Origin of the sequence: Actinoplanes sp. M2I2 (genome assembly GCF_023544445.1) — a bacterium.
GTDB lineage: Bacteria > Actinomycetota > Actinomycetes > Mycobacteriales > Micromonosporaceae > Actinoplanes.
In genome coordinates this window covers 1-55,119 of record NZ_JALPVJ010000005.1, presented here as the reverse complement: position 1 = coordinate 55,119, position 55,119 = coordinate 1, and the positions used below count along the sequence as shown (strand labels likewise).

The following is a 55,119-nucleotide window of genomic DNA, read 5'->3' as shown; positions in this document are numbered from 1 at the left end:
CCGAGCACCACCACGACCGGCACGTCCAGCCCGCCGAACTCCTTGGCGAAGCACTGCGCCTCGTCGACGGTGCCGTGCCGGGTGAGGTCGCCGGCGATCAGGAGCGCGTCGGCCCGGTCCGGCAGCTCCTCGAGGGCGGGCCGGTAGCGGCCCACCACGTCCTTGTCCACGTGGACGTCGCCCACGGCGGCGATCCGGATCATGAAATCTCCTCCACCTCGCTGGGCGCCTGCGCCCGGGTGATCCCGATGTCACACGTGATCTCCAGGTCCGGGAAGTGCGCGGTGATCTGCCGGCAGATCTCGTCGCGGCGCTGCGTGCTCTCGACCTCACCGCCCAGCACCACCAGATGGTCGCGGCGCTGCACGGTGATGCCCTGCTCGGATATCCGGTCGTGCTCGGTCAGCAGACGCTGGATCTCGGCCTCGAGATCGGTTTCGCTGGTCATCCCGGCCCCCTCAGTGATTGGTCAGCGCTTCCCCGTCCGGCTGCGTCTCCGGCAACGGGACGACGTCCAGCCGGTCGAGCAGGATGAGGAACGCCTCGGCGTACGGTGACTTCCGGGTCTCCCGGCGCACCCGGGGCCAGTCGATCTGCTCGCGCAGCGAGCGGGCCACCGGCAGGCCGGTCGCGAAATCGCAGTAGTGCTGGCTGTAGCTGAGCAGCTTGTGGATCATCAGCTGGGTCGCCGACAGCACCGGCATGAAGATCGCCTCGACGGAGATCTGCTCGGTGTCGGCCAGCGTCTCCAGCGTCACCGGTGTCTCCACCGGCCGATAGATGAGGTCGACCATCCGGTCCTCGTCGTAGACCTTGACCAGCCAGTCCTCGGGCGGCTGCTCGGTGCGGAACCCGACCTTGCCCAGCTCGGCCAGAGCCTGATCCCGGTCCTCCTCGCGCAGCAGGAAGTCCACGTCGTGGTCGCTCGAGTGGCCGCCGTGCGCATAGACCGCGAAACTCCCGCCTAGCGCGAACGGTATGCCGGCGGACTTGAGAGTCGAGGCGACCTTTTTGAGCGTGGTTGCCAGGCCCTCGTCCACGCGGTGCGGCATGACGATCCCCCTGTCGACGTTTGCGGTTCGGTGTGTCGGATACGACTACCCTGGCCGCCTGTCCTTGAATCGCCGCTCACCCGAGTCTCCGGGCAAAACCCCCGGCAAACCCCATTTTGGTACGTCGTGACGACCGTCGCCGGGGAAACGCGGTGTCCCCTGCCGCCGGCCGTGAACCGGTCGTGCGCCTTGCCGTTACCGTTGGTTGGCATGACCCTTCGCACGATCGCGCTCGTGGGTATGGATGGCTCCGGCAAGACGACTCAGGCCCACCGGCTGGCCGACGAGCTGAGCGCCTCGGGTCTGCGCGTCGCCTATCGCCGCAACGCCGGTGGCCGTCACTGGTTCGGGCGGCTCGCCGTCCGGCTGGGCAAGCGTGACGCGGACGAGCTGCTGGGCCGCCGCGGCATGCTGCTCGTCGAGTCGGTGCTGCGCTGGCTGGCCATCCTGCGCACCCTGCTGCGCCGGCGCTTCACCGGCGGCACGGTGGTGATGGACCGCTACGCCGTCTGCCAGTACGCCAGCCTGCGGGCCCGCGACGCCGCCCCGGCCGCCGAGCGCCGCGCCCGGCTGGCCTACCACTTCTTTCCGAAGCCCGATCTCACGTTCCTGCTCGACGTCGATCCCCGGGTCGCGTACGAGCGGATCGAGGCGCGTGGCTACGACAGCGAGTCGATGGAGTATCTGGAATCGGCCCGCGCGGCCTACCTCTCCCTGCCGGAATTCCGCGACTTCGTCGTGATCGACGCGAACGGCACCCCCGACCAGGTGTCGGCCGCGCTGCACGCCGAGCTCCGCCGCCGGGCCGACCTGCCCGAGCCGGCTCGCAGCCCGCTGGCCCGCAGCCTGATCCTGGCCGGCGCCCCACTCCTGGCCGCGCTGGCCACGGCCGGCTACCAACTGGTCGAGGCTCTCTAGGAGACGTCTGGTGGGTCACGGGCGGCGCCTCGCTCCCACGTGATCCACCAGACGTGCCCTGGCGTCAGGCCTGCCCGTAGACCGGAATCTGCGCCCCGCTGGTCGAGACCGACGCGTCCGAGGCCAGGAACAGGATCGTGCGGGCGATCTGCTCGGGCCGCACCCAGCGGGCGGGGTCGGCGTCCGGCATCGCCGCCCGGTTGGCGTCCGTGTCGATCACGCTGGGCACGACCGTGTTGCAGCGCACGTTCCGCTTGCGGTACTCCACGGCCACCGCGTTGGCGAAGGCGATCACGGCCGCCTTGGAGGTGGCATAGCCGGCTGCCCCGGGAAAGGGCGCCAGGGCCGTCCGCGACGAGACGCACACGATGCTGCCGCCGCCCGCTTCCACCAGGGCCGGCAGGGCCGCCGCAGTGACGAGGTAGGTCGGCCGCAGATTGAGCCGCAGCTGGGCTTCGAAATCGCTCCACGGCGTCTCGGCCACCAACGGCCCGCTCGCGAAGCCGCCGATCAGGTTGACGACGGCGCGCAGCGACGCCTCCGGATCGGCCGTGGCCGCGGCGACGGCGGCGGTGACATCCGTCTCAACCGTCATGTCGCCGTCCACGGCGACAGCGCCCTTCGGGAGGCGCTCGGCCGACCCCGGCCGCACCGGCGTGACGACACGCCATCCCTCAGCGACGAAGGCGGCCACCGTGGCGGCGCCCAGGCCACCGGTCCCGCCCGTGATCAGTGCCGTACGCCCGTCAGTCATGCCGTTCATGGTGCACCGCGGGAGGTGGCGTCCTCTGTGGGATTAGTCACCTCACCAAGCGGATGGCCCACCGGCTCCGAACCGTTGTCGAAGAGGACGTCATCGTGGGTATGTCACCCGGACGGGCTAGTGAACTGCGCCGCCGTGTGCCGCATTGTGGCAGGTGGTCCCGTTCGGCGAAGCGACGGGATCTTTTTGGTGATGCTTTTGTTTCAGTCCCGTCCCGGAGCTGTCGATCCAGCACGGTGAACCTGGCGCGCCCGAGCAACGTACTGGGTGGTGACGGACGTCCCAAGGTTTTTGGTGATGGAGGTCGCTGTGAGGGACGAGGGGCCGATGGTGTCATGAAGCAAGCGACGGGTATGTCTCTGTCTGCGCGACCGAGCAGCAGGCGTGGGAGCCGAATGCCGGCGCGCAGGAGCCCTGTTCAGCAACTACGCACTCGGCTCTCAGCCAGCACCCAGGCATTCGTGACACTTTCGACCCACCAGCCGGAATCAGTGCAGCCAGCCATTTGTTGTGTAGATGCCAGTAACCGCAATGTGCGAACTGCGGACGTTACGGGGAGGAACTGATGGATACAGGGATCACCCGTAACGGGGTTAGTAGTGATGGCAATGAGGGGACCGTGGGCAACGTGGAGAAGAACACCGTGATGCGGACCGATCAGGTCGCCGAGGAGCGTGACCTTGTCGGCGTCTACTTGCACGAGATCTCCCGGACGCCGCTGTTGGACGCCGCCAAGGAGGTCGAGCTCTCCAAGTCGATCGAGGCCGGCCTCTACGCCGAGTTCCTGATCGACGAGGGCAAGGATCGCCGCGGCGTGAGCCGGGAAGAGCTGGAGCGCCTCGTCACCGAGGGGCGGCGGGCGAAGGACCTGTTCATCCGGGCCAACCTGCGGCTGGTCGTGTCGATCGCCCGGCGCTACGTGCGCTCGGGCATGCCGATGCTCGACCTGATCCAGGAGGGCAACACCGGCCTGGTTCGCGCGGTCGAGAAGTTCGACTACGAGCGTGGCTACAAGTTCTCGACCTACGCCACCTGGTGGGTGCGTCAGGCGATCAGCCGGGCCATCGCCCAGCAGGAGCGCACGGTGCGTCTGCCCGTGCACCTGGTCGAGGATGTCAACCGGATGCGGAACGTGACCCGTCAGCTCGTCCGCGAGCTGGGTAGCGACCCCGAGCCCGAGCAGATCGCGACCGCCCTCGGCGTGACCGTCGAGCGCGTCAACGAGCTCACCCGCTGGGCCCAGGACACGGTTTCGCTGGACACCCCGGTCGGCGACGACGGCGACACCAACCTCGGCGACCTGGTCGCCGACAGCGACGCCCCCTCGCCGGAAGAGATCGTGCTGACCGCCCTGGAGCGTCAGCGCATCGAGGGCCTGCTCAACCACCTCGACGACCGGTCGGCGGGCATCATGCGGGCCCGTTACGGCCTCGAGGACGGCCGCGAGCACTCGCTCACCGAGGTGGCCTCGCGCTTCTCGCTGAGCCGTGAGCGGATCCGTCAGCTCGAGATCCAGGCGCTCGGCCGGCTGCGCGAGCTGGCTCGGGCCGAGGGCCTCCAGGCCGCCTGACCCACTCCCTGCCTCACCCCCCCGTTACTCATAGACGCGAAAGGCCGGTACCCCGAGGGGTACCGGCCTTATCCGGTTTCGGCGTCACCGCCGGGCGTCGCGTCAGACGCGGCCGTAGCCGTACGGGGTCATGATGTTCATCCCGCGCTTCTTCACCACGGTGCCCGAGTGCGGCGCGTCGATGATCTGGCCACCGCCCACATAGAGCGCGACGTGCCCGAGACTTCGGTAGAACACGAGGTCGCCCGGCTGCAGTTCGTCCTTGCTGATGTGGGTCACTTCGTTCCATTGCGCCTTGGTCTGGTGCGACAGCGACTTGCCGGCCGACGCCCACGCCGCCGAGGTGAGACCGGAGCAGTCGAAGCTGCCCGGCCCGTCCGCGCCGAACAGGTACGGCTTGCCGAGCTGGTTGTACGCGAACGTCACGGCCGCACCGGCCTTGCCGGAGACCTTCGGGATCGTGCCGGTGTACTTGCCGCCGGTCTCCTGCGCCTGGCCGAAGGCCGTCTCACGCATCTTGTAGAGCCGTTTGAGGTCCTTCTGGATCGCCGTCCGCTGCTTGACCAGCGCCTGCACCTGAGCGGTCTGCTTGGTGCGGGTCGCCTTGAGGGCGGCCTCGCGCGTCGCGAAACCCTCGGTGGCCTCGGTGAAGGTGTCGATGTCGCGCTGGTTGGAGCGGGTGATCATGTCCAGGTACGCGATCCGGTCGACCACGCCGTCCTGGCCACCGCTGAGCAGCGCGGTCATCGGGCCGACACGGCCCTGCTTGTAGGAGGTGGCGGCCAGCGTGCCGACCTTGCCGCTCGCGGCCTTCAGCGCGGCCTGGGCGGGCTTGAGCGACGCCTGGAGCGTCTTCTCGTCAGCCTGGGTCTTCTTCAGGTTGAGGTTCATCTGGTTGTACGACTCGGTGACGTCCTCGAGCTTGTTGGACGCCGTCTCGATCTGCTTCTTCAGCTCGCTGGTGGACGGCGCCGCGTGCGCGGCGGTCCCCAGCGAACCGGTGATCGCGACGGCGAGCGCCGCGACGACGAGGAACCGAAGCCTCGTACGGGGGTGGGGCACCGGTCAGTGGCCTTTCTTCCGCTCGGCCGCCTACCGGGTTAGCTGACGGGCTCGGGCGGGAAGAACGCCCTGCCGCTTGCGCGGATTCGCCCCAAGTAACGCGGGTCCCCGGTTCTGTCACGGCGCCCTTTGGCGTCGTGCAGATTCGGCGGCGTTGGCCGGCGCCACGGGAGGGGGAGTGGCTGCGGACCGAACCAACCGCATTAACTTATCGATGGGATCATCAAAAGCAAGGCCCAGCCGAGTGATTTATGACAATGGCCCGTTAAGCGTCGATGATCCAGATAACGGCATGTAATTCGGCGACCGCAATGCGTCTAACCGGACCGTCAAACGGGACTTTTCGCCAACTCGCCGGTCGGCACCCACTCGCGGGTCACCTTGCGCTCGGCCCAGAACGACAGGAACGGGATCGTGCCGCTGAGCATCACCAGGATCATGCGGCCGAACGGCCAGCGGGCGCGGCGGGACAGATCGAACGTGGCGATCAGATAGACCATGAAGAGGAAACCGTGCGCGGGTCCGACGGCGGCGACCACCGTCGGGTTGTCGGCCAGGTACTTCAGCGGCATGCCGACCACCACGAGCGCGAGCAGGCACACGCCGACGATCCACGCGATGATCCGATATCGGGTCAGGGCACCCTGCACGTTGCTTCGGTCCTATCCGGGATAGTCGCCCGGACGCGCACCCGGATGGGCGGCGAGCCAGGCGAGATAGTCGTTGTAGGCCACCAGTTCGGGATCGTCGGCGTCCGCGGTGGGACGCACGGCCACGCGGACCGGCCGGCCGACGGTAACAGGCGTACCTGGCAGCTTTTCCTCTTGTCGTTCCTGCTGGTCCGGCTCGGGCTGCTCGGGAGGCGCAGCCTTCTTGCGGACGAGCTGGACCTCGCGGAACCACAGGAACACGACGAACGCCGCGAACACCGGCCACTCGAACATGTAGCCCCAGCTGATCGCGTTGCCCTCCTGGGCGCGGCTGAACTGCCACCAGCCCAGCCCCAGGCAGCCCGCGGTCAGCACGATTGCCAGGAGATGCCGGGCGATCCACGCCGGCGTCCACAGGCCCTTCATGCACAGAAGCGTACCGGCGGGCGTTTGGCGGCGGCCCGCATGGGCAACCGTCCAGCATCGAGCCACCCCTCGGTGGCCGCTTCCTGGCCCGACACGACCGGAGGTGCACGATGACAGACACCCGCGGCGACTCGCCGCTCATGGAGAACGGGATCGATCCCGCCTCGCTCAGCGACGAAGACCTGTTCCGCGAGCTCGGCAGCCTGTACCGCACCCGCCTGGAGACGCTCCGGCACGGGCCCGATGCTGCGCTGTCCAACCACTTCAAGCGCACCGCCGAGCTCGAGACGGAGTACATGACCCGCCACCCGGGCCGGGAGGTCGATCCCGACCGGCTCACCCAGGACTTCTAGGGGATTTCCTTGATCCAGTCAGTGCGCGCGCGTCTGACGCGTGTCGAGCGGTCCTACGCCCCTCACGAGCATCGGCCGCTCGGCGGCTATCTGGCGGCCATGGGGGGCTTCACCGCCCTGGCCGGCGCCCTGGCCGGGGCGGCCAAGGTGACCGGCAAACCGGCCCCCGAACGCCCGGCGACCGCCGACGTGGTGCTGCTGTCCCTGGCCACCCACAAGCTGAGCCGGCTGATCGCCAAGGATGCGGTGACCAGCCCGTTGCGGGCTCCGTTCACGCGCTACACCGAGCCGACCGGAGCCTCCGAGCTCAACGAGGACGTGCTCCACCCGGACGGCACGCTCAAGCACAGCATCGGCGAGCTCGTCAGCTGCCCGTTCTGCCTGGCGGTGTGGGTGGCGACGGGGCTGACCGGCGGTCTCGTGCTGGCGCCCCGGCTGACCCGTCTGGTCGCGGTGGCGCTGACGGCGACGGCCGTGTCGGACTTCCTCCAGTTCGGCTATGACGCGGCCAAGAAGTCCACCGAAGGCCAGTAGGCCGGTCCCCGGTACATGCGAAGGCCCGCCCGGCGTTCACGCCCGGACGGGCCTTCGTGCTGTCGCCGTCACGTCAGGGCGGGCCGTCCTTGTCCAGACCGGACCAGCCGTCCGGGCTCTCAGGTTCGGCGTCGTCACGGTCGGCCGTGACGTCGTCGTCCACCGTCGTGCCGTCGTGCTCGCCGGCGAAGTCTTCCTGCTCGTCCGGGTCACCGATCGGTTCCATCGGGCCACTCCCTCCGTCAGACCTCGAGAGCTCGCATTGCTTCGGCCGCCTCGTCCTGGGCGTACTCGCCCTCGGGCAACGCGTCGATCCGGGTGAGCGCCAGGGCGCTCAGGTCGGCGGCGATCGCTCGCCGCTGCAGGTCGGCGCTGGTCAACCGCTCCTGGCCGTCGAAGGCGTCGTCGAGAAAGGCGTCCACCTCACGAATGTCATCCGTCACGGCATCGGGCTACCCGGGGCCGGTCGGCCCAAACGTTGTGATCGGCGTCACATGTGCTGCCGGAATCCCGCCCAGGGTCCGACAGTTGTGAACAGGTGTCGGTGTGCCCAGTGTCCCCGGGCCTCACCCATTGCCTTCACGGATTACCGTTCGGCTGGAGCCGTGTTGAGCCACTCGCCGCGAGGCGACCTGCACACCGACACCCGCGCCGCCCCCGGCCCAGCCGAGGGCGGCGCACCCTTTTTCGGTGCTTGTCCGGCTCGGCCGCCGCGTTTCTCGATCGATGTCGCGGGTAGCTGATCACCCATGAGTGACGACCGGATCGGGCATCGGGCCGCGGACCTGCTCCCCGAGGAGCGGGTGACCGGCAGCGCGGACCCGCAGGCGCAGGCCGAGGCGATTCTCGAAGAGTCCGACGAGCGCGAGCGCGACCTCGAGGCAGCGCCGAGCTCTTTCTTGGAGCACCGGCGCTCGGACCAGACGGCCGACCCCGATGAAACCACCCGGTAGAGGCACAAGACTTACGCGGTCGTCGATGGTCATGGAAGGATGCCCGGCGTGTCTGCCCCTTATCGCCGGGTTTCACCCCCGGACCGCGGTCCCGCTCGCGTGGTGACCCGTCCCCGGCGCGCCCGTCCTCCGGCCCGTCCGGCCGAGCCCGCCGGTCCGCACCCCGTCGAGCTGGCCGGCCTCCTGCACGAGCTCACCGCCCGCCTGCTCTCGGCCGACACGCTCACCCAGGCGCTGGAACGACTGGCCGCCTTCGGCGCCCGTGCGCTGCCCGGCGTCGTCCGCTGCTCGGTCGTCCTGATCGGCGAGGGCGTTCCTCTGACCCACGCCGGCCACGGCGGCCCCGGCACCGCGGTCGACCGCATCCAGTACGCCGCCGGCACCATCGGCCCCGGTCTGGAGTCCGCCCGCACCCGGGCCCTGGTCACCGTGCCGGACCTGGCCCTGGACGCCCGCTGGCCGGAACTGGCCGAGGCCGCGCGGGCCGAGGGCGTGCATGCCATGGCCGCTATCCCGCTCGACCTGCCCCGGGCCGAGGTGGGCGCGCTCAGCCTGTACTTCGACACCGTCGACGCCTCCGGCGCCGACCGTCTGCTCACCGCGATGGCCCTGGCCAACCAGGCCGAGGTCCTGTTCGACGGGCTTCGCCGCCGCGAGGCCCAGAGCTCCGGTGCCACCGTCGACCGGGCCATCGGCGTGATCATCGCTCAGCGCGGCTGCGGGGTGCAGGAGGCCTACGACGTCCTGCGCGACACCGCCCAGCGCCTCGGACTCGACCGCCACGCCGTGGCCGACCGCCTCATCGCCGCGGTCGCCCGCAACGCCTGAGACCGCCGCGGCTCCCCGCAACGCCTGAAACGGCCCCGGTCGCGAGTGCCGGGGCGGCCCGCGTACCGATCGATCGGTACGCGGGCCGCCCCGGCGTCAGCGGGACTTCGTCGGGCTGTTCGGCGTGTGGATCTCCTCGTCGGTGAGGGGACCCGCGCCCACCTCGCCGGGAACGCCCATGCTGTTCTCCGCGGCCAGCAGGTCGTCGGCCCGCTGCTGCTGGGCCGAGCGGTTGCTGAGCGGGATCTCGGGCAGGAAGAAGACCACGATCAGGCCGATCACCATCACGGCCAGGGCCAGCAGGAACACGACCTGGATGCCGTCGGAGAAGCCCACCTTGAACGGGTGCGCCACCACGTCCGACAGGCGGCTCAGGAACGACGTGTCGCTCAGCGCGTCGCCGCCGGTGGCCTGCTGCAAGGTCTGGGCCTGGGCCGGGTCGGCCGCCAGGGCCCGCTGGAACTCGGGGGTGGCCTCCGCGGTCTGGAAGGCGCCGCTGATCTTGCCGGGCAGCACGTTGAAGAGGACCGAGAGGAAGACCGCGGTGCCGAGCGTGCCGCCCATCGAGCGGAAGAACGTCACCGAGCTGGTCGCCACGCCGATCTCGCGCGGGGACACCGCGTTCTGCACGGCGGTGATCATCGGCTGCATGTTGCCGCCCAGGCCGAGGCCCATCACGACCATGATCAGCATGACCCGCCACAGCGGGGTGTCGGCGCCGATGGTCGCGAACAGGGCCAGCGAGATCACCATGAGGGTGCTGCCGATGATCGGGAAGATCCGGTAGCGGCCGGTGCGGGCGATCAGCTGACCCGAGATGATCGAGCCGGACATGATGCCGAAGACGAACGGGATCATCTGCAGGCCGGCTGCGGTCGCGGTCGAGCCCTTCACGATCTGCAGGTACAGCGGGACGGTCATCAGGCCACCGAACATGGCCATGCCCAGGATCGTGCTCGAGGTGGCGCCGACGGCGACCGTCCGGTTGCGGAACAACCGGATCGGCAGCAGGGCCTCATCCCCGTACGCCCGCTCGGCCAGCACGAAGGCGACCAGGCCGATCGCGCCGATGATGTAGCAGAGGAACGCCCGGCCGGAGTCCCAGCCCCAGGTGCGGCCCTGCTCGGCGATGGTCAGCAGCGGCACCAGGCCGACGATCAGCGCGAGCGCGCCGGGCCAGTCGATGCGGTGGTCGACGCGCTGGTGCGGCAGGTGCAGCACGCGGGCGACCACGATCATGGCGGCGATGCCGATCGGGACGTTGAGGTAGAACACCCAGCGCCAGCCGTCGACCCAGAGGATGCTGTCGGCGCCGGCGAAGAAGCCGCCCAGGATCGGGCCGAGCACGCTCGCCGTACCGAAGACCGCGAGGAAGTAGCCCTGGTACTTGGCACGTTCGCGAGGCGGCACGATGTCGCCGATGATGGCGAGCGCCAGCGACATCAGGCCGCCGGCGCCGATGCCCTGGATGGCCCGGAACGCGGCCAGCTCGTACATGTTCTGGGAGAGACCGCAGAGGAACGAGCCGACGACGAAGATGGCGATCGCGAACAGGAAGAACGGCCGCCGGCCGTAGAGGTCGGAGAGCTTGCCGTAGAGCGGCGTCGAGATCGTCGAGGTGATCAGGAAGGCCGTGGTGGCCCAGGCCTGGATGTCGAAGCCGTGCAGGTCGTCCGCGATGGTGCGGGTGGCCGTGGCCATGATCGTCTGGTCCAGGGCGGCCAGGAACATGCCCATCATGAGGCCGCCGAGGATCGTCAGGACCTGACGGTGGGTGAATTCCCCGGACGCCGGCGCGGGCGCCGCGGCGGTGGAATCGGAGTTGCTCACGCGTTCTCCCGAGGTGTGGCGAGGTGGGCCTCGACCGAGCTGTTGAATTCTGCGAAGAGGCCGGCGAAGGTGGCGGCCCGGCCCGCGGGCCAGTCGCTCAGCACCTCACGCAGCCAGGCTTGACGTGCCTCCTCGAGCCGTACGACGGCCACCAGGCCCGCGTCGGTGATCGCGAGCCGTGAGGCGCGGCCGTCCTCGGGGTCGGCCTCGCGGCGGGCGAGACCGGCCTTGACCAGTTGGGCGACCTGACGACTGATCGTCGAGGGGTCGGCCTGCTTGATCTCGGCGAGATCGGTGGCCCGCATCGGGCCCCGGTCACGCAGCGGGAAGAGCAGCATCAGCGCGGAGAACTCCGCCCCCAGGTCTCCGACATTGAGCATGCCTCTGGCGCGGGCCACGAGTCGGTGGAACCGCACAAGTTCGTCGGCGATCTGCGGGATGCCATCACTGGCGTCTGATTCGTCCACGGTCCAGCCTCGAGAAGGTGGAAGGAGGTTGCGTGCAGACTACAACTGGTTGGTCGATGAAACTAAGTCACCTCATCCGCCAGACGGCTGTGACAAGCGTCTCGGTCTCCTCGAGAACGGCCGGAACCGGCACGACGTACTCGGCCACGCGCTCGAAGAGCCGTTCCGGGAAGTACCCCCGCCCGGGGTCACCGACCAGCACCTGCGCCGACTCCCGCCGGGCCGCCCGGAGGCGTCGTGTCATCTCGGCTGCGACGGTGGGGCTGTAGAAGACGTCCCCGGCCAGCAGGACGTCGGGCCGCGCGGAAGGCCGCGCCCGCAGCGTGAGCTGGTTGGCGGCGGCGTTGCGCCCGGCCGCCGCCTCCGCCGCGGGGTCGAGGTCGGTCGCGGCCACCTCGGCGGCGCCGGCCCGGGCGGCGGCGATCGCGGCGATGCCGCTGCCGGTGGCCAGATCGTGGACGACGCGACCGGCGACCGTCTCCGGATGATCGAGCAGATAGCGGGCCAGAGCCTGACCGCCGGCCCAGGCGAAAGCCCAGAACGGGGGCGGTTCGTCGCTGTGGAACTCGCCGTCCGTGGCGTCGAACAGCCCGGCCGACGAGTCCGCCAGATAGAGCGAGATCTCGGGTACGAAGGGCAGTGGCCGCAGGGCGGTCAGCGGTGGGGGCACGCGGCGATTGTGCGGGCCCCGGCGGCCCGCCGCTCGCTAATTGACCCGTGTCACGTCGTCGAGTCGCGCGGTCGTGAACTTCGCCCGGTATTCGGCCCGGGCCGCGGCGGCCCACGGCTCGTCCTCGTCCTCGAGCAGCGGCCGGCTGGCGAGGTAGGCGGCCGCGGTCAGCGGCTTGACGGCACGATCGGCGGGACGGGCGGCGGCCGCCGCGACCAGCTCGTCGAAGCGGGCGGCGTCGACCCGGACCTGCTCCGGGTCGAGCGACCAGCGGCCGGCCCGGCGGCGGACGACGGAGTCGCCGGGTGTCGCGCCGGGCTCCAGCCTGTCCCGGAGGAGTGACATGTCGCTTTCGACGGTCTTCTTCTTTTCACCCAGCAGGCCGGCCAGCTCCGAGGTGGACATTGCGCCGCGCAGCGCGAGAAGAGCCAGGATGCGCCGCGGATGGTCGCCGCCGAAGTCGGTGCCGGTCAGGACGACGCCCCTGGTCCGGACCTCGAGACGACCGAAAAGCTGGATGTCGAACATGTTTCGGAACTCTGCTGTCGAGGGAGTCATGGCAACAAGCCCCAATGCGAGGGGTGGCCTCACCCGAAAGACTGGTTATCGCGTCCGCTCGGACTCAACCGCCCGTCGGGTGTACCGGCGGGGCCGAACCGGGCCGGTGCACCACCAGCCTGTTGGTACGGCAAAGATGAGAGCTGATACTCCTTACACTTCCACGGTCGGGTTTCGGTGAAAGGTGGCGCATGACTAACGGCGATGCGATCAGCGTGCTCGTCGTCGACGGCCATCAGACGTTCGCTGAGCTGCTCGGGCACGCTCTGGCCGGCCAGCCCGACCTGAAGTACGTCGGGCACGCGCTCACCGGGGCCGAGGCTCTCCGTCTCGCCGCCGAGCTCCGCCCCAACGTCATCCTTCTCGATCCGGATTTGTCCGATGCGGACGGAATTGCGATCGCTGAACTGCTGCGGGTGCGCCAGCCGGACACCCGTGTGGTGATCCTCACCGCGAGCGATGAATCGGCGCTCGTCGGCCGGGCGACCGCGGCCGGAGCGGCCGGCTTCCTGTCCAAGAACGGCGCGCTCGGTGATGTGCTCAACGCGTTGCGCACCGCGCACGGCGGCGGCATGACGGTGTCGACCGACATCCTCGCCCGGTTGCTCCGGAGCACCAGCCCGGTGGTGGGCCCGCGAGGTGGCGGCCTCACCGCCCGTGAGGACGAGGTGCTCCAGCTGATGGCGGCCGGTCTGGACGCCCGCGCCATCGCCCGGCGTCTCGGCATCAGCCTGCACACCTGTCGCGGGTACGTGAAGGCCGTATTGGCCAAACTGGGCGCGCACAGCCAGCTCGAGGCGGTCGCGATCGCCACCCGCCGTGGCCTGGTACGACCCGGGCGGCAGTAACCCTAAGTAGTTCTGCTCGGTACTCATCCGGGAAGACGCGAAATCCGTACCTGTTTCCGGGGAATGGCGCGACACCGCGCCGACAGGGGAAGGGCTTCGCGTGGACCGAGCAGCAGCTGACCGAGCAGCGGCTGGTGGGACACCGTCCGATGTGGCGGTGGCCGAGCCGTCGATACCGGGATCGCCTGGGGGCGGCTCCCGCGACACCATGTACCGCCGACCACCGGCCCGCCCGGCGACCGACCCACCCCGGTGGTTCGGAGCCGGCGGAGCGGGCCCGGCCGGGGAGACCGCGACCGGGGAGACTCCGGTCGTGAACGCTGAGGATTTCGGGCCGGGCGCGCCGGGGGCGACCTCCAGCCGGATCTCCTTCGGCTTCTCGTCGGAGCCGATCTCTCCCGTACGTCACCCGGCGTCACCCACGTCGCCGGCCGCGCCCGCGGCCCCGCCGATGGCGCCGCCCGCGGCAGCGACGCCCATAGCAGCGACGCCTGCGGCAGCGACGCCGCCGACGCCGCCGGCTCCGCCGCCGACGCCGCCGGCTCCGCCGCCGACCGGGAGCCGGCCGGCCGAGCGCGCATGGCCGGCCGCTTCGGGGGAGCCCGCGCGGTTCTCTCCGTCGGCTGAGCCCGCGTGGCCGGCTGCTTCGGGGGAGTCGGCGCGGTTCTCCCCGTCGGCTGAGCCGACGTTGCCTGCTGCTTCGGCCGAGCCGGCGTGGCCGGCTGCTTCGGCCGAGTCCGCGTGGCCCGCCGCTTCGGCCGAGTCCGGATGGTCGTCCTCGTCGGCTGATTCCGGGTGGTCTTCCTCGTCGGGTCAGGCCGTCTGGCCGGCGCCGACGGGTGCGGATCCGTCCGAGCTTCCGGTCCGGCGTGCCGGTGGCACCGGGGAGCAGCGCCGCGTCGCCGACACCGGCGAGTTCCGCCGTTTCCTCGACGCCGATGAGCAGCGTGCGCTCTCCGAGACGGCCGAGCGCCGCCCGGTGGCGCCGCCGGTCCGCGCCGGCGAGGTGGCCGCGCCGCCCCGTCAGTCACGTGCGGTCACCGTCGGCATCGTCCTGCTCAGCCTGATCGTGCTGATCGCCGGCGGCATCGTCGGGGTCGTCTACTTCACCGGCAACGACGACGAGCTCGACTCGGTCCTCCAGCTCGGCGCGGGCGAGTCCGGCAAGCGCACCGTGACCGCCCCGCTCGACAACCGCAGCCAGGCCACCTTCGAGATGCTGGCCGCGGCCAACCGGGTCAACCTCTCGATCGGCGAGCTCGGCGACGACCTGTTCCGCATCTCCACCCCCGAGGACGCCGGCTTCCGGCCCAGCCCGGCGCTCCGCAACGACGACGTGAAACTGCAGGTCACCAGCGACGGCGACGGCACCGGCGGCGTGATCGACGTCGTGCTGGCGGCCAAGGTGCGCTGGTCGGTGCGCCTGGCCGGCTATGCCGAGGAGCAGGTCCTCGACCTCAGCGGCGGGCAGGTCAGCGGGGTCGAGATGGTCGGCGGCACGCGCTCGGCGCAGCTGACCCTCGCGCGTCCCGACGGCACCGTGCCGATCAAGGTGAACGGCGCGGTGGAGAAGCTGGTCGTGCGGTCGCCGGCCGGCAGCCCGGTGCGGGTGAAGGTGGGCGGCGGCGCCAAGACCGTGGTCGCCGGCACCCGTACGCTCCGGGATGTGGTGCCCGGCTCGACGCTCACGCCGAAGAACTGGGCGGTGCAGAACCGCTACGACGTCGGCGCGGGCGCGCCGATCACCGCGCTCACGGTCGAGAACGGCTGAGAGGGGCGCCGGTTCGGCGCCCCTCTCAGTTACGACCGGCAGATCAGTGCCGACGGGTCAGGACAGCACGCGCAGGCGGACGGTCTGCTCCATCGCGCGCAGCCGCTCCAGCACCTCGTCGCTGAAGCCACCGCTGATGTCGGTGATCAGATAGCCGTACTCGCCGCGGGTGCTCAGCAGTTGACCCTCCACGTTGACCTTGTGCTCGGCGAGGATGCTGTTGACCTGGGCCAGCACGCCCGGGGTGTTGACGTGCACATGGCCGATGCGGCTCTGACCGGCCTGCTCGGGCAGCGCGACGCCGGGCAGGTTGACGCTCAGGGTGGTGTTGCCGTCCTCGACGAACGAGGCCAGCTTGTTGGCCACGAACCCGCCGATGTCGGACTGCGCCTCCTCGGTCGAGCCGCCGATGTGCGGGGTGAGGATCACGTTGGGCAGCCCGCGCAGCTCGGAGACGAACTCGTCGCCACGGCCCTTGGGCTCGGACGGGAAGACGTCGACCGCGGCGCCGGCGAGATGGCCGCTCTCGAGGGCCTCGCGCAGCGCGACGTGGTCGACCACGATGCCGCGCGAGAGGTTGAGGAAGAGGGCGCCCTCGCGCATCCGCTTGAACTGCTCGGCGCCGAAGAAGCCGGCGTTACCGGGGCGACCGTCGACGTGCAGGGTCACGACGTCGCTGGTCTCGAGCAGCTCCTCGATGCTCGCGCAGCGGTGGGCGTTGCTCAGAGCGAGCTTGTCGGCGGTGTCGTAGAAGGACACGTACATGCCGAGGTTTTCCGCGAGCACCGACAGCTGGGTGCCGATGTTGCCGTACCCGATGATGCCGAGCCGGCGGCCGCGGATCTCGTGAGCGCCCTCGGCCGACTTGTCCCAGACGCCGGTGTGCATCAGCGCGTTCTTCTCGGTCAGCCGCCGGGTCATCGAGATGATCTCGGCGATCGCCAGCTCGACGACCGAGCGGGTGTTGGAGAACGGCGCGTTGAACACGGCGATGCCATTCGCCGAGGCGGCGGTCAGGTCGATCTGGTCGGTGCCGATGCAGAACGCGCCGATCGCGACGAGGCTGTCGGCCGCGTCGAGGACCTTGGCCGTGACCTGGGTCTTGGAGCGGATGCCGAGCAAGTGGACGCCGCGGATGCGGGCGATCAGCTCGGACTCGTCGAGGGCGTTGCGGACGGACTCGACCTCGTATCCGCCCGCCTCGAGCCGGGACACCGCGTCGGGATGGATGCTCTCCAACAGGAGGACTCGCACCTTGGCCTGGTCGGTCATCATGTTCCGTTCCGTGTGTGATGGTGGCCGGTCCGGGCCGCCACGCCGAAGCCCGACTACCCAGACTAGTGCCCTGGACCGCCCGCCCCCGGCCGGTGTGCCGGACCTCCCACCTGATGCGATGCCGGTGCCGGCGGGCGGGGATACGCGTGGGGCGTCGCTGCGGATCAGATCGATGGCCCGGACGTCACGACGTGCGCAGTTCCGTGCCGAGCCAGGGCAGCAGCGCGTCGGCCTGCCATCGCTGGAACGCCCGGACGGAGGGCAGGGACGGCGGCGGCGCGAGGCGCGAGACGTCGCGGAAGAACCCGGCGAATCCCGCGAAGACGTCGGTGACGATCCGCCGGTCGAGGCCCGCGATCACCCGTTCGGGATCGCCGCCGTGCACGGTGACGTTGAGCGCCAGAAGCACCCGGTCGAACCAGATCGGCGCGATGGCGCCCCACGGCCAGTCGACGATCACGAGCCGCCCGTCGGGACGGACGAGCATGTTGTCGGCCCGGATGTCACAGTGCGCCAGCGTGTCCCCGGTGCTGATGGCGGCCAGTCCACGCTCGGCCGCGGCGATCAGCTCGGGCAGGTGTGCGGCGGCCCACGGGTCGAGGTCGGCCGGTGGGTCGGCGGCGATCCGTCGCCAGCCGGCGAAGCCCTCGGTGAGGATCGAGGTCACGGCCGGGACGGTCAACGGCGCCGGCGTGAGCGATTCGGCGAGCTGGGCGAGGGCGGTCACGGCCGCGTCGATCTCACCCTCCACCCAGGGCGTACGGGGGTGAGAGCCCTCGATGTCCTCGAGGACCAGCACGACCCAGTCGCCGTCGTCGATCCAGCCCAGCACCCGCGGCGCGGGGACGTGGTCGGGCAGGGCCGAGGTGATGCGCGTCTCCTGCCGGGCCAGCTCGGCCGAGTGCTCGTTGAGGGCCGGGGTGACCGCCTTGACGAAAGCACGACGGCCGGCCTCGGTGACCACCCGGTCGGCTGTGCCCGGGGAGAAACCGCCGGTCTGCGACACGGCCTCGACGACCCGCCCACCGATGATCCCCTCGACCTGTTCGCGTACGTCGGCGGGCAGATCAGCCCACCCGATCCTCGTTCCGGCTGCCGGCACCATCCCGTGATCGTGACAGCCGGACCCGTCCTGAGCGAGGGAGATTTTCTGTCACACCCCCACGGAACAATCTCCCCATGTCACCAAGAAGGATCTGGGATCCTCAGCCGCGCACCGAGCCGCAGACCTGGCCGGAGCGCGTTCACGCCGCCGCCGAGGAGTCCGAACGCCGTCGTGTGGCCCGCCGGGCCGAGCGGGAGCACCACGCCCGCCGCCGGGCCCACGGCTTGATCGACCGCCACGCGGCCCGGCTGGCCGAGGCCCGCCGCCACGCACGGGTGACATGCGACACGGGCTGAGCTGCAGCGCGGGTCTGGCAGACTCGTCCGAGGGGGTGCACATGGGATCGCTGGGGTGGGCGGTCGCGTTCTCGGTGCTTTCCGCAGCCAGCTACGCGGCTGCGGCGGTCGCCCAGGAACGTCTGGCCGAGCACGGTCAGCGCGGGGTGACGCGGTGGGCGGTCGCCCTGCTGCTCACCGGTGGTGGCGTCGTGCTGCACGTGGTCGCGCTCAATTTCGGCACGATCGCCGTGGTACAGGCGCTGGGCACGCTGACCCTGCTCTTCGCGCTGCCGATCGCCGCCGTGCGTCTGCAGATCCCGATCAGCCGCGCCGCCTGGGTCGACGCGATCCTCACCGTGGTCGGCCTGTCCCTGATCCTGTCGCTGTCCGTCGAGCCCCCCGATCCCGAGCTGCTCGGCGCGCCGGCCGACCGCCGTCTCATCCTGATCACCGTCGGCTTGGTGGTGCTGTTGTCGCTGGCCGCGTGGCGCACCGGCCCGCGGGTGCGGTCGATCCTGCTGGCGGCCGCGGCGGGCACGGCGTTCGGCATCGCCTCGGTGCTCTCCAAGGCAGTGCTGGCCGCGCTCTCCGACGGCGGCGCCGCCGCCGTGTCGCCGCTCGCCGCGGTCGCGGTGCTCGTCTTCTCGACGGGCGGCTACCTGCTGAGCCAGCTCTCCTACGGCCGCGCCGGCCTGGCTGCCCCGCTGGCCACGGTGAGCGTCACCAACCCGGTCGTCGCCGCGACCGCCGGCGTCATCGTCTTCGGCGAGAGCTTCCGCTTCGGCGCCGTCGGCGTGGCCGTCATCGCCGGCGCCGCCGCGCTCATGACCCTCGGCGTCATCGGCCTGGCCCGCCACGCCGCCACCTACACCCCGTCCGACGACGCCACCGACACCACCTCCCGAGCCGACGTCACAGCCTGACACCCACCCGCTGGGTGCCGTCCGCACGCTGCCGCTCACGCGGGCTGCCCCTCACGCTGGTGTTGCTCATCTTGCGCTGCCATGCAGGCGCCGTCTCGCCGCCCGCCCGCCGCCCGTGTTGAGCTGCCCACGCAGGCGCCGTCTCGCCGCCCGCCCGCCGCCCGTCTGCGCAGCCCGCGCTGCGCCGCCGGTGGAAACGCCGGCTTCGTCTCACGCTGCGTCGCCCGCGGAGGTGCCGCCGGTGTTGCTCGGAACCGCGCTTTGCTACTCGCGCTGCGCCGCTGGTGGAAACGCCGGCTTCGTCGCCCGCGGAGGCGCCACCGGTGTTGCTCGGAACTGCGGCTTGCTACCCGCGATGTGCCGCTGGCGGAATCGCCGCCTTTGCCATCGCCGCTCGTGCCGCGCTGTCCGCGGGCAGCGGCGGGGCTTTGCCGGGTGTTGCGAAGATCGGGTGATGACTGTCGATGCGGCGGCGCCGGGCTCGTGGGTGATCAGGGGTCTGGTCTGTGGGACGGTCACGGCCGTGGCGCTCGGGATGGTGTTCGCCGGGCTCGGTGAATATCAGGTCATGGACTACGCCGATCAGGACTTCTCGATCGGGTTGTTCGGGTCGCTGGCCGGGGGGATCGGCGCCGCGATGGTCATCGCGGGGATTCGAGTGCTGCCAGGTGCGGGGCGTGCGTGGTCGCCGGCGCACGTCGTGGTCCCGTTGGTGCTGCTGCCGGTGGTGGTGCTGCCACTCGTGGCCGGTCTCGAACGGGACAACGCCGGGGCCGCGCTCATCTGGGGCACCGCGGCGATCATGACGCACGTGCTGGTCGAGGCCTCGGCGACCTCGAACGGCAAGCGATGGGCGGTGGCCGGGCTCGCTCTCGTTCTCGCCGTCGCGGTGCTGTTCACCTGGGTCTGCCAGCACCGGTGGCGCGCCGGGAAGTTCGAGGCGGTCGGACTGCCGCTCTACGTTCCGCAGGTGCCGGGTCACCACCTGAGCGGCACCTGGGCCGGCCGCTACACCGTGTCGATGTCCTTGCGCGACGACGGGACGGGTCTGCAGTACGTCGACGCGATCATCAGTCGGCCGGATGGGGCGTACGGCCGCTGCGGACCGGGGTTTCCCGAGCGGCGGGTGATCGAACGCGAAGGACTGCCGGCCGGGCTGGGTATCTGCCTGCCCGGCGCCGAGGGCGCCATGATGGTCATCAAGCCGGGTTATCGGTCGCCCGATCTGTCGCCGCTGTTCGACCGGATGACGGTGGGCCGCGTCGACGCCTCGGTGATGGCCGACCACCCCGACGGCGGAGAGACGGAACCCGACTGAGGTCGGCGAACGGAAGAGCAGCGGGGCGGCGGGCGGAAGAACGACGGGGCGGCGGGCGGAAGAACGACGGGGCGGCGGGCGGTACAGCGACGGGGCGGCGGGCGGTACAGCGACGGGGCGGCGGGCGGTACAGCGACGGGGCAGCGGGCGGAACCGCGAGCCGGGTCCGGGGTCAGAGGGCTCGCGGCAGGGTGACCGTGACGATCAGGCCGCCCTCGTCGCGGGCGTCGGCTCGGGCTTCGCCGCCGTGGGCGCGGGCCACGGCTCGGACGATCGACAGGCCCAGGCCGGCGCCGGACGCGTGCAGTCGTTCCGTGCCGTACCGGTGGAAGGGCTCGAACAGGCCGGGCACCTCGTATCGGGGCACGACCGGGCCCGAGTTGCTGACCTCGAGCACGGCCCAGCCGTCCGCCCGTGAGCCGGTGCGTACCCGGACCCAGCCGTTCGCGGGCAGGTTGTGGCGTACGCCGTTCTCGACCAGATTTTGCACCAGCCGCTCGAGCAGCACCGGGTTGCCGGACACCGTCGCTTCGCCGGGCTCGGTGATCACCTTGACCGTGTCCGAGACGGCGACGTGGTCGACGATGTCGGCCAGGTCGACATAGGACCGCTCGGCCACCGGTCGCTCGGACTGGGCCAGCAGCAGCAGGCCGTCGATCAGCCGGCCGTGCCGGTCGTTGATGGCCAGCAGCGTCGTGCCGAGCTGGCGTACCTGCTCGGGCGCGGCTTCCTGGGTGAGCGCCACCTCGAGCAGCGTGCGGTTGAGGGTCAGCGGGGTGCGCAGTTCGTGCGAGGCGCTCGCGATGAACCGCCGCTGGCCGTCGAACGAGTGGTCGAGCCGGGCCAGCATGATGTCGAACGTGTCGGCGAGCTCCTTGATCTCGTCGTCGGGACCGGTCAGCGCGATCCGCTCGTGCAGACCGCGGTCGGCGTCGGGCGCGTCGGCGATGCGGCGGGCGGTTGCGGTGATCTGCTGCAGCGGGTGCAGCATGCGGCCGGCGATCAGCCAGCCCAGGGCGATGGCGGCGGCGCTCACCACGAGCAGCGCTATCCCGCCCTGGGACAGCAGCGTGCTCACTGCGCCGCTGGCGCTCGCCTCGAAGTACTGCCGCGTCTCAGTCAGGTCGCCGGCCACGCCGGGCAGGGGAGCCGTCCGCTCGGACTTGGCGAGCACGTTGGGCAGCCGCTGCGACACCAGCACAGCGGTGGCGCCGAGCAGCACCAGGCCCGCGAGCACGAACAATCCCCCGTAGACGAGGGTGAGCCGGCCACGCACGGTGAGTCTCATGGGATGCGGTACCCCACTCCTGCTTCGGTGAGGACGACGGGTGGGTCGCCGAGTTTGCGGCGCAGCTTCAGGATCGTCATGCGGACGGCGTGGGTGAACGGGTCGGCGTTCTCGTCCCACGCCTTCTCGAGCAGTGTCTCGGCCGACACCGCTGTCCCGTCGGCGCGCAGCAACTCGGCCAGCACGGCGAATTCCTTGCGGGACAGGGGAACGTACCGTCCGTCGCGGTACACCTCGCGCCGGTGCGGGTCGAGGCTGATGCCGGCCCGGCGCAGCACCGGCGGGGCGGCCGGCCGGGCCCGGCGGCCCAGCGCGATGACCCGGGCGCTCAGCTCCCGCAGCGCGAACGGCTTCGGCAGGTAGTCGTCGGCGCCCAGCGACAAGCCGGTGACCCGGTCGTCGACCCCGGCCGCGGCGGTCAGCATCAGCACCCGCGTGTCGCCGCCCCGCTCGACCAGCGCCCGGCACACGTCGTCGCCGTGCACCACCGGCAGATCCCGGTCGAGCACCACCACGTCGTAGTCGTTGACGCCGACCCGTTCCAGCGCGGCGCCGCCGTCGTAGACCACGTCGACCGCGTGCGCGTCGTGACGCAACCCCTGCGCCACCGCGTCGGCCAGCAGCGGCTCGTCCTCGACCACCAGGATCCGCATCTGCCCATCCTGCCGCGTGACCGCGTCACCGGGGCGTCACGTTTTTTCGTGACGGCCGGGAAACCTCGCGCTCGCTCTACTTCGAGCCGTGGCAGCACACCGCTGCCGGTGAGGAGACGTTCCATGCGTACCCGAGCTTTGATCGTCGGATTGATGGTGTCGCTGGCCGTGGCCGCCTGTGGGTCCCCGGCGCAGGACGGCGACGGGGTGGCCACCGCGCAGAGCGGCGCGGCCACCACGAGCCCGGCGCCGTCCGCGAAGGCCGACGAGGACCCGGCGCTGACATTCGCGCGGTGCATGCGGGAGAACGGCATGAGCTGGTTCCCCGATCCCGACGCGGAGGGGCGCACGGTGGTCAAGACACCCAAGGGCCTGGACCCGGCGAAGTTCGAAGCTGCCCAGGAGGCCTGTTCTCATCTCGCGCCCGACGGCGGCGACCCCCAGCGGGCCGACCCCGAGATGGTCGAGCTGGGCCGGCAGATGGCGAAGTGCATGCGCGAGAACGGCATTCCCGACTTCCCCGACCCGCAGCCCAACGGCTCCATCCAGCTCGACCGGGGCAAGCTCGGGACCGGCCCGGGTCAGCCGAAGTTCGACCAGGCGCAGGAGAAGTGCTCGCAGTTCATGCCCGAGGGCCGGTCGGAGCGCAAGGAGGGTTCGGCGTGAGCCGCGGGCGAGCGGCCGGCGTGGTCGCCGGGGTCCTCACCGTGGGCGCGGTCGCGGCGGTCGTCACCGTGATCAACCTGCCCGCGGCCGAGAGCGGTGACGGGCCTCCGGCCGGCAGCGGACCGGCCGAGACCACCGAGATCACCAAGGAGACGCTGATCGACCGCGAATCGCACGACGGCACGCTCGGTCACGGCGACACGGCCACCGTCGCTGCCCGTGGCTCCGGAACCGTCACGGCCCTGCCCGCAGGCGGCGCGATCGTCACCCGCGGTCAGGCCCTCTACCGACTCGACAACAAACCCGTTCCCCTCCTGTACGGGACCCTGCCCGCATACCGCACGCTGCGCCCCGGCGTCGAGGGCGCCGACGTGCTCCAGTTCGAGAAGAACCTGCGGGCGCTCGGCTACCCGGGCTTCACGGTCGACGACGAATACACGTCCGCGACCGCCGCCGCCGTCGAGGACTGGCAGGACGACCTGGGCATAGGCGAGACCGGGCGGGTCGTGGCCGGCCAGATCGCGTACGCCGAAGGCCCGGTCCGGGTCGACTCGCTGAGCAGCGAGCGGGGCGCCGTCGTGCAGCCCGGCACGGAACTGCTCCGGACGACCGGCACGTCGATGGTGGCGACGGTCCCGCTCGACGTGGAGGACCAGCGGCTGGCTCGCGATGGGGCGACGGTCGAGATCGAACTGCCCGACGGCGGCACGACCGCCGGCCGGATCACCGAGGTCGAGACGGTCGTCGAACCGGGCGAGGGCAACCAGGAGGACACCACCCGGATCGAGGTCACGATCGCCTTCGCCAAGACGCCGAAGGGGCTGGGCGAGGCCGCCGTGAGCGTCGGCTTCGTCTCGTCGAAGCGCCCGGACGTGCTGACCGTGCCGGTGCCGGCATTGCTGGCGCTGGCCGAGGGCGGGTACGGCCTGGAGGTCGTCGAGGCCGGCGGGACGCGCGTCGTCCCGGTCAGGACGGGACTGTTCGCCGACGGCCGGGTCGAGGTGTCGGGCGCCGGCCTCCGAGCGGGACTGACCGTGGGGATGCCGTCGTGAACGCCGTCATCGAGTTGGCCGGCGTCACGAAGGCGTACCCCGGCGGCGTCACCGCTCTGCGATCCGTCGACCTGACCGTCACCTACGGCGAACTGGTGGCGATCGTCGGACCGTCCGGCTCGGGCAAGTCGACGATGCTGCACCTGATCGGCACGCTCGACCAGCCCACCCACGGCACCGTACGGATCGACGGGCACGACGTGGCGACGCTGACCGACCGGCAGTTGTCGGCGTTGCGGGCCGGCCGGGTCGGCTTCGTCTTCCAGCAGTTCCACCTGGCGCCGGGCCGGAGCGCGATCGCCAACGTGGCCGACGGACTGCTCTACACCGGCGTACGCCGCAAGGAGCGCGAGGGGCGCGCCGAGGCCGCGCTGCAGCGGGTCGGCCTGGGCGACCGGCTCGACCACCGTCCCCACCAGCTCTCCGGCGGTGAACGTCAGCGGGTGGCGGTCGCCCGGGCGGTGGCGGGAGACCCGGCCGTGCTGCTGGCCGACGAGCCGACCGGCAACCTGGACTCGGTGTCCGGGGCCGGGGTGGTCGAGCTGCTGCGCGAGCTCAACGCGGCGGGCACCACGGTCCTGGTCATCACCCACGACCACGAGATCGCGGACAGCCTGCCCCGGCAGGTGCCGATGCGCGACGGGCAGGTGATCTGACATGGCACTCACCCCCGGCCGGTTGCGGCCGTCGGATCTGTTGCGCCTCGGCGGGTACGGGTTGCAGTCGCGGCCGCTGCGGGCGGTGTTGTCGGCCCTGGGCATCGCGATCGGCATAGCGGCGATGACCGCGGTCGTCGGCATCTCGGCGTCGAGCCGCGCGAACCTCGACCGGGCGCTCGCCGCGCTCGGCACCAACCTGCTGACCGTCAGCCCCGGGCAGACCATGTTCGGCGAGGAGGCGGTGCTGCCCGACTCGGCGGTGCCGATGATCCGGCGGATCGGACCGGTGCAGTCGGCCACCGCGACCGGCAAGCTGCCCTCGACGGCGGTCTACCGCACCGACCGGATCCCGGCTGGCGAGACCGGTGGGCTCGCGGTGCTGGCCGCGCGGCCGGAGCTGCTGTCCACGGTGGGCGCGACGCTGAAGCGGGGCTCGTGGGTCAGGTCGACCTACCCGACCGTGGTGCTCGGGGCGACCGCGGCCGAGCGCCTCGGAAACGGGCCGACCGTCACCATCGACGGCCGCCGGTGGGTCGTGACCGGGGTGCTCGCGCCGGTGCCGCTGGCGCCCGAGCTCGACACGGCGGTGCTGGTCGGCTGGGAGGCGGCCGAGTCGTACCTCAGCTTCGACGGCCACCCGACGACCGTCTACACCCGATCGGCCGACGCCCACGTCCCGGCGGTCCGAGCCGTGCTGGCGCCGACGGCCAACCCGTCGAACCCGGACGAGGTGCGGGTGTCACAGCCTTCCGAGGCGCTCGCGGCCCGGCAGGCCACCGACCGGACGTTCACGGCGCTGCTGCTGGGCCTGGGCGCGGTGGCGTTGCTGGTCGGCGGCATCGGGGTCGCCAACACGATGGTGATCTCGGTGCTGGAGAGGCGGGCCGAGATCGGGTTGCGCCGGTCGCTGGGCGCGACGAGGGGCCAGATCCGCACCCAGTTCGTCGCCGAGTCCCTGCTGTTGTCGCTGCTCGGCGGGGCGGCCGGGGTGCTGCTCGGCTATCTGGTCACCGGCGTGTACGCCACCACCCAGGCCTGGCCGACCGTGGTGCCGCTGTGGGCCCTGGTCGGCGGTGTCGGCGCGACCGTGGTGATCGGTGCGATGGCCGGCCTCTACCCGGCGATCCGAGCCGCGCGGCTGGCGCCGACGGAGGCGCTCGTGGCGGCGTGAGCGATCGGGTCATCCGACTGGCGGGCGATACCGGCCGGATGACCCTATTGTTCCGGCGGCCTCCACAGCCGACACTGCTCCGGCACCCGCTCTCATGAGAGGTCGCCGGATGACGCGGAAAGACGAGGTGAAGGTCACTTCTGTGGCCCTTCTCGAGCAACAGGCCCGCGGGATCGTCCGCGACGACCCGGTCCTCGCCGACGACGCCAGACTGGCCGCGGGCATCCTGAAAGAGGTGCTCAACAGTCCGGACGAATTGTTGGCACCCCTTACCGAAGACATCAGAGCGGTTCGGAGACTTCCGTCGGCATGGGACTCGCGAGTCGGTTTCCTGCTGAGTTTCGGTTTCGCGACGCCGACCTATGCGCTCATCATCTTTTTCAATCCCGAATCGCTGTCGGATCAGGACCGGGATCTCCAGACCAGCGTGCCCCTTCTCGCGCTCGCCACTCTCATCTCGATCGCACTGGCGTGGGCCAAGTGGCGTGAGCGGAAGACAAAGCAACTCGCGATCGCCCGGCTACGGGAGAAGGTCCGCGTTCAGCTGATCGCGGCCATCACTTTCGCGAAGACGGAGGCAACTGCCGACTCGAAACGGTGGTCGGACGATTTCTCGGCCGCCGTCGCGCCGGCGTTGGTCGAGAAGGATCTCCAAGAGGCGGTGTCGTTCACCGGCTATGCCAAGGTGCTGGACTTCGTCGCCTCCCACGACACCTCGGCCGTCGGCATCGCCGGGGCTCGTGGATCCGGCAAGTCCACGCTGATGCAGCAGCTCCGTTTCGACCCCGCGTTTCCCTGTATCGGCATTCGTGTCCCCGTTCCCGTGCACCACGGCGCCGGCGAACTCGTGCGGCTTCTGCATGGGGAGCTTGCGGAGGAGGCCTATCGGTGGGCTCGCGAGAACGAGCGGAGGGTTGGTGCCCGTTGGAGTTGGCGGCAGCGTGCGCTCCCCGCCGCCCGGAAGGTCCTGCTTCCCATAGCGAGGTGGCTCGCACTCCTGCTTGTCGCCATCGTGCTCCTGTTCGTGTGGCTCGGTGACCGGGAGGACATGCGCACTATCGACGATTACCGGGCCGGTTCCGATGCGCAGCTCGCCCGATTTCAGATCAGCTACATCGGGTTGGCAGCGTTGCTCGGGATGACGGTCATCGCCACCTTCCTGGCCGTCAAGGCGTGGCGGGTCTTCCAGGGCCGGGCCTTGCTGGCCGCCTCGCCCACCACCGTCGGTGGGTTAGCCACCCAGCAGCTGGCTTGGCTGCGCTGGGTGACCACGGCGGAGAGCGCCTCGAAGACGTCGTTCAAGATTGACACGCTGGGCTTCGAGGGCCAGAACAAGCTCACCCGCATGGAACGCGACCGTGGTGACCTGGACGCGATCCGAGCCCTCCGGTTGTTCATCAGCGACCTTGTGTTGTTGAGCCCGGAGGGGATCTCCGTGCTGATCTGCGTCGACGAGCTCGACAAGGTCGCTGACGCCGCCGACGCCGTCAAGACGATCAACAGTGTGAAGGACCTCTTCCACATACCGGGTGCTCACTTTCTGGTCTCAGTTTCCAGCGATGCCCTACTGAGCTTCGCCGCGCGCGGCGTACCGGTACGCGATGTCTTCGACTCGTCGTTCGACGCCGTGATCCGCATGCCCGCGCTGACCTTCAAGGAGGCCGGTGATCTCATCGCCCATCGCGATAGCGACGTCACCTTGACCGCGGTGCTGTTCTCCTATGCCTGGTCCGGTGGTAACGCCCGTGACCTGATCCGATCCGCCCGTCATTGCGTGGAAGTCCGCCGCGACCACGGCCGCGATCTCCCCATCGGCCAAGTGGTGGGCAAGGTGCTGGCCGGCGATCTGGCCGAGGTTCTCGAGGCCGCGGTCCAGCGTCTGCAGGTCGAGGGCCTCGACGCCGAACTTGAGGACGTGCTGGCTTTCCAGGAGTTGCTCGACGATCAAACCGGTGAGCTCACCGACGTTCTGGCTGCGGCGTTGCGGGACGCCCGGTTGCCGGTCTTCTCCGACCGCACCTCGGAAGCACAGATGCTGGCCGCCGCCCTCGACCCGTACGCCCGCATCGCCGCCCTGACCGCAGCGCTTTTCGGGCAGCGGAGAACTCCCGAGCAGTGGAGTTCCGCGGCGGTGCGGACCGCCGCGGAAGCCCTGGCCGTCGCCCGCGCCGGCCTCGGTCGTCATCCCGCCGAGATGCGTCGTCTGGTCAGGAAGGCGGTGACCGCGTGCGCGGCGGTGCTGGGCGAGGCCGGGGCCCGTCAGTTCGAGCCGCTTCCACCGGAGCCCGCGACCCGGCGCACGGTGACGCCTCCGCGGCGGAGCTTGACCGAGGTCGTCGCCGGCAACGGCCACCGCACGCCGGTCCAGCCCGCGCCCGAGGAGGAAGAGCAGGAAGAGCACAGCTGACGGTGGCAGGCTGGATGGGTGGAGAGTCGATCTCGGGCCGTGACCGTGTTCGCCGGGCTGGGTGTGGCCTGTGTGCTGGGGTCGCTGGGTTTCTATGCGGCGTTGCACTTCGTCGGGCCCTCGTCGGAGCTGGACTGGAGCCGGCGCACGATCAGCCAGTACGCGCTGCTGGAGAACGGCTGGTGGTTCGACGCGGCCACGTTGCTGCTCGCGGCGGGCTCGGTGGGGGTTCTGCTGGCGGCGTCGCGGGCGGGGGTCGTGCGTGGCGGGGCGGCGGTGGCGTTGGCGCTCTGGGTCGCCGGGCTTGTCGGGGTCGTGTGGTTCGAGAAGCACAACTGGTCGATGGGTCCCTCGATGAGCGGGGACATCCACCGGGTGGCCAGCGTCGTCGCCTTCCTCAGCCTGCCGGTGGCCGCCCTGCTGGCCGCGGCCCGCGCGATACGCGACGCCGGGGCCGGCCCAGCGCGCGGCGCCGGGGCGGGCCCGAGGGGTGGCGCCGGGGCGGGCCCGAGGGGTGGGGCCGCGGCGCGCTCGGGGGGCGACGCCGCGGCCCGCTGGGTGGGGGTCGGTGGGGTGGTCTCGCTGCTGTGCTTCACGCCGATCCTGTGGGCGGTGCTGGCCGAGCCGTGGACGGGTGTCCGCTGGTGGCGGGCCATCCCGCTGGGTGGGGTCGAGCGTCTCCTAGGGCTGGCCGAGGTGCTGACTCTCCTTCTCATCGCCGGCTGGGCGGTGCGTGCCCGGATCCGGCGTTCTGGGAAGGACCCGGTCGTGGCGCAGGGATGAACGGGCCGTCTCGCGGGCGGCCAGCACCGACGCGACGGTGAGCACCGAGGCCACGGTCATGTAGATGGCGACTGCCGTCGTGTTCGGCGACCCGGTGTCGCCGAGCAGGCGGATGGCGATGATCGGGGCCAGCGCGCCGGCGAAGATCGAGGCCAGCTGGTAGCCGACCGACGCGCCCGTGTACCTCACCGACGTACCGAAGAGCTCGGAGAAGAAGGCGGCCTGGGGCGCGTACATGAGCGCGTGGAGCACCAGGCCGACGACGACCGCCAAGATGATCAAACCCTCGGAGCGGCTGCCGACCAGGTCGAAGAAGACGAACGACCAGATCGCGACGCCGACCGCGCCCACCAGGTAGAGCGGGCGGCGCCCGACCCGGTCGGACAGCGCCCCGATGAGCGGGATGACGACGAACTGCACGACCGAGCCGATGAGCAGGGCGCCCAGGATCAGGCCGCGGTCCGACGACGACCCGGCGAAGGTCGTGAGGTAGGTGATCGAGATGACGGTGAACAGGTAGTAGGCGATGTTCTCGGCCAGCCGCATGCCCATCGCCAGCACCACCTCGCGGGGGTAGCGGCGCACGACCTCCAGCAGCGGCTGGTGCCGCGCCGGCATCGCGGAGCGCGCGGCCAGGAACAGCGGCGACTCCTCGACGGACAGTCGCACCCACAGCCCGACCAGCACCAGGACGGCGCTGAGCAGGAACGGGACGCGCCAGCCCCAGGCGTTGAAGGCCGCCTCGGACTGCACCGCGGCCAGCACCCACAGCACCGCGGTGGCCAGCAGGTTGCCCAGCGCCACCCCGGCCTGCGGCCACGACGACCACAGCCCGCGCCGGTTGTCGTCGCCGTGCTCGGCCGCCATCAGCACCGCGCCGCCCCACTCGCCGCCGACTGCGAAGCCCTGGAACAGCCGGCAGACCAGCAGCAGGATGGGCGCCGCCACGCCGATGGTGGCGTAGGTGGGGAGCAGCCCGATGGCGATCGTCGCCAGCCCCATCATCATCAGCGAGACGACCAGCATCTTCTTGCGGCCGACGCGGTCGCCGAAGTGGCCGAAGACGATGCCGCCGAGGGGCCGGGCGACGAACCCCAGGGCGTACGTGCCGAAGGCCAGCAGGGTGGCGGTGGCCGGCTCGGAGTCGGGGAAGAACAACTTGCCGAACACCAGCGCGGCCGCCGACCCGTACAGGAAGAAGTCGTACCACTCGACGGCGGTGCCGATCAGCGAGGCGAAGACGACCTTGATCAGGGGCTTTTTCACGGGTCTCCTCAAGCCTGGCAGAGCACGTAGTAGTTCGCGCCGGTGCTGCGCAGCCCGCGCGTGATCGCGGTGTTCCACAGGCCCATGGCCTGGTTGGAGCCGTTCGCGTACGTGTAGCCGCCCGACTGGTGGGCCCGGCCCGCGACGGTGTGGGCGTAGTTGCTGGCGGTGACACACGGCCCGGCCGGCGGCGTAGTCGGCGGGGTGGTGGTGGGCGGGGTCGTCGGTGGCGGGGTCGGGCCGCCGTTTCCGGTCAGTCCCCAGAAGCGGGCGATGTGGTAGGACGAGCAGATCGAGGCCAGGAAGTACGCGCCGGTGGCGCCGCACTGATCCTCCGCGCCACCCGGGTTGACCGGCGTTCCGTGGCCCAGCCCGGGCACCCGGTTGAGTTGCACGGCCTGCCCATAGCTCTCCTGAACGGTCCCGCCGGGCAGGGTGGTCGTGGCCGTCGGCGTCTGGCCGAGCCCGTGCACGTTCGTCCACTGGTCGCGCAGTTCGGTGGCGTTCGCCGGCACGACGGTGCTGTCCGCGGTGCCGTGCCAGATCGCCACGCGGGGCCGCGGCCCGCTGTAGCCCGGGTAGGCGGCGCGGACGAGGTCACCCCACTGGGCCGGGGTCTTCGGCTGGGCCTGGTACTGGCAGATCGTGCCGCAGTTGTACGGCAGCCCCGCGACGACCGCGCCCGCGGCGAACACGTCCGGATAGGTCGCCAGCATCACCGCGGTCATCGCCCCGCCGGCCGACAGCCCGGTGACGTAGACGCGCGCCGGGTCCGAGCCGTAGGTCGCCACCGCGTACGCGACCATCTGCCGGATCGACAGCGCCTCGCCCTGCCCGCGGGCGATGTCTCCCGCGGTGAACCAGTTGAAGCAGCTCAGCGCGTTGTTGGCCGACGTCTGTTCGGGGACGACGAGCGCCGCCTGGTAGAGGTCGGCGTACTTGCCCCAGCCGGAGCCCGCGTAGTAGCCGGCCGCGTTCTGGGTGCAGCCGTGCAGCGCCACCACGACCGGCCGGCCCGCGGGCAGACCGGTCGGGACGTAGCTGAACATCCGCAGCGCCCCGGGGTTGCTGCCGAACCCGGTCACCTGCGTCAGGGTGGCGGCGCCTCGAGCCGGCGCCACCGCCAGTCCGATCATCAAAGCGGCGAGCGCCGCGACCACTGCCCACAACCGGACCCGCATGACCGACCTCCCTTGCTGTGACCCAGAGCATATCGTCAGGTGACGATATGCCGGGGACCAGGAGGTTTCCCATGGCCGCGGGGGCCACAGCCTAGAGAGGGCCTGTGTGCGCGGCGGCCATCTCGAGGATCCGGCCGGCCACCCGGGCGACCGCGTCGTCGTCGAAGAGGATCGTGTAGTGGTTCACGCCGGGCACGTGCTCGACGGCGATCCGCGCGGGGTCGAGCCCGGCCGTCGCGATGCGCCCCGGGTCGTAGAGCCCCTGCTTCTCGTTCATCAGCCCGCGATCGGCCCACAGGAGCCGGGCCGGTCCGGGCAGATGACGCACGGCATCCACTGTGGCCTTCTCGATCAGCGTGTCGGTCGCGTCGGCGCGGACCGCCTCCAGCGAGCACGACGAGCGGCCGTCCTGGAAATCCCGGATCGCGTACGCCTCGACGTCCGCGCTCCAGTTCTCCGCGAACGCCGGGTGGGCCCGGAAGAAACCGACGTACGCCTCCCGGCTCTCGAACGTCATGCCGAGCCGCTGCATCGCGGGGCCGATGACCGCCCGCAGCACCGCGTCGACATCGAGGGTCGGCGGCGTGGGCAGCGCGACACCGCCGTCGATCAGCAGCACGCCCGAGACCCGGCCGGGGTGGGCCGCGGCGGTCGACGCCACCACGAAACCGCCCATCGAGTGCCCGGCCAGGGTCACCCGCTCCACGCCGAGGTGGTCGGCCACGGCGATCAGGTCGGCCGCGTGCGCCGCCATCCCGTACGGGCCGGGCAGGGCGTTGCTGCGGGCCCGCCCCCGCAGGTCGGGCGCCACCAGCCGCACCCGCCCGCCGAGCTCCCGGGCGAGGCGGGCGAAGGCGAACGCGTTGGCCGTGATGCCGTGCGCGGCCAGCACCACCGGACCGGTGCCGGGCCAGGCGCACACGCGCAGATCGCCGCCCTCGACGGCGACATCGAACTCCTGCGGATCGTTCATCCGGGCTCCTCCGTGGTCGGTCCGACGCAGTCGCGCAGCCGGTGCAACCGCAGGGCGAGCCGGAGGTCGAGCGACCGGTCCGGGTCGTGCCAGTCGCCGCCGAGCAGCTGGCCGATGCGGTCGAGTCGCTGGCTGACCGTGTTGACGTGGACGTGCAGGGTCTCCGCGGCCCGGGCGGGGCTGCCGGCCGCCGCGAAGTAGGCGTCGAGGGTCTGCACCAGCGCGGTGCCGCGCCTCTCGTCGTAGTCGAGGACCGGGCCCAGCACCTCCCGCAGGAACCCGCCGACGTCGTGCCGCTGGGCCAGGAGCAGGCCGACGTAGCCCAGCTCTCCCACCCCGGCCCCGGCGCCGGCGCGGCCGAGGGCGGCCAGGGCCCGTACGCACCGGTCGGCCTCGCGGTGGGCCGGCGCGACCTCGGCCGGGCTGGTGGCCGGGCCGGCCGCTCCGGCGGTCACCGGGCGGCCGAGGACCCGACCGGCCTCCTTGGACACGAGCCGCGCGGCCCGGCCCGGTTCGGTCCCGGGCACCAGCAACGTGATCCGCCCGTCCCGCGTCATCGCCAGGCCTCCGTGCGCGGCCGCGAAACCGCGGGCCCACGACGTGACCTGCTGCCGCGGGCCGGTCCGGGCGTCGTCGGCGACCACCACGACGTGCGGGGCGTCCAGGTCGACGCCGATGCGCCGGGCCCGCGACCGGACGGCGTCGGGGTCGCGGACCGGGCGGCTGATCAGATCGTCGAGCAGCTCCCCGCGGACCTGGCCCTCGGCCTCGGCCACCGTCTGGCGGAAGAGCAGCAGCAGGGCGGTGATCTGGGCCGCCCGTTCGAGGGTGCGCTGGTCGGCGTCGGCCAGCGGCCGGGACGGGTGGAAGACCAGGGCGCCCAGGTTGTCGGCGCCGGCCACGACGGCGGCCACGTGGAGCTCGCCGCGCAGCACGCTGCGCCCCTGTCCCCGTGAGGCCGCGACCGCTTCGGCGAGCGCTTCGGCATCCAGCGAGGGCAGGTCGCCGGCCGACTTCGCCGTGGCCAGCTCGCGGCCGTGCGCGTCGAAGACCCGCACCGCGCCGTCGAGCACCTCCACCAGATCGCCGGCCACGTCGTCGACGCCACCGCCCCGCAGCACCAGCGTGGTCATCCGGTCGTGGGCGGCCGCCGCGCGCTCGATCGACTCGCTGTGCGCCTGGATCATCCGGTTGGCCGCCGACAGCTCGGTCAGGGCCGTCTGGGTCTCGGTCAGCAGGCGGGCCGCGTCGATCGCCACCGCCGCGTGCGCCGCCAGCGACACCAGCAGCGCGACCTCCTCCCGGGCGAAGGGCCGCTCGGTGCGGTTGGCCGCGAACAGCACGCCGATCACGCTGGGACCCAACCGCAGCGGTACGCCGAGAATGGCCACCAGCCCCTCGTCGGTGACGCCGCTGTCGATCTCCACGGTGTGCTCGAACCGCGAGTCGGCGGGGTAGTTCGCGGTCGCGTACGGGGTGCCGGTCAGCGCGACCAGCCCGCCCAGCCCGGCCCCCGGGGGCAGCCGCAACTGCTGGAAGCTGGCCGCCACGGAGCCGTCGGTGATCCGCATGTAGGTGTCGCCGCGCTCCGGATCGTTCAGCGTCAGATACGACACGTCGACGTTGATCAGGGTCCGGGCCCGGTGCACGATGGCCCGCAGCACCGCGTCCAGCCCGCGCAGCCCGGCCAGGTCGCCCGCCGTGTCGTACAGGGCGGAAAGCTCCTCCTCCCGGCGCCGCCGGCGCTCCAGCAGGGCCCGCACCTGCAGCGCGCGCAGCTTGACCTGTTCCAGCTCGGCCAGTTCGGCGGCGGGCGCGCCGGCGGCCCGGGCGGCCAGCACCGGGTGCTCGAACTCGACCGGCGCCGCCTCGCGGGCCAGCAGGTCGAGGAACTCCAGGGCCGATGCCATGTCAGTGGGCCATCCAGCCACCGTCCAGCGGGATGGACGCGCCGGTGATCAGGTCGGCGGCCGGGGTGCACAGGTACGCCACCAGCTCCGCCACCTCCTCCGGGGCGATCAGCCGCTTGATGGCGGCCCGCTCCAGCATGATCTTCTCGACCACCTCGGACGGGCTGATGCCGTGCACCGCGGCCTGGTCGGCGATCTGCTTGTCGACCAGCGGCGTGCGCACGAAGGCCGGGTCGACGCAGTTGGAGGTGACCCCGCGCCCGGCGCCTTCCAGGGCCACTACCTTGGACAGGCCCTCCAGCCCGTGCTTGGCGGTCACGTAGGCCGACTTGAACGGCGAGGCGATCAGCCCGTGCACCGACGAGATGTTGACGACGCGGCCCCAGCCCCGCTCGTACATGTGCGGCAGCACCCGGCGGACCAGCCGGAAAGGCGCCTCCACCATCACCTTCTGCAGGTGGGTGAAGCGCTCCGGCGGGAAGTCGGTCAGCGGCGCGACGAACTGCAGGCCGGCGTTGTTGACCAGGATGTCGACGTTCGCCTCGAGGGTGTCGACCACGTCGGGGTCGGCCAGGTCGGCGGTGACCGCCCGGCCGCCGATGGCCGAGGCCACCTCCTTGGCCGCCGGCTCGTCGACGTCCACCACGAGCACGTGCGCGCCGCCCGCCGCGAGCCGTGTGGCGCACGCCCGGCCGATGCCGCTGCCCGCCCCGGTGACCAGCGCGGTCCGGCCGTGCAGCTGGAGTGCGACCACTTGTGTCGTCGTCATAGCGCTGAACTTAAGGCCGTGACGCCGGGAACGCACATGGATGCGAGCCACACAGTACGGAACCTTCCTGTGGGTTCGACGCCCATGGATACGTCATCCGGGCCGTCCTAACGTGAGCCAACGCACAACTCCGAGCTAGTGGAAGGCATCCCATGAGTGGACCGGCGACATCCCGGCGGGCGTTTCTCGCCGGTGGCCTCCTGACCGCCGTGGCCGTCGTCGCGGCGGGATGCGGCAGCCCGCAGGACGCGGCGACCGGCGGCGACGCGTCGTCCCCGCTGAACGTCGGCATCGTGTACTCGCAGAGCGGCCCGCTGGCCAGCTACGGCCGGCAGTACGCGGACGGCTTCAAGGCCGGGCTCGCGTACGCCACCGGCGGCACCGGCAAGGTCGGCGGCCGCGACGTCACCGTCACCTACGCCGACGACGCCGGCGACCCGGTCAAGGCGGTGTCGGCGGCCAAGGACCTGATCGGCAAGGGCTACCGGGTGCTCGCCGGTTCCACCTCCTCCGGGGTCGCGCTGCAGGTCGCGCCGCTCGCCGCCACCAACAAGGTGCTGTTCGTCTCGGGTCCCGCCGCGGCCGACGACCTCACCGGGCTCAACCGCTACACGTTCCGCTCCGGCCGGCAGTCGTTCCAGGACGTGCGGACGGCCCAGGCCTATCTCGGTGACGGCCGCAAGGTGCTGGTCTTCGCACCCGACTCGGCCTTCGGCAAGTCCAACGTCGCGGCGGTCAAGGCGGTGCTCGGCCAGGACGGCGTGACCGTCTCGGACATCGCGGTGCCCGCGACCGCCACCGACTTCACGCCGTTCGCCGGGCAGGTCAAGGCGGCCAAGCCCGACCTCGTCTTCGTCGCCTGGGCCGGCAGCACGGCCAGCGCGATGTGGCAGGCCCTCGACCAGCAGGGCGTGCTGTCGTCGACCACGGTGGTGACCGGGCTCGACATCCACGCCACCTGGCCGGCGTTCGGGGCCGGCGGCGCGAAGCTCAACCTGCTGGCCCACTACTTCGACGGCGCCACCGACAACCCGGCCCAGAAGGCGCTGGCCCAGGCGGTGCCGGGCGGCCGCACCGACCTGTTCCACCCCGACGGCTTCGCCGCCGCCCAGATGATCGTGCACGCGCTGGAGGCGGGCGGGGCCGACACCTCGGTGGACAAGATGATCACCGCGTTGGAGGGCTACAGCTTCGAGTCGGTCAAGGGCACGCTGACCGTACGGGCCGAGGACCACGCCCTGCTCCAGCCGATGTTCCAGGCCAAGCTGAGCGGAACCGGCGACGCCGTCGACGCCGCCCCGGTGGCCACGGTCGGGGCGACCGACACCGCCCCGCCGGCCGCCGCCATGAAGGGCTGACCGGGATGACCGGACCGGCCCTGACCGGCGAACGTACGGCGACCCGGGCGCCCGCCCTCCTCGTCGACCGGGTGTCCTGGCGCGTCGGCGCCGTCCCGATCGTCGACGACGTGACCCTGGACGTCGCCACCGGCGAGTTCGTGGCGCTGATCGGCCCCAACGGCGCCGGCAAGACCTCCCTGTTCAACCTGGTCAGCGGGCTGCGACGGCCGACCTCGGGCCGGGTCGTGCTCGGTGGCGACGACGTGACCAGGGCGAAGCCGCACCAGCGGGCCCGTCGCGGTCTCGGCCGGACGTTCCAGACCTCGGCCGTCTTCGGGTCGCTCACCGTGCTCGAGAACGTCGAGCTGGCGGTCCGGGCGCGGGAAGGCGGCGCCACCCGGCCATGGCGCAGCCGGGCCGACCGCGCGGTCACCGGGACCGCCGAGCGCATCCTGGCCCAGGTCGGGCTGGACAACCGCGCCTCCCGCCCGGCCGGGGAGCTGGCCCACGGCGAGAAGCGCAAGCTGGAGATCGCCCTGGTGCTGGCCGGGTCGCCGCGGCTGCTGCTGCTCGACGAACCGATGGCCGGGGTCAGCGCCGAGGACGTCCCCGCGCTGGTCGACGTGGTCAAGACGCTCACCGCGGACGGCCGCAGCGTGCTGATGGTCGAGCACCACATGGACGTCGTGCTCGAGCTGGCCGACCGGGTCGCCGTGCTGCACCACGGCGCCCTGCTCGCCTGCGGCACCCCGGCCGAGGTCATGGCCGACGCCGGCGTCCAGGAGGCCTACCTGGGGGAGGAGCTGTGATCCTTGAAGTCCGCGACCTTTCCGTACGCCTGGGCGGGTCGCACATCCTGCAGGGCGTCACCTTCGACGTGCCCCCGGCCGGCGTGACCGCCCTGCTCGGCCGCAACGGCGTCGGCAAGACGACCACGTTGCGGGCGATCCTCGGCGAGGTCCCGGCGACCGGGGCGGTCGAGTTCGGCGGCGAGCCTGTCCTCGGCCGGGCCACCCACAAAATCGTGCGGTCGGGCCTGGGCTACGTGCCCGAGGACCGGTGCGTGTTCGGCGGCCTGACCGTCGCCGAGAACCTGCGCCTGGCCGTCCGCGGCGCCGACCCCGACTACGACACCGTGCACGAGCTCTTCCCCGAGCTGCGCGCCCGGGCCGGTCAGCGCGCGGGCACCCTGTCGGGTGGCCAGCAGCAGATGGTCGCGATCGCCCGGGTGCTGCTCAACCGCAACCGGCTGCTGCTGGTCGACGAACCCACCAAGGGGCTGGCGCCCGCGGTCGTCTCCGCCGTCGCCGCCGTGCTGGGCCGCGTGGCCGAGCAGGTGCCCATCCTGCTGGTCGAGCAGAACCTGGCCGTCGTGCGGCGGCTCGCCGCCGGCGCGGTGGTGCTGGAGGCCGGGCGGGTGGCCTGGACCGGGGCTGCGAGCGACCTCCTGGGCGACGCCGGCCGGACCCGTACCCTGCTCGGCGTCGGGAGATCGTGATGTCCACAGTGATCCTGCTGACCCTCACGGGTCTCGGTCTGGCCGCGCTCTACTTCCTCATCGCGTCCGGGCTGTCGCTGGTCTTCGGCCTGGCCGGCGTGCTCAACTTCGCGCACGGCCTGTTCCTGTCCGTCGGCGCGTACGCGACCTGGTGGGCCGCGCCGCGCTGGGGACTGGCCGTCGCCGTACCGCTGGGCATCGCCGCCGGCGCGGCCACCGGCGCGCTCGTCGAGGTGGTGCTGATCCGCCCGCTCTACAAGCGGCCCACCGAGCAGGTCCTCGTCACCGTCGGTCTGTCGCTGGCCGGGGTGGCGCTGCTGCAGTCGGTGTGGGGAGCCGACCCGCGGACCTACCCCCGCCCGGCCTGGGCGGCCCAGGTCACCACGATCGGCTCGGCGCAGGTGCCCGACGACCGCTTCCTGCTGATCGGCACGGCCGTGGCTGTCCTGCTCGCCCTGCTGCTCTTCCTGCACAAGACCCGGTACGGGCTGGTCATCCGGGCCGGGGTGGAGAACCGGGACATGGTCAGCGCGCTCGGCATCGACGTGCGGCGCGCGTTCACGCTGGTCTTCGCGATCGGCGGGGCGCTCGCGGGCACGGCCGGGGTGCTCGGCGGCATGTACTTCGGCTCGGTCTCACCCGGTCAGGGCGCCTCCCTGCTGATCTTCGCCTTCATCGTGGTCGTCATCGGCGGTCTCGGCTCGGTCACCGGCTCGGCCGTCGCCGCCGTCGTGGTCGGCCTGCTCCAGCAGTTCGTCAACTATTACGGGGCCGCCGGGGCGGGGGACGTCAGCGTGGTCGCGCTGCTCGCCCTGGTCCTGCTGCTGCGGCCCTCCGGCCTCGCGAGAACGGCGGTGACCGCGTGACCCGGCTGACCAAGATGCTGCCGCTGGTCGTGCTGGCGGTGTTGATCCTCCTGCCGTACTCGACGGTGGGTCTGCCCGGCGTCTTCGAGGGATCCCTGAACTCGCCCGGCACGCTGCAGATGCTGGCCATCTGCCTGGTCTTCGGCGGGCTGGCCCTCGGCTACGACCTGCTGTTCGGGCGGGCCGGCCTGTTGTCGTTCGGGCACGCCCTCTACATCGCGGCGGGCGCGTACGGCACGGACATCCTGGTCAGCCACGCCCACTGGCCACTGTGGGCCGCGGTGGCGGCGACCGTGCCGGCCGTGGCCGTGCTCGCGGCCCTGCTGGGCGCGGTCGCGCTGCGGACGACGGGCATCGCCTTCGCCATGGTGACGCTGGCGTTCGCCCAGGTCGGCTGGATCGTCGTCAACCGTGACCCCGGCGGGCTCACCGGTGGCGAGGAGGGGCTGCCGCTGGACAGCGCCGGCCTGCCCGCCTCGCTGGTCGGCGTGGCCAACACCGTCAACCTGTACTGGGTGGCGCTGGCCTTCCTGCTCGTCGTGGTCGTGGTCGTGCACGGCATCGACCGGGCGCCGCTGGGCCGGGTGCTGACCGGGTTGCGCGACGACGAGCGCCGGGTGTCGGTGCTCGGGCTGTCCGCGTACCGGTTGAAGCTCGGGACGTTCGTCCTGGCCGGCGCGCTGGCCGCGCTCGGCGGGGCGGTGCACGCGCTGATCGTCGGCGGCGCCTCGCCCCATCTGGCCAGCGCCGACCTGACCCTGTCGCTGATCGTCATGGCGGTGCTCGGCGGCGCGGGCACCCGGTGGGGCGCGGTGGTCGGCGGGGTCGTCTACGCCTACCTCGACCAGCGACTCACCCAGGTCGGCGGCGCCCTGCCCGGCCCGCTGAGCCAGCCGCTGTTCATCCTCGGCACGCTCTTCGTGCTCGCCGTCTACTTCGCGCCCGGCGGCCTGACCGGCGTGCTCAAACGGCGCGGACGGTTTGCTTGACCGGTGTCCCCAAACGGCGCGGATGTTTTCAGACGGCTCGGACGGCTTGCTTGACCAGCGGGACCAGTCCGGGGGCGACACTCAGCTCCCGGACGCCGGCGGCCAGCAGCCTCGGCACGACGGCCTCGTCGCCCGCCAGTTCCCCGCACACCGCGACCAGCACCCGCTCGCCGGCGGCCCGGCCGACCTCGTCGATCAGCCGGGCCACGGCCGGGTCGAGGCCGGTCGTCAGCGACAGCAGAGCCGCGTTGCCGCGCTCGGCCGCCAGCGTGTACTGGGTCAGGTCGTTCGTGCCGATGCTGAAGAAGTCGACGTAGGGCACGAACTCGGCCGCCCGCAACGCCGCCGCCGGCACCTCGACCATCATGCCCACCCGCAGCCCCGGGGCCTCGCCCGCCTCGGCCAGCATCGCCCGGGCCGCCCGCAGCTCGTCCACCGTGGTCACCATCGGGAACATCACGCTGACCGGCGTCTCCCGCGCCACCCGGACGATCGCCCGGAGCTGCTCGGCGAACATGGCCGGATGGGCCAGCGAATGGCGCAGCCCGCGGACGCCCAGGAACGGGTTGGCCTCGGTCGGCGGGGGCAGATAGGGCAGCGGCTTGTCGCTGCCGGCGTCGAGCGTGCGCAGCGTGATGCGGCGCCCGCCGAGCGCCTCGGCGATCCGGCGATAGACGGCGACCTGCTCGTCGACCCCGGGCGCCTCGGTCCGGTCGAGGAACAGGAACTCGGTGCGGACCAGCCCGGCCAGGTCGGCGCCGTTGGCCGCGGCGGCGCGGGCGTCCTCGACCGAGCCGACGTTGGCGCCCACCTCGATCCGGATCCCCTGGCTGGTCACCGCGGTCTCCGGGGCCCGGGCGAGCGCCTCGTTCCGCCGTACGCCCTGCTGATCGGCTCGGGACCGGAACGAGGCGAGCACCTGCTCGGACGGGTCGGCCACGACCTCGCCGGTGCCGCCGTCCATCGCGACCAGCGTGCCGGCCGCAATCTCGAGGACCCGCGGGCCGGCGCCGACGACGGCGGGGATGCCCCGGGTGCGGGTCAGGATGGCCGCGTGCGAGGTCGGGCTGCCGGACGCCAGCACCACGCCGGCGATGCGGCCCGGGTCGAGGGCGGCGGCCTCGGCCGGCGTCAGATCGGCGGCGATGAGCACACCGTCGCCGTCGGGCGCGGGGGCGGGCAGGTCGAGCAGCGCGCGCAGGACCTGCTGGGCCACCGCGCGCACGTCGGCGGCGCGGCCCCGCAGGTAGGGGTCGGCGAGCTCGTCGAACTGGGCGGCGACGCGGGCGGTCGCCCCGTGCCAGGCCCGGGCCGCAGTCTCGTCCTGGTCGATCCGGCCGCGGACGTCGGTGATCAGGTCGTCGTCCTCCAGCAGCAGCAGGTGCGCGTCGAAGACGGGACTATGGAGCCGGCCGATCTCCTGCCGCGTCGTCCCGATCGCCTGCTCGAGCCGGCGCCACTCGGTTGCCGGCCCCTGCGACGGCACGTCGGGCAGCTCGATCGGAACGTCGCGGATCCGCAGCGCCGGGCCGATGCCCACGCCGGGCGAGGCAGCGCCGCCCTCGGGTACGTCGTCGGGCTCTTCCGCCTCGCCGAAGGACTGTGCGGCCAAGGCGACGAGATGCTCCACGGCCTTCTCCGCTTCGCGGCCCTCGGCCCGTACGTCGAGGTCGTGGCCCCTCAGCGCGCCCAGGGTGGCGACCCGGGTGAGGCTGGACGCGGGAACCCAGGCCGACCCGGTGGTGGCGTTGCGGAGCTCGACGCGGGCGTCGAAGGCGCGCACCTCGGTGACGAGGCGGGCGGCCGGACGGGCGTGCAGGCCATGCGCGTTCCTGATCGTGATGGTGGCCGTGCTGTCGGGCGCCCGGCCGGCCTCGTCGGGCTCCGCGACCGGCGCGCCCAGATGGGACTGCTTGCCGGCCAGGCCGTTGCCCGCCTCGGCGGCGACCTCGTGCCGGTCGGCGCCCGAAGCGGCGGCCACCGCGGCCGCGACCAGACCCTCGACCAGCGGACCCGCCGACAGGACGACGCGCCCCGGCTCGTCGACCATCTCCAGAGCCAGCTCGGCCGACAGCACGGCGCTGCCCAGATCCAGGAGCACGACGACGCCGTCGCCGCTGTCGGCGGCGGCGATGGCCTCGCTGATCGCGACCGCGTCGGTGCCGAACGTCTCGTCGTCGAGCCCGGCCGCGATCTCGACAGCCACCGGACGCCCCCGCGTCATCTCGGCCGCGAGGGCGACCGCGGCCCGGGCCAGGGGGCGGCTGTGGCACACCACCACCAGGCCGACCATCAGCCGTCGTCGCCCAGCGTCGTCGCCGCCGCGACCAGCAACAGGGTCACCGAGGTCGCGCCCGGGTCGGCGTGGCCCACGCTCCGCTCGCCCAGATAGCTCGCCCGGCCCTTGCGGGCGACCAGCGGAATGGTCGCGTCCCGCCCCTTCGCCGCGGCGTCGGCGGCGGCTTGCACGGATCCGCCGGTCTCCAGCACGTCCACGGCCGGCGACAGCGCGTCGAGCATCGTCTTGTCGCCCGGCTCGGCCTTGCCCCGCGCGACCACGCCGTCGAGCGCGGCGCGCAGGACCTTGGCCAGATCCACGTCGTCGCCCGCGGCCGCGGCCATCCGCAGGAACGCCGTGCCGTAGAGCGGTCCGCTCGCCCCGCCGACCTTGCTGATCAGCGTCATGCCGACCTTCTTGAACAGCGCCGACGGCGTCTCCTGGGGCTCGGCGTCGAGGACGGCCACGACCGCCTTGAGCCCGCGGTCCATGTTGGCGCCGTGGTCGCCGTCGCCGATCGCCGAGTCGAGCTCGGTCAGGTCGTCCTTGTTGAGCGCGATCAGGCGGGCGAACTCCCGGATCCACGCGGTGAGGGCTTCGGTCTCCACCGGGTCAGACCCCGCGCCGCAGGGCCGGCGTGCGGACGGGCGCGTCCCACAACCGCAGCAGATCGTCGTCGGCCTTCATCAGCGTGACCGAGCAGCCGGCCATGTCGAGGCTGGTGATGTACGGCCCGACGAGCGACCGGGCGACCGGGATGCCGGCCTTGGTCAGCAGCCGTGACACCTCGTTGAACATGACGTACAGCTCGATCAGCGGTGTCGCCCCCATGCCGTTGACGAAGGCGATCACCCCGTCCCCACCGGTGAAGTCGAGATCGGACAGGATCGGGGCCACCAGCATCTCGGCGATCTCGTCGGCCGGCGCGACCGGCACCCGACGGCGGCCCGGCTCCCCGTGGATGCCGATGCCGACCTCCATCTCGCCCTCGGGCAGGTCGAACGTGGGTTTGCCGGCCGCCGGCACGGTGCACGAGGTGAGAGCCAGCCCCATGCTGCGGGAGTACGCGTTGACCTTGCGCGCCACCTCGGCGACCTGATCGAGCGGCCGTCCCTGCTCGGCCGCGGCCCCGGCGATCTTCTCGACCAGCACGGTGGCTCCCACGCCGCGCCGGCCCGCCGTGTAGAGGCTGTCCTGCACGGCCACGTCGTCGTCGATGACGACGGCGACGACCTGCGTACCGCTGTCGGCCTCGACCATCTCGGCCGCGAGCTCGAAATTCATGACGTCGCCGGTGTAGTTCTTGACGATGTGCACCACGCCCGCCCCGCCGTCGACGGCCCGGGTGGCGGCCACCATCTGATCCGGCACGGGTGACGTGAAGATCTCCCCGGCACAGGCCGCGTCCAGCATCCCCGGCCCGACGAACCCGGCGTGCAGGGGCTCATGCCCCGACCCGCCCCCGGAGACGAGGCCGACCTTGCCCTGTACGGGCGCGTCGCCGCGCACCACGATCCGGTTCTCGTGATCGACGCGCAGCTCCGGGTGCGCCGCGGCGAACCCGAGGAGCGCGTCACTGATGACATTCGCGGGGTCGTTGATGAGCTTTTTCATGGTGCTCCTCACCGCTGGCGATCAGTCTGCCACCTCAAGCTACGCCGAGGGCCCAGCGGTTTCGAGAGCGCCGGACAATCTCAGCGGCGGGGGCAGACGACGACGTGCTTGGGAGCGGGAATGCGGGCCTCGAAGGAGCAGTCGAACTGCTGCTGGAGCAGAGAGCTGACCTGAGGGCCCGACTTCATCCGGTTGAACCAGAACGGCTGCCACACCAGGTAGCGGGCATCGTGGTCGTCGGTCAGGCAGCGCAGGTTGTCGGCGTAGCTCTCGGTGCTGCGCACCGGCCGGACGTACGTGCCGCGCTGCAGCCATTGCGGCGACGGATAGCGGCAGTGCGTCGGATTGCCCAGCTTGTAGTTGGCCGAGCCGAAGGTCAGGTAGAGCACCGGAGTGTCCGCCCCGATCCGCTCCCGCAGGGCGGTGTACCCGGTGGCGGTCGGGCGGTCGTTGTCGCCCCGGTAGTTGTAGCCGCTGAACGCGAACGGCGCCTTGGGCAGATTGCCGAGCACGATCGCGGCGGCCAGCGCGACGACACCCACGGCCACCGATGCGGGCCGGCGGCTCCGCCGGGTGGCCGTCGCCGCCGTGTCGTCCGCCGGGGTTCGCGGCGCGGGCAGGGTGACGTTCTCCGTGGTGGTCCGCGGCGCCGGGACGTTCCCCGGCGTGCGCCGGGCGGCGCGTCCCGCGTACGAACAGGCGACCACGGCGGCGACCACGGCCACGACCAGGTAGGTGACCGTGATGACCGTGACGTTGTCGAGCCGCCACTCCGCCGGCCGCCGGAGCAGGAAGAAGCTGGCCACCGCGAAGGCCGCGGTGGTCACGGCCAGGGGAGTGCGGGCGGCCGGGCAGAGCGCGAACGCCGCGGCCCACACGCCGGCGGCGAACACCGGCACGGCCGCGAAGTGGTACATGAAGAACTCGCCCTGCCCGTAGGCGGAAGCCAGCGAGAACCCGGTCGCGATCACCGCGATGACGCCCCCGGCCCACCGCCGTCGCCCCGGCTCGAGGCGCCGCACGAGGAGCGCCGCCGCAGCCGGCGCCACGGCCACGATCGGGCTGATCAGAGCGGTGTCACCGAGCCCCGTGAGGAGCCCGTGGATCTCCTCCCAGCGGATGCCGTGGTGGATGGGGGAGTTGGCAACCAGGTTGGCCTGGTCGTTGAGCCAGATGCCCTCCCAGGGCAGGAACTGCTTGGTCGCCAACCACCAGGCCACGGTGAACACGGCGGTGGCCAGGCCGGTCCAGCCGGCCCGGCGCCGGTCGAGCAACCCGATCAGCAACAGCGCGAGGAGGGCCAGCGGGAAGGTGGCCAGCTTGAGCCCGATGGCCAGGAAGGCGGCGAACCCTCCGAGCACCGCGCCCACCCAGACCCGGCGCGGAGCGCAGGCCGCGCCGACCGCCAGCGCCGCGACCAGCACGGCCGCCCAGTCGGGCTCCAGGAAGTGCCACGGCGGCGCGACGATCAGCGCCAGCCCGGTAGCCACGGCGATCAGGCCGGCGGCCCCCGAGCTCAGGTAACGACGCAGACCGAAGAAGAGCGCGACCGCCGAGCCGGCCACGAGCAGGTCGGCGCCGAGGCGAACGGCCAACTCGGTCACCGTCAGCGAGGCCCCGTCCGGCACCGGCAGCTCCAGCCAGACCATCAGCAGCCGATAGGCGACCGGCCGGGCGACGAACACGTCCCAGACGCTGACCCCACCCCGGGCGGCCGTCTCGATGCCGCCCAGCGCGTACGTCACGTCGTCGTTGAGGGCCGACCAGAGACTCATCACCATGGCCGCGATCACGGCCAGTGCCGCGGCGATCACCCAGACGGGCCGCACACGCGAACGCGCCGGCCCCGGGCCACCGGAGGGCTGAACCGGATCTAGAAGGTGAATCTGAGTCGTCATCGGGCCGGAAGTATGCCATGACCGCGTATCCACCGTGGACCCCTTAAAACCCTGGTGGATGGAGGCGTGAGCCACACTCCTGTTAGAGGACGGGAATGCACATTTTGTCCGGATCACTTGTGCCGGGGTCATGACAGAAATAAGGGATCTGCCCGAAGCGTCACTTCTACGGCGACAAAGCCCGCCGTACCTCGAAAGCGTTACTACTGAACGCATTCGTCCCGTCGGCGCAGAGCTATTCATCCAGCGCAGTCACGTATGCCCGAACGAAGAAGCCCCCGACAACCGCGCGATGGAGGTGGCCGGCAACGGTGAGGTCCTCACCACCCAGGGTGACGTGCAGGTGGACCTTCCCTTCGACGACTTCCCCGGTGCCCGACAGCTCCATCGGCTGCGAGTAGCGACGGAGGTGGTCGACGTTCTCGTCGTCCTTGCCGATGACCGAGATCTCCGCCTCGTCGACCGCCCCGATCAGCGTGATGGCCGCGCCGCCGATCCCCAGCCGATCAACTTCCTCCTGAAGGACCTCGAGGACGTCTCGCCCTTAGCCGACCTGCACGACACGCATGGACCAAGAGTTCCTGATCCCTGGCCGTCTGGTCGAGGATGACCGGCTGGAGACGCCCGCGTCCGAGGACATCGCCGAAGCGCTCTCGGTACCTCCGGGCGCAGCCGTACTGACCCGGGCGCGCCGCTTCGTCGTGGACGACCGCATCGTCATGACTGCGACGAGCCACCTGCCACTCGACGTGGTGGCCGCAGTCCCGGCAGTGGCCTACACCGGCCCTGGGCTGGGCGGCATCTATGTCCGCATGGCCGTACATCTTCGACGTGTGATCCAGTAGGGGTGGAAATCCCGACGGCGCCTGTCTTCCGGCTTCTCAGGAGCCGTAGCACTCTGAAGCCATGAGGAACGCGGCCTTCCGCGGACTTGCCCTCCTGCTTGCTGCGGCTTGTCTGTTCTTCCCTGGATTCGGGTTGATCGACCTCTCTGAGACCTGGGACCCGGCATGGCCGGTGGTTCTCGAAGCCGGCTGGGGACTTCTGTTCACGGTCCTGCTGGGCTGCGCGTTCGGCTACCTCGCCCTCTCGCCGCAGCGGGCGGCACCGGCAGTGATCCAGGTGCTGGTGGTTTCCGGGGCGCTGGCGTTGTCCGCTGCCGTTGCCGTGGAGGGTCCCGCTCTGGTGATCGCCGCTGTTCTGGCGGTTGCGGCGCTGGTGTTCCTGGGCGTTCCTGGCCGTGAGAACGTCTGGCCCAGACCGCTGGTGATCCAGCGTCCGCTCGCTGTCGTCGCGACTCTCGGCGTCGTGCCGTGGTCGATCTACGTCTGGCAGATGTACGAGGCCAACCGGGCGGGCTTCGCCGGGGACGACACGATCGGCGTCAACCACTACGCCGTCCAGGGTGCGCTCGCCCTCGGCGTGACAGCCCTGGCTTGTCTCGCGGCAGCTTGGCCGCGCGGCCGGCGTTTCATCGGCGTTTGTGCCGGCCTCGTCGCCGCGTACCTGGGTCTGGTGTCTTTCAGCTGGCCGGACGCATTCGCGGCCTATCCCCGCGGGTGGTCGGTGCTGAGCATGGCGTGGGGCCTTGCCGTTGTCGCGCTGGCGTTGGTGAGAAGCGGCCGCCCGGCCAGATGACACCGCAGCTTTGAGGCGAGCTAGTCCGGGACCACGGGAATCGACTTCCGCATCTCGCTCACGGCCGAGGCTAAATCTGACCAGGGAAACAGCCCGGCAGCCGGCGCGCCCATGTTGGGGGTGGGCAGGGGATAGCGGTCCGGATCGAAAAGAAGCGTTACTCCCCACGAGCGGAGCGACCGCACGCTGGCCTGGAAGGCGGGATGCCGGGCAAGTGCCACGTTGGGGGTGGGGACCGCGATGATCGGGAGGCCCAAGCCGATGGCTTCGTTCAGCATGCCGAGCGCGAGGGTGTCACTCGCCCCCGACGCCATCTTGTTGACGGTGTTGAAGGTCGCCGGGGCGATCACGTACGCATCGGGAAACGGAAGGGCGTCCGGCTCATCCGGCTGCTTGAAGTCGTACCGGACCTGATGGCCGGTAATCGTCGCGAGTGCATCGAGATCCATGAATTTGACCGCGGAGGGTGTGGCGATGACGCAGACGTGCCACCCGTCGGCTTGGAGCCGGATCACGAAAGGTGGCAGGTCAGCGGCCGGGCGTCCGCCGCAGGCGACGACATAGACCACTGGCTGACCGGCGACTGGCATCTCGCTCCATCACTCGACCCACCGTCCGGGCTGTAGTCCGGGCCCAGACGCTGACGTATCGTCCTGCCATGGTTGCGGAACGCCGAGATTCCGTCACCGCGCTGGACCACATCGGGGTGCGGGTCCGCCGTTGGCGGCTCAAGCGTAATCTCAGCCAGCGCGTACTCGCGGAGCTTGCCGGGCTGAGTCAGGGATACATCGCCCAGATCGAGTCCGGGACGGCCGCGCTCGACAAACGCAGCACTCAGCTCGCTCTCGCGAAAGCGTTGCAAGTCTCGTTGGCGGACCTCACGGGTCAGCCGTACGACCCGACCACCTTGGAACATGCCGCCGCCACCCGCTATCTGCCCGCGCTGCGAGCGGCAATCGCGGAATTGGCTTTCGGCTCCACCAGCGCACCGGACGACGCGCCCCGCGACCTGGCGGCAGCAGTCCGTGACGTCACCGCACTGCACAATGCCTGCCGTTACGACGATCTGATCGCCGGCCTTCCCGGCCTGCTCCTGGCTCTGGGAAGCAAACGGGACGACCCCGTTTCGCTCCGCCATTTGGCCTGGATCACGTACGCGACCACCTTCGCCGCCAAATACCTCGGGCACGCCGATCTGGCGATGCTGGCGGCTCAGCAATGCCGGGACGTTGCCGGCCTTCTGCCTGACGAACCGGAATGGCTGGGAATAGCCGAGTTCGCCATCGTCCACACCTTGCCCGCCGAGGCCCGGGCTCTGCCGTTACAGCGCGCGGTCCGCGCCATCGACCTGCTGGAGACGAATGCCGGCCATCCGCGGGCCGCACAGGTCCAAGGCATGCTCCATCTGAGCGCCGCCATGCTGGCCGCAATCGGTGGCGATTCGTCGACCAGCCGTACTCATCTCGCCGAGGCAACCGCTTCAGCGTCCCGTCTCGGCGAAGGAAATTTCGGTCAGCTGTGGTTCGGGCCGACCAACGTAGCCATCTGGCGGCTCGGCATGCTCGCCGAACTCGGCGACGGAGGCGCGGTCGCGGGTAAGCCGGCGCCGGACGTTTCCGCCGTCGGCTCATCGAACCGACAGGCGACCATGTACGCCGACCTGGGCCGGTGCCTGGCGCAGACCCGTAAGCACGATGTCGAGGCGATGGCTGCCCTCCTTCGCGCCGAAACGATCGCGCCGCAACGTGTCCGGCTGTCACCGCTCGTACGCGAAACCGTCGGCTCGATGCTGCGCAGGGCACGTCGCTCGGCGGGCGGGCGCGATCTGCAAGCCTTCGCCGCCCGGCTCGACGCGGCATGATTACTGCCTCTAATCATCGCTGCGTGGAGTCGCCATAGCGTCACACCTGTCAAGTGCGGGCGATCACCGCCCGCCCTGCACCGACAGGAGGCGTCGCAAGAAATGGCAGGCCCGGCGAGTTCGAACAAGCGCAGCCAGGCGTCCGCGACTTACTACGCCGCGTCGGCCGAGCGGCAGTTGCGCGAAGCCTTCACACCCGCCGAACATTGAGGACCCTGCTATCCCTGGCGGGTTAGCGACGTTGCCATGGCCGAGCCGACAACACCTCACCTGCCACGCCGGCCGGACTGGACCTGCATGGCTTCGGATTGCGGAGAGCCATGGCCGTGTACTGCCGAACGGGCGGCATTGTTGAAGTCCTACCGGTTGGCACCGTTGTCTCTCCGCATATACATGGCGTCGTTCATGCACGCCGCCATCGAGGATGCCGTCCGTCACCCGGACGAAGCGGAGATCGACTTCTGGTCGCGGTTCATGGGTTGGGTTCCGAGTTCTTCAGAGACCTCGACCAGATCAGATCCGCGATCGCCTCGGCAAGTTCACGGAAGGTGAACTGCCGCGGTCCCGCCGCGTTGTAGGTGCCCGCCGTCGGGTGCCCGGCTGCCTCGCGGACCAAGCGCTCGCCGGCCAGCTTGGCCGGCAGTACCCGGCTGCGGCAGTTCTGCGTCCTCGTCCCGGGAGTGGGCGGGGTCGAGCCCGTAGACCGGTTTGTGCTGGTGTAGACGAAGGGCTTGCCGGCGCCCGCCTTTCCAGCCCCACGAGTCAGTGCCTCGACATCCGGAGCTGTCGTGGTTCGTGCGCGGAGCCCGGGGCCCGCCAGGCGCCGTGTCCCGGTCGTAGGGCCGAAGTCCTGTCCGCGGAGGCAGGTCCAATGTCCGTCGGTCGAGCGACGTAGAGCATCACTCCGCCTGGCCCTACGTCGGATCAGGTGCCTCGGCGATCAGTTCGCCGGGCCAGCGCAGTGGGGACTCGTGAAGGACAATGCCCGAGTGCACAGAACACATCGGCTGCCGCTCTGGGTATACGTGACAGGGGTCATCTTGTTTCCAGCGTTAGGCATAACGTTCCTCCTCATCGAGGGACGCTGGAGCGCTGCCTTCTTGACCCTGGTGGGCATTGCCTACGCCATCGGCCTGGGTCGGGTGCTGCTGTGGCGTCAACTGGGCCGCCCCGACGTACCGGCACGTCGCCAGGCTCGACAGCACAAGGAATCTACGCATTAGCTGAGTCAACCGCCTCGCCGCTACTTATCGGCAGATCCGCGCACGCGCAGCTTTCGATGATGCTTGCGTGGAGCGTGGTCCACCGCGACGATCGCTGCCCACTCAGGGAGTGTGCAGGGTCCATTCGGTGTCAAGAATCGAGTAGAGCAGCGAGTCGCGCCAGGCGCCGTTGGTGAAAACGTGGTCCCTGATTCGGTCCTAGCCCTATGCGGACGAAGCCGATGAGGCGGTCGTCGGCCTCGGCGACGTCGAGGTAATAGTCGGGCCGCGGGTCCTGACTCGCTCTCGCGACGTCAGCTGCCAGGTGGCTCTTCTGGTCAACCTCGGAACGAGCGTCGAAGCTGAGCGACTGCGTGACCGCCGGGTCACCGACAACCGCCATGGAGTCTTGGAGGTCGTCGGGCCGGAACTCCCGGAGATGAACACGAGCGCCAGTGACGATTACGGGGTGCATCTCGCGACGCTATCCGACGGCCGGGCGTTAAAAGGTCAGGGCAACGGCTGGCGCTCGCCCGAAGATGCCGGCCGCTCCTGCGACAACGATATGGGCGTTCAGGTGATCAGCCGGTGCAACGCCGCCAGTACGGCGCGCTCGTCGGTCAAGTCCCTCAGGACAGCCCCTGCGCCGGCTTCCCGCAGGGTGTCGATGTCATCTGACCCGGTGGCGATGCCGATCGAGCGAGCCCCGCCTTCAAGGCCGGTGTTGATGTCGTGAGTGCTGTCCCCTACGACGACCGTGTTCGCCTCGCTGAATGGTGTCCCGTATTTACGGTGCGCCCGTTCTTGGGCGATGGCGACAAGCTGCGGACGTTCGGGGTCGTCGTCCCCATAGGCCCCGACCTCAAGGTCGAGGTACTTGTCAAGCTCGAAGACGTCCAGTTTGGTTTTTGAGACGGCACGCAGATTGCCCGACAAGACGCTCTGGATCAACGCAGGTTCGGCGGCCAGAGTGGCGAGCGTTTCCTCGGCCCCGGGTAACGCGCGACCACGGCGGCGAAGGTCCTCCCGGTGATGCTCGTACTCCTCAGCCAACGCCTGCTTGTATCGGGTGAGGTAGTGCTCATCCTCGGCTATCCCATGCAGTCGTAGTGTGGCGTTGAAGATCGACGGCTCGGTCTGGCCGGTGACGTCGGCCTGTTGCTTCATCTCGGTGCCAGTCGCCGTCTTGAATGCTCGCCCGTACAGTTCCGATCCCAGGCCCCGGGTCTCCAGCAAGGTGTGGTCGATGTCCCACAGCACGAGCCACGGGTGATGCAGGCCAGTGGTCATGCGGCGAGTCTCCCACGCGGGCGTAATCTTCTCTTGTCGGCCGGATGCCCAGGGTCCACCGGAGACTGGAGCAAATGTGGAAGTCGATGAGTGGGCCATTGGCCAGCGGATTGCCAGCTATCGCGTCCGTCGAGGGCTGACGCAGGATGAGCTGGCGGGATTGGCTGGTATCTCGCTGTCGATGATGAAGAAGATCGAGTCCGGCGACCGCCTGGTCACCCGTTTTTCGCAACTGGTCAACTTCGCTCAGGTCTTGCGTGTCAAGGATCTCCGAGAGTTGACCGGGGTGCCGCTCCCGCTGATGCCGGACGGAAAGCGAGGTCACCCGTGCGCCGAGGCAGTGCGAACAGCAGTGCTGAGCCGGGGTCACGGAGTCACCTTCACCACGCTGCAAGACCTCGAAACTCTAGTTGTGCGGGCGTGGGACACCTGGCAGGCGCCATCAGCGTTCAGATACGAGGCAGTAGGCCGGTACCTGCCGAACCTGGTCGGGTTGGCGCAAGCTGGCGTGAACACCTTGGAAGGGTCAGACCGCAAGACTGCGCTTGGCCTGGCAAGCTCTGCTTATCAGCTTGCCCGCACGTGGACCAAGCGCGTCGGTGAGTACGAGCTTTCTCTTCTGGTAGCCGACCGCGCGGTGTCGTGCGCATGTGACGCGGATGATCCCGATCTGTCCGGGGCCGCAGCGTGGAACCTTGCCATGATCCTGTCGGCTCAAGGCGAGACATCGCAGGCGCGGAGCGTCGTCGGGCAAGCGATCGGACAGCTCAGAAGGCATCTCGATCGTGCGTCGCCGGCTCGGCTGGCCGTATTTGGTGGCTTGCACCTACTGGGTGCAACCGAGGCCGCTCGGGAGGATGACGCCGATGGATCAGATCAGCTGCTGACCGAGGCCGCGACTATCGCGGCTCGGGTGGGAGAGACGAACCATAACCGTATGGCCTTCGGCCCGACGAATGTAGCGTTGCATCGCATCTCCACCGCGGTTGAACTGGGAAAAACGGCACAAGCGCTGGAACTGGCCGAACGAACGGTGGTCGCTGAGGCGGCATCAGTCGAACGTCGCCTCACGTACCATCTCGACGCTGCCCGGTGTTACGCGCGTCAGAGAAACCAGGTAGCGGCCATTCACATGTTGACGCGGGTACATCGAGAGTCCCCTGAGGAACTGCGCTTCAATTCTGTTGCCCGCGAGCTTCTACGCCAGCTGAGCGGGACGGCGCGAGCGACGATCAGAGCTGACCTTCAGCCGCTTTTGGCAACGGCCGGCCTCACAGATTAAGCATGCCCTTCGCGAGCAGGGAACACACACGGTGTCCCTCACCTGATGTGGAGCCTTTGAATCCGCACGGTAACTAGCGTCCTCCTTGATTCCGGCCTGTCTGATGACTGGTCGCCGAGCGAGGAACTAGGAGGCGCTTGCCCGATGATGACGGGGACCTACTACTCAGCATCGGCCGAACAGCAGTTGAGCGAAGCTCAGCGGGTGCTCGACACCCACGTCACATCGAGTGCCACGGGTCGCTGCGTGGAGTGCGACATGTTGGGTCCGTGTTGGATGCGGGAGAACGCGGTCGTCATCTTCTCTCGCACGATTCGGTTGCCGACGCGCCAGCCAGGGGCGAGCCAGCCTGAGTTGATCAATGCGCGGCGGATACCGGTCGCGCGGTTTCCGCTCGCAAGTTGAGGGCGGATCGGATGCGGGAGCCAGCGATCGGGCACACACCATCACGGCCCGATTGGCGTTGCGAAGCACCGGGCTGTGCGGAGCCGTGGCCTTGCTCGACGCAGCGGGCGGAGCTGCTGACGACCTACCGGCACGGGCATTCGTCTCTTCGGATTTACATGGCTTCCTACATGTACGAGGCGATCGAAGATGCCGTCCGGTATCCCCTGGAGGTCGAGATCGACTTCTGGCATCGGTTCATGGGATGGGTTCCCCGTGTGCCGGACCGTCCGATCCGTCGGCCCACCGACCATGAGAGGAAGGGCAGCTTGGCCGACGTAGCGCCACCGGCTACGAGGACGCCCTTCACGAACCAGGCTCGTTCTATGGGGAACCGCCGGGCATAATTGGTACGCCCTGTGCTGGTCGCCGACGGCCACCAACCAGCGCGGCTGCGGCAACGCATTGCTCGGGTCGTCGTCGTGCGATGAACGCGGCGGTCGCGGGCCTCGTCGAGATCGAGAAGCTGATATGCCGCCCAGTCGAATTCCCTATGGGGATCTACCGAAGAAAGTTCGGTACGAGGTCGAGCAATGCACCGGCGAAGTGCACCATGTCAAGAGCGTAGAGGCCGGATTCAACAGCTCCGTTGCCGCTTTTATCCTGGCCGCCGGTGGCAAGTACTTCGTCAAAGCTCTGCCAAGCGACCATCGCTGGGTGTGGACCCAGGCTGCTGAAGCGGCCGTCGCTCCTTTCGTTCGTTCGATCGCGCCAACGCTGCTCGCTCGGATCGTTACCGATGGGTGGGACGTTCTGATCTTTGAGGCCATCGCCGGGCATGAAGCTGATTACGCCCCCGATTCCGGCGACCTCCGACCGGTCGTGGACCTGCTAATTCGTCTCGGTGGGATCCCGTGCCCAGATGTCACCCTCCGCGAGGCGCCGCTGCGGCTCCAGCACTACGCCGCGCCCGACGAGCTGCACCATTTCGCTGGGTCCTGTCTGCTCCACACAGATCTGAACAGCGCCAACGTCATCGTCGCCGACGGTCGCGCCCGCATGGTCGACTGGGGATGGGCCACCCGGGGGGCCGCCTGGCTGGACGCTGCTTACTGGACGATATGGCTTGTCAGCGCCGGCCATTCACCGGCCGAAGCCGAGAGCTGGGCGCATCGCATTCCCGGCTGGCGAACGGCTACCAGCGCTGGTCTTACCGCATTCGCTGCGGCCAACGCACGCATGTGGAACGAAATCGCCGGAGCAGAGCCGGACGCCTGGACCAGACGCATGGTGGTCGCCGCAGACCGATGGAGCGTGTACCGCACCAGCGGCGTGTGAGTAAGGCCGTCATGGGCCTGAATGTCGTCTAACAGCTCCCAGCAATAGCTGAAGCTTTCTTACGCGAGTGTTCCGTTGAGGGGGCTTGCTCGGCGGTGGGAGCTGTGGCCCTGCACATCCTGTTCAGGAGTGAACCGCCAGGCGTGCAGCCCTCGAAGCGTCGTCGATCAACGCGGTCGAGAGTTGCACCGGCGGTTAGAAACAGCAGGTCAAGGCCATTTGATGCTGCGCGCCCGGCAGTGTCCTGGCTCAAGACATAGGAAACCCCTGTCTCAAGTCATCGGAAACTGGTGTGTCGGGACATAGGAAACTTTGGATGACGGTGATCGTCGCGGGGTGTCCTTAGCCCGTGTCGTGATCACTGCCGTTGTCCTCGAGGGTCGTAGCCAGGCCGAGACCGCCCGCGCCTACGGCGTGTCCAAGGGCTGGGTGTCAAAGCTCATCGCCCGGTATCGGGCCGAGGGTGAGGCTGCCTTCGAGCCGAAGTCGAGACGGCCGCGCACGTCACCGACCGCCATCGGTGAACCGGTGGTCGAGTTGATCGTGGCGGTCCGCAAGGACCTGGCCGAGCGGGGCCTGGACGCCGGCCCGGACACGATCCGCTGGCATCTGCAGCACACCCACCACCGCACCGTCTCGCGGGCCACGATCGCCCGGCACCTGGCTGCTCAGGGACTGGTCACACCAGAGCCGAGCAAACGACCCAAGAGC

General features: G+C 70.5%; 57 protein-coding genes and 1 riboswitch (1 of these 58 only partly in view). Of the genes, 28 read left to right on the top strand and 29 right to left on the bottom strand.

Annotated features, from left to right (window positions below):
- The 3 genes in view from HJC40_RS11210 to HJC40_RS11200 are tightly spaced (at most 10 nt apart) and all read right to left on the bottom strand, a layout consistent with a single transcriptional unit that may run on beyond the window.
- Positions 1–203, bottom strand: partial view of a metallophosphoesterase gene (locus HJC40_RS11210; protein ID WP_250000822.1) — the 5' end (the start) only. It extends 544 nt beyond the left edge of the window; 203 of the gene's 747 nt are visible here — the first part of the coding sequence; its start codon is at positions 201–203; the stop codon falls past the left edge of the window.
- The gene (locus tag HJC40_RS11205; RefSeq protein WP_250000821.1) at positions 200–448 is read right to left on the bottom strand and encodes a hypothetical protein; all 249 of its coding nucleotides are present in this window, start codon (positions 446–448) and stop codon (positions 200–202) included. Before HJC40_RS11205 ends, HJC40_RS11210 begins: the two co-directional genes overlap by 4 nt.
- Positions 449–458: 10 nt before the next feature.
- The gene (locus HJC40_RS11200) at positions 459–1,052 is read right to left on the bottom strand and encodes a nucleotidyltransferase (protein WP_250000820.1); all 594 of its coding nucleotides are present in this window, start codon (positions 1,050–1,052) and stop codon (positions 459–461) included.
- Between the two features lie 210 nt (positions 1,053–1,262).
- Here HJC40_RS11200 and HJC40_RS11195 point away from each other — a divergent pair, with 210 nt between their 5' ends.
- Positions 1,263–1,970 carry a dTMP kinase gene (locus tag HJC40_RS11195; protein ID WP_250000819.1) on the top strand — a complete coding sequence of 236 codons (708 nt, stop codon included), beginning with the start codon at positions 1,263–1,265 and terminating at the stop codon, positions 1,968–1,970.
- A gap of 64 nt (positions 1,971–2,034) precedes the next feature.
- Here the strand turns inward: HJC40_RS11195 and HJC40_RS11190 are convergent, their stop codons facing one another.
- Complete coding sequence (locus HJC40_RS11190; RefSeq protein ID WP_250000818.1) at positions 2,035–2,724, bottom strand: SDR family NAD(P)-dependent oxidoreductase; 690 nt, start codon at positions 2,722–2,724, stop codon at positions 2,035–2,037.
- 574 nt (positions 2,725–3,298) lie between these two features.
- On the opposite strand from HJC40_RS11190, the gene HJC40_RS11185 reads away from it, so the two are divergent.
- Positions 3,299–4,303: an RNA polymerase sigma factor RpoD/SigA gene (locus HJC40_RS11185; protein WP_250000817.1), complete on the top strand. Its 1,005-nt coding sequence runs from the start codon at positions 3,299–3,301 to the stop codon at positions 4,301–4,303.
- A gap of 102 nt (positions 4,304–4,405) precedes the next feature.
- Here HJC40_RS11185 and HJC40_RS11180 read toward each other — a convergent pair whose 3' ends face one another.
- The 3 genes from HJC40_RS11180 to HJC40_RS11170 all read right to left on the bottom strand — a co-directional run bounded on the left by HJC40_RS11180 (position 4,406) and on the right by HJC40_RS11170 (position 6,441).
- The gene (locus tag HJC40_RS11180; protein WP_250000816.1) at positions 4,406–5,365 is read right to left on the bottom strand and encodes a C40 family peptidase; all 960 of its coding nucleotides are present in this window, start codon (positions 5,363–5,365) and stop codon (positions 4,406–4,408) included.
- Between the two features lie 12 nt (positions 5,366–5,377).
- Positions 5,378–5,526: riboswitch (cyclic di-AMP (ydaO/yuaA leader) on the bottom strand.
- 168 nt (positions 5,527–5,694) lie between these two features.
- Positions 5,695–6,015 carry a DUF3817 domain-containing protein gene (locus tag HJC40_RS11175; protein WP_250000815.1) on the bottom strand — a complete coding sequence of 107 codons (321 nt, stop codon included), beginning with the start codon at positions 6,013–6,015 and terminating at the stop codon, positions 5,695–5,697.
- A 12-nt stretch (positions 6,016–6,027) separates the two neighbouring features.
- Positions 6,028–6,441, bottom strand: a complete 414-nt coding sequence (locus HJC40_RS11170; protein ID WP_250000814.1) for a hypothetical protein — start codon at positions 6,439–6,441, stop codon at positions 6,028–6,030.
- 110 nt (positions 6,442–6,551) lie between these two features.
- Between HJC40_RS11170 and HJC40_RS11165 the strand changes: the two genes are divergently transcribed.
- Together HJC40_RS11165 and HJC40_RS11160 are read left to right on the top strand one after the other, a co-directional pair.
- A complete protein-coding gene (locus HJC40_RS11165; RefSeq protein WP_250000813.1) occupies positions 6,552–6,794 on the top strand; it encodes a DUF6158 family protein in 243 nt (80 codons plus the stop codon).
- 12 nt (positions 6,795–6,806) lie between these two features.
- Complete coding sequence (locus HJC40_RS11160; protein WP_250001545.1) at positions 6,807–7,328, top strand: DUF1360 domain-containing protein; 522 nt, start codon at positions 6,807–6,809, stop codon at positions 7,326–7,328.
- A 73-nt stretch (positions 7,329–7,401) separates the two neighbouring features.
- On the opposite strand, the gene HJC40_RS11155 is transcribed toward HJC40_RS11160, so the two are convergent.
- On the bottom strand, positions 7,402–7,554 hold the full coding sequence (locus tag HJC40_RS11155; protein WP_250000812.1) for a hypothetical protein: 153 nt from the start codon (positions 7,552–7,554) through the stop codon (positions 7,402–7,404).
- A 16-nt stretch (positions 7,555–7,570) separates the two neighbouring features.
- Positions 7,571–7,771 carry a hypothetical protein gene (locus HJC40_RS11150; RefSeq protein WP_250000811.1) on the bottom strand — a complete coding sequence of 67 codons (201 nt, stop codon included), beginning with the start codon at positions 7,769–7,771 and terminating at the stop codon, positions 7,571–7,573.
- Between the two features lie 306 nt (positions 7,772–8,077).
- On the opposite strand from HJC40_RS11150, the gene HJC40_RS11145 reads away from it, so the two are divergent.
- Together HJC40_RS11145 and HJC40_RS11140 are read left to right on the top strand one after the other, a co-directional pair.
- A complete protein-coding gene (locus HJC40_RS11145) occupies positions 8,078–8,281 on the top strand; it encodes a hypothetical protein (RefSeq protein ID WP_250000810.1) in 204 nt (67 codons plus the stop codon).
- 48 nt (positions 8,282–8,329) lie between these two features.
- Positions 8,330–9,109, top strand: coding sequence for a GAF and ANTAR domain-containing protein (locus tag HJC40_RS11140; RefSeq protein WP_250000809.1), 780 nt, complete (start codon positions 8,330–8,332; stop codon positions 9,107–9,109).
- 96 nt (positions 9,110–9,205) lie between these two features.
- Here HJC40_RS11140 and HJC40_RS11135 read toward each other — a convergent pair whose 3' ends face one another.
- The 4 genes from HJC40_RS11135 to HJC40_RS11120 all read right to left on the bottom strand — a co-directional run bounded on the left by HJC40_RS11135 (position 9,206) and on the right by HJC40_RS11120 (position 12,604).
- The gene (locus tag HJC40_RS11135; RefSeq protein ID WP_250000808.1) at positions 9,206–10,939 is read right to left on the bottom strand and encodes an MDR family MFS transporter; all 1,734 of its coding nucleotides are present in this window, start codon (positions 10,937–10,939) and stop codon (positions 9,206–9,208) included.
- Complete coding sequence (locus tag HJC40_RS11130) at positions 10,936–11,406, bottom strand: MarR family transcriptional regulator (protein ID WP_250000807.1); 471 nt, start codon at positions 11,404–11,406, stop codon at positions 10,936–10,938. The genes HJC40_RS11135 and HJC40_RS11130 overlap by 4 nt, the downstream gene beginning before the upstream one ends.
- 67 nt (positions 11,407–11,473) lie before the next feature.
- Positions 11,474–12,076, bottom strand: a complete 603-nt coding sequence (locus tag HJC40_RS11125; protein WP_250000806.1) for a methyltransferase — start codon at positions 12,074–12,076, stop codon at positions 11,474–11,476.
- Positions 12,077–12,112: 36 nt separating this feature from the next.
- On the bottom strand, positions 12,113–12,604 hold the full coding sequence (locus HJC40_RS11120) for a hypothetical protein (protein ID WP_250000805.1): 492 nt from the start codon (positions 12,602–12,604) through the stop codon (positions 12,113–12,115).
- Between the two features lie 221 nt (positions 12,605–12,825).
- Between HJC40_RS11120 and HJC40_RS11115 the strand changes: the two genes are divergently transcribed.
- Both HJC40_RS11115 and HJC40_RS11110 read left to right on the top strand, forming a co-directional pair.
- A complete protein-coding gene (locus HJC40_RS11115; protein WP_250000804.1) occupies positions 12,826–13,482 on the top strand; it encodes a response regulator transcription factor in 657 nt (218 codons plus the stop codon).
- 688 nt (positions 13,483–14,170) lie between these two features.
- Positions 14,171–15,253, top strand: coding sequence for a hypothetical protein (locus tag HJC40_RS11110; RefSeq protein ID WP_250000803.1), 1,083 nt, complete (start codon positions 14,171–14,173; stop codon positions 15,251–15,253).
- A 57-nt stretch (positions 15,254–15,310) separates the two neighbouring features.
- On the opposite strand, the gene serA is transcribed toward HJC40_RS11110, so the two are convergent.
- Together serA and HJC40_RS11100 are read right to left on the bottom strand one after the other, a co-directional pair.
- Positions 15,311–16,528 carry a phosphoglycerate dehydrogenase gene (serA, locus tag HJC40_RS11105; RefSeq protein WP_284043031.1) on the bottom strand — a complete coding sequence of 406 codons (1,218 nt, stop codon included), beginning with the start codon at positions 16,526–16,528 and terminating at the stop codon, positions 15,311–15,313.
- A gap of 184 nt (positions 16,529–16,712) precedes the next feature.
- Positions 16,713–17,633, bottom strand: a complete 921-nt coding sequence (locus HJC40_RS11100) for a phosphotransferase family protein (protein WP_250000802.1) — start codon at positions 17,631–17,633, stop codon at positions 16,713–16,715.
- A gap of 74 nt (positions 17,634–17,707) precedes the next feature.
- Between HJC40_RS11100 and HJC40_RS11095 the strand changes: the two genes are divergently transcribed.
- The 3 genes from HJC40_RS11095 to HJC40_RS11085 all read left to right on the top strand — a co-directional run bounded on the left by HJC40_RS11095 (position 17,708) and on the right by HJC40_RS11085 (position 20,152).
- The gene (locus tag HJC40_RS11095; protein WP_250000801.1) at positions 17,708–17,929 is read left to right on the top strand and encodes a hypothetical protein; all 222 of its coding nucleotides are present in this window, start codon (positions 17,708–17,710) and stop codon (positions 17,927–17,929) included.
- A gap of 41 nt (positions 17,930–17,970) precedes the next feature.
- Positions 17,971–18,834, top strand: a complete 864-nt coding sequence (locus tag HJC40_RS11090; protein ID WP_250000800.1) for a DMT family transporter — start codon at positions 17,971–17,973, stop codon at positions 18,832–18,834.
- A gap of 454 nt (positions 18,835–19,288) precedes the next feature.
- Positions 19,289–20,152, top strand: a complete 864-nt coding sequence (locus HJC40_RS11085; RefSeq protein ID WP_250000799.1) for a hypothetical protein — start codon at positions 19,289–19,291, stop codon at positions 20,150–20,152.
- Between the two features lie 172 nt (positions 20,153–20,324).
- Here HJC40_RS11085 and HJC40_RS11080 read toward each other — a convergent pair whose 3' ends face one another.
- Positions 20,325–21,440 carry a HAMP domain-containing sensor histidine kinase gene (locus HJC40_RS11080; RefSeq protein ID WP_250000798.1) on the bottom strand — a complete coding sequence of 372 codons (1,116 nt, stop codon included), beginning with the start codon at positions 21,438–21,440 and terminating at the stop codon, positions 20,325–20,327.
- The gene (locus HJC40_RS11075) at positions 21,437–22,093 is read right to left on the bottom strand and encodes a response regulator transcription factor (protein ID WP_250000797.1); all 657 of its coding nucleotides are present in this window, start codon (positions 22,091–22,093) and stop codon (positions 21,437–21,439) included. Before HJC40_RS11075 ends, HJC40_RS11080 begins: the two co-directional genes overlap by 4 nt.
- Positions 22,094–22,216: 123 nt before the next feature.
- Between HJC40_RS11075 and HJC40_RS11070 the strand changes: the two genes are divergently transcribed.
- From HJC40_RS11070 to HJC40_RS11045, 6 genes are all read left to right on the top strand, one after another.
- Positions 22,217–22,759 carry a hypothetical protein gene (locus tag HJC40_RS11070; RefSeq protein WP_250000796.1) on the top strand — a complete coding sequence of 181 codons (543 nt, stop codon included), beginning with the start codon at positions 22,217–22,219 and terminating at the stop codon, positions 22,757–22,759.
- The gene (locus tag HJC40_RS11065) at positions 22,756–23,811 is read left to right on the top strand and encodes a peptidoglycan-binding protein (RefSeq protein WP_250000795.1); all 1,056 of its coding nucleotides are present in this window, start codon (positions 22,756–22,758) and stop codon (positions 23,809–23,811) included. The genes HJC40_RS11070 and HJC40_RS11065 overlap by 4 nt, the downstream gene beginning before the upstream one ends.
- Positions 23,808–24,467, top strand: a complete 660-nt coding sequence (locus HJC40_RS11060; protein WP_250000794.1) for an ABC transporter ATP-binding protein — start codon at positions 23,808–23,810, stop codon at positions 24,465–24,467. Before HJC40_RS11065 ends, HJC40_RS11060 begins: the two co-directional genes overlap by 4 nt.
- A 1-nt stretch (position 24,468) precedes the next feature.
- Positions 24,469–25,641: an ABC transporter permease gene (locus HJC40_RS11055; protein ID WP_250000793.1), complete on the top strand. Its 1,173-nt coding sequence runs from the start codon at positions 24,469–24,471 to the stop codon at positions 25,639–25,641.
- A gap of 109 nt (positions 25,642–25,750) precedes the next feature.
- Complete coding sequence (locus HJC40_RS11050) at positions 25,751–28,048, top strand: hypothetical protein (protein ID WP_250000792.1); 2,298 nt, start codon at positions 25,751–25,753, stop codon at positions 28,046–28,048.
- A gap of 18 nt (positions 28,049–28,066) precedes the next feature.
- On the top strand, positions 28,067–28,831 hold the full coding sequence (locus HJC40_RS11045; RefSeq protein WP_250000791.1) for a DUF998 domain-containing protein: 765 nt from the start codon (positions 28,067–28,069) through the stop codon (positions 28,829–28,831).
- Here the strand turns inward: HJC40_RS11045 and HJC40_RS11040 are convergent.
- The 5 genes from HJC40_RS11040 to HJC40_RS11020 form a co-directional block, all read right to left on the bottom strand.
- A complete protein-coding gene (locus HJC40_RS11040; RefSeq protein ID WP_250000790.1) occupies positions 28,730–30,097 on the bottom strand; it encodes an MFS transporter in 1,368 nt (455 codons plus the stop codon). The genes HJC40_RS11045 and HJC40_RS11040 overlap by 102 nt on opposite strands.
- Before the next feature lie 8 nt (positions 30,098–30,105).
- Entirely contained in the window at positions 30,106–31,278 is a 1,173-nt protein-coding gene (locus HJC40_RS11035; protein WP_250000789.1) for a PHB depolymerase family esterase, read from the bottom strand.
- 91 nt (positions 31,279–31,369) lie between these two features.
- Entirely contained in the window at positions 31,370–32,251 is an 882-nt protein-coding gene (locus HJC40_RS11030; RefSeq protein WP_250000788.1) for an alpha/beta hydrolase, read from the bottom strand.
- Complete coding sequence (locus tag HJC40_RS11025) at positions 32,248–34,161, bottom strand: helix-turn-helix domain-containing protein (protein ID WP_250000787.1); 1,914 nt, start codon at positions 34,159–34,161, stop codon at positions 32,248–32,250. Before HJC40_RS11025 ends, HJC40_RS11030 begins: the two co-directional genes overlap by 4 nt.
- 1 nt (position 34,162) lies before the next feature.
- Positions 34,163–34,930, bottom strand: coding sequence for a 3-hydroxybutyrate dehydrogenase (locus HJC40_RS11020; RefSeq protein ID WP_250000786.1), 768 nt, complete (start codon positions 34,928–34,930; stop codon positions 34,163–34,165).
- A 152-nt stretch (positions 34,931–35,082) separates the two neighbouring features.
- On the opposite strand from HJC40_RS11020, the gene HJC40_RS11015 reads away from it, so the two are divergent.
- Genes HJC40_RS11015 through HJC40_RS10995 form a run of 5 tightly spaced genes read left to right on the top strand, consistent with a single transcriptional unit; the run spans position 35,083 to position 39,623 of the window.
- Positions 35,083–36,288 carry a substrate-binding domain-containing protein gene (locus tag HJC40_RS11015; RefSeq protein WP_250000785.1) on the top strand — a complete coding sequence of 402 codons (1,206 nt, stop codon included), beginning with the start codon at positions 35,083–35,085 and terminating at the stop codon, positions 36,286–36,288.
- A gap of 5 nt (positions 36,289–36,293) precedes the next feature.
- Positions 36,294–37,079: an ABC transporter ATP-binding protein gene (locus HJC40_RS11010; protein WP_250000784.1), complete on the top strand. Its 786-nt coding sequence runs from the start codon at positions 36,294–36,296 to the stop codon at positions 37,077–37,079.
- Complete coding sequence (locus HJC40_RS11005; protein WP_250000783.1) at positions 37,076–37,768, top strand: ABC transporter ATP-binding protein; 693 nt, start codon at positions 37,076–37,078, stop codon at positions 37,766–37,768. Before HJC40_RS11010 ends, HJC40_RS11005 begins: the two co-directional genes overlap by 4 nt.
- Positions 37,768–38,634, top strand: a complete 867-nt coding sequence (locus tag HJC40_RS11000; RefSeq protein ID WP_250000782.1) for a branched-chain amino acid ABC transporter permease — start codon at positions 37,768–37,770, stop codon at positions 38,632–38,634. The genes HJC40_RS11005 and HJC40_RS11000 overlap by 1 nt, the downstream gene beginning before the upstream one ends.
- A 14-nt stretch (positions 38,635–38,648) precedes the next feature.
- Positions 38,649–39,623 carry a branched-chain amino acid ABC transporter permease gene (locus HJC40_RS10995; protein WP_250001543.1) on the top strand — a complete coding sequence of 325 codons (975 nt, stop codon included), beginning with the start codon at positions 38,649–38,651 and terminating at the stop codon, positions 39,621–39,623.
- A 28-nt stretch (positions 39,624–39,651) separates the two neighbouring features.
- Here HJC40_RS10995 and ptsP read toward each other — a convergent pair whose 3' ends face one another.
- From ptsP to HJC40_RS10970, 5 genes are all read right to left on the bottom strand, one after another.
- The gene (ptsP, locus tag HJC40_RS10990; RefSeq protein WP_250000781.1) at positions 39,652–41,916 is read right to left on the bottom strand and encodes a phosphoenolpyruvate--protein phosphotransferase; all 2,265 of its coding nucleotides are present in this window, start codon (positions 41,914–41,916) and stop codon (positions 39,652–39,654) included.
- Entirely contained in the window at positions 41,916–42,509 is a 594-nt protein-coding gene (dhaL, locus tag HJC40_RS10985; RefSeq protein WP_250000780.1) for a dihydroxyacetone kinase subunit DhaL, read from the bottom strand. The genes ptsP and dhaL overlap by 1 nt, the downstream gene beginning before the upstream one ends.
- 4 nt (positions 42,510–42,513) lie before the next feature.
- Positions 42,514–43,515, bottom strand: a complete 1,002-nt coding sequence (dhaK, locus tag HJC40_RS10980; RefSeq protein ID WP_250000779.1) for a dihydroxyacetone kinase subunit DhaK — start codon at positions 43,513–43,515, stop codon at positions 42,514–42,516.
- Between the two features lie 80 nt (positions 43,516–43,595).
- Positions 43,596–45,344 carry a hypothetical protein gene (locus HJC40_RS10975; RefSeq protein ID WP_250000778.1) on the bottom strand — a complete coding sequence of 583 codons (1,749 nt, stop codon included), beginning with the start codon at positions 45,342–45,344 and terminating at the stop codon, positions 43,596–43,598.
- A 304-nt stretch (positions 45,345–45,648) separates the two neighbouring features.
- Positions 45,649–45,909, bottom strand: coding sequence for a PCC domain-containing protein (locus HJC40_RS10970; RefSeq protein ID WP_308200897.1), 261 nt, complete (start codon positions 45,907–45,909; stop codon positions 45,649–45,651).
- A gap of 70 nt (positions 45,910–45,979) precedes the next feature.
- Here HJC40_RS10970 and HJC40_RS10965 point away from each other — a divergent pair, with 70 nt between their 5' ends.
- The gene (locus HJC40_RS10965; protein WP_250000777.1) at positions 45,980–46,258 is read left to right on the top strand and encodes a UTRA domain-containing protein; all 279 of its coding nucleotides are present in this window, start codon (positions 45,980–45,982) and stop codon (positions 46,256–46,258) included.
- Between the two features lie 61 nt (positions 46,259–46,319).
- Positions 46,320–47,051, top strand: a complete 732-nt coding sequence (locus HJC40_RS10960; RefSeq protein ID WP_250000776.1) for a hypothetical protein — start codon at positions 46,320–46,322, stop codon at positions 47,049–47,051.
- 20 nt (positions 47,052–47,071) lie between these two features.
- Here HJC40_RS10960 and HJC40_RS10955 read toward each other — a convergent pair whose 3' ends face one another.
- Entirely contained in the window at positions 47,072–47,641 is a 570-nt protein-coding gene (locus HJC40_RS10955) for a flavoprotein (protein WP_250000775.1), read from the bottom strand.
- 68 nt (positions 47,642–47,709) lie between these two features.
- On the opposite strand from HJC40_RS10955, the gene HJC40_RS10950 reads away from it, so the two are divergent.
- Positions 47,710–48,912, top strand: a complete 1,203-nt coding sequence (locus HJC40_RS10950) for a helix-turn-helix domain-containing protein (RefSeq protein WP_250000774.1) — start codon at positions 47,710–47,712, stop codon at positions 48,910–48,912.
- 1,775 nt (positions 48,913–50,687) lie between these two features.
- Here HJC40_RS10950 and HJC40_RS10940 read toward each other — a convergent pair.
- Entirely contained in the window at positions 50,688–51,404 is a 717-nt protein-coding gene (locus HJC40_RS10940) for an HAD hydrolase-like protein (protein WP_250000773.1), read from the bottom strand.
- 76 nt (positions 51,405–51,480) lie between these two features.
- Here HJC40_RS10940 and HJC40_RS10935 point away from each other — a divergent pair, with 76 nt between their 5' ends.
- The 3 genes from HJC40_RS10935 to HJC40_RS10925 all read left to right on the top strand — a co-directional run.
- Complete coding sequence (locus HJC40_RS10935; protein ID WP_250000772.1) at positions 51,481–52,686, top strand: helix-turn-helix transcriptional regulator; 1,206 nt, start codon at positions 51,481–51,483, stop codon at positions 52,684–52,686.
- A 915-nt stretch (positions 52,687–53,601) separates the two neighbouring features.
- On the top strand, positions 53,602–54,408 hold the full coding sequence (locus tag HJC40_RS10930) for a hypothetical protein (RefSeq protein ID WP_250000771.1): 807 nt from the start codon (positions 53,602–53,604) through the stop codon (positions 54,406–54,408).
- 336 nt (positions 54,409–54,744) lie between these two features.
- A partial coding sequence (locus HJC40_RS10925; protein WP_250000770.1) for a helix-turn-helix domain-containing protein occupies positions 54,745–55,119 on the top strand: 375 nt, incomplete at its 3' end.

What these genes read in the sequence shown, in the direction of transcription:
- HJC40_RS11050 (WP_250000792.1), top strand. Translation starts at nt 25,751, where the DNA reads ATGACGCGGAAAGACGAGGTGAAGGTCACTTCTGTGGCCCTTCTCGAG.
- HJC40_RS11170 (WP_250000814.1), bottom strand. Translation starts at nt 6,441, where the DNA reads ATGAAGGGCCTGTGGACGCCGGCGTGGATCGCCCGGCATCTCCTGGCA.
- HJC40_RS11075 (WP_250000797.1), bottom strand. Translation starts at nt 22,093, where the DNA reads ATGCGGATCCTGGTGGTCGAGGACGAGCCGCTGCTGGCCGACGCGGTG.
- HJC40_RS11165 (WP_250000813.1), top strand. Translation starts at nt 6,552, where the DNA reads ATGACAGACACCCGCGGCGACTCGCCGCTCATGGAGAACGGGATCGAT.
- HJC40_RS10955 (WP_250000775.1), bottom strand. Translation starts at nt 47,641, where the DNA reads ATGCCAGTCGCCGGTCAGCCAGTGGTCTATGTCGTCGCCTGCGGCGGA.
- HJC40_RS11145 (WP_250000810.1), top strand. Translation starts at nt 8,078, where the DNA reads ATGAGTGACGACCGGATCGGGCATCGGGCCGCGGACCTGCTCCCCGAG.
- HJC40_RS11035 (WP_250000789.1), bottom strand. Translation starts at nt 31,278, where the DNA reads ATGCGGGTCCGGTTGTGGGCAGTGGTCGCGGCGCTCGCCGCTTTGATG.
- HJC40_RS11025 (WP_250000787.1), bottom strand. Translation starts at nt 34,161, where the DNA reads ATGGCATCGGCCCTGGAGTTCCTCGACCTGCTGGCCCGCGAGGCGGCG.
- HJC40_RS11195 (WP_250000819.1), top strand. Translation starts at nt 1,263, where the DNA reads ATGACCCTTCGCACGATCGCGCTCGTGGGTATGGATGGCTCCGGCAAG.
- HJC40_RS10940 (WP_250000773.1), bottom strand. Translation starts at nt 51,404, where the DNA reads ATGACCACTGGCCTGCATCACCCGTGGCTCGTGCTGTGGGACATCGAC.
- HJC40_RS11190 (WP_250000818.1), bottom strand. Translation starts at nt 2,724, where the DNA reads ATGACTGACGGGCGTACGGCACTGATCACGGGCGGGACCGGTGGCCTG.
- HJC40_RS11055 (WP_250000793.1), top strand. Translation starts at nt 24,469, where the DNA reads ATGGCACTCACCCCCGGCCGGTTGCGGCCGTCGGATCTGTTGCGCCTC.
- HJC40_RS11200 (WP_250000820.1), bottom strand. Translation starts at nt 1,052, where the DNA reads ATGCCGCACCGCGTGGACGAGGGCCTGGCAACCACGCTCAAAAAGGTC.
- HJC40_RS10995 (WP_250001543.1), top strand. Translation starts at nt 38,649, where the DNA reads ATGCTGCCGCTGGTCGTGCTGGCGGTGTTGATCCTCCTGCCGTACTCG.
- HJC40_RS10950 (WP_250000774.1), top strand. Translation starts at nt 47,710, where the DNA reads ATGGTTGCGGAACGCCGAGATTCCGTCACCGCGCTGGACCACATCGGG.
- HJC40_RS11010 (WP_250000784.1), top strand. Translation starts at nt 36,294, where the DNA reads ATGACCGGACCGGCCCTGACCGGCGAACGTACGGCGACCCGGGCGCCC.
- HJC40_RS11085 (WP_250000799.1), top strand. Translation starts at nt 19,289, where the DNA reads ATGACTGTCGATGCGGCGGCGCCGGGCTCGTGGGTGATCAGGGGTCTG.
- HJC40_RS11030 (WP_250000788.1), bottom strand. Translation starts at nt 32,251, where the DNA reads ATGAACGATCCGCAGGAGTTCGATGTCGCCGTCGAGGGCGGCGATCTG.
- HJC40_RS10930 (WP_250000771.1), top strand. Translation starts at nt 53,602, where the DNA reads ATGCCGCCCAGTCGAATTCCCTATGGGGATCTACCGAAGAAAGTTCGG.
- HJC40_RS11120 (WP_250000805.1), bottom strand. Translation starts at nt 12,604, where the DNA reads ATGTTCGACATCCAGCTTTTCGGTCGTCTCGAGGTCCGGACCAGGGGC.
- HJC40_RS11015 (WP_250000785.1), top strand. Translation starts at nt 35,083, where the DNA reads ATGAGTGGACCGGCGACATCCCGGCGGGCGTTTCTCGCCGGTGGCCTC.
- HJC40_RS11080 (WP_250000798.1), bottom strand. Translation starts at nt 21,440, where the DNA reads ATGAGACTCACCGTGCGTGGCCGGCTCACCCTCGTCTACGGGGGATTG.
- HJC40_RS11115 (WP_250000804.1), top strand. Translation starts at nt 12,826, where the DNA reads ATGACTAACGGCGATGCGATCAGCGTGCTCGTCGTCGACGGCCATCAG.
- HJC40_RS11070 (WP_250000796.1), top strand. Translation starts at nt 22,217, where the DNA reads ATGCGTACCCGAGCTTTGATCGTCGGATTGATGGTGTCGCTGGCCGTG.
- HJC40_RS11185 (WP_250000817.1), top strand. Translation starts at nt 3,299, where the DNA reads ATGGATACAGGGATCACCCGTAACGGGGTTAGTAGTGATGGCAATGAG.
- HJC40_RS11100 (WP_250000802.1), bottom strand. Translation starts at nt 17,633, where the DNA reads ATGGTGCCGGCAGCCGGAACGAGGATCGGGTGGGCTGATCTGCCCGCC.
- HJC40_RS11205 (WP_250000821.1), bottom strand. Translation starts at nt 448, where the DNA reads ATGACCAGCGAAACCGATCTCGAGGCCGAGATCCAGCGTCTGCTGACC.
- ptsP (WP_250000781.1), bottom strand. Translation starts at nt 41,916, where the DNA reads ATGGTCGGCCTGGTGGTGGTGTGCCACAGCCGCCCCCTGGCCCGGGCC.
- serA (WP_284043031.1), bottom strand. Translation starts at nt 16,528, where the DNA reads ATGATGACCGACCAGGCCAAGGTGCGAGTCCTCCTGTTGGAGAGCATC.
- HJC40_RS11000 (WP_250000782.1), top strand. Translation starts at nt 37,768, where the DNA reads ATGTCCACAGTGATCCTGCTGACCCTCACGGGTCTCGGTCTGGCCGCG.
- dhaK (WP_250000779.1), bottom strand. Translation starts at nt 43,515, where the DNA reads ATGAAAAAGCTCATCAACGACCCCGCGAATGTCATCAGTGACGCGCTC.
- HJC40_RS11155 (WP_250000812.1), bottom strand. Translation starts at nt 7,554, where the DNA reads ATGGAACCGATCGGTGACCCGGACGAGCAGGAAGACTTCGCCGGCGAG.
- HJC40_RS10960 (WP_250000776.1), top strand. Translation starts at nt 46,320, where the DNA reads ATGAGGAACGCGGCCTTCCGCGGACTTGCCCTCCTGCTTGCTGCGGCT.
- HJC40_RS10965 (WP_250000777.1), top strand. Translation starts at nt 45,980, where the DNA reads ATGGACCAAGAGTTCCTGATCCCTGGCCGTCTGGTCGAGGATGACCGG.
- HJC40_RS11095 (WP_250000801.1), top strand. Translation starts at nt 17,708, where the DNA reads ATGTCACCAAGAAGGATCTGGGATCCTCAGCCGCGCACCGAGCCGCAG.
- HJC40_RS11090 (WP_250000800.1), top strand. Translation starts at nt 17,971, where the DNA reads ATGGGATCGCTGGGGTGGGCGGTCGCGTTCTCGGTGCTTTCCGCAGCC.
- HJC40_RS11020 (WP_250000786.1), bottom strand. Translation starts at nt 34,930, where the DNA reads ATGACGACGACACAAGTGGTCGCACTCCAGCTGCACGGCCGGACCGCG.